The organism is Massilia sp. BKSP1R2A-1 (assembly GCF_050586525.1).
GTDB lineage: Bacteria > Pseudomonadota > Gammaproteobacteria > Burkholderiales > Burkholderiaceae_D > Telluria.
Genome location: NZ_JBOBRE010000011.1, coordinates 55,286 through 110,765 on the forward strand (window position 1 = coordinate 55,286; position 55,480 = coordinate 110,765).

Annotated in this window: 54 protein-coding genes and 1 tRNA gene (2 of these 55 cut by a window edge); 18 read left to right on the plus strand and 37 right to left on the minus strand. The window is 65.6% G+C overall.

Features of this window, described 5'->3' with window-relative positions; genetic code table 11:
* From aspS to ubiE, 8 genes are all read right to left on the minus strand, one after another.
* Positions 1–532: the beginning of an aspartate--tRNA ligase gene (gene aspS, locus ACQ7JA_RS17145; protein ID WP_430899897.1), read on the minus strand. 1,262 nt of this gene lie to the left of the window's left edge; only the first 532 of its 1,794 coding nucleotides appear in the window; its start codon is at positions 530–532; the stop codon falls past the left edge of the window.
* A gap of 68 nt (positions 533–600) precedes the next feature.
* A complete protein-coding gene (locus tag ACQ7JA_RS17150; RefSeq protein WP_430899899.1) occupies positions 601–1,188 on the minus strand; it encodes a DUF502 domain-containing protein in 588 nt (195 codons plus the stop codon).
* 59 nt (positions 1,189–1,247) lie between these two features.
* Entirely contained in the window at positions 1,248–1,565 is a 318-nt protein-coding gene (locus tag ACQ7JA_RS17155; protein WP_430899901.1) for an FmdB family zinc ribbon protein, read from the minus strand.
* 376 nt (positions 1,566–1,941) lie between these two features.
* A complete protein-coding gene (locus ACQ7JA_RS17160; protein ID WP_430899903.1) occupies positions 1,942–2,568 on the minus strand; it encodes a methyltransferase in 627 nt (208 codons plus the stop codon).
* Positions 2,561–4,147: a ubiquinone biosynthesis regulatory protein kinase UbiB gene (ubiB, locus tag ACQ7JA_RS17165; protein ID WP_430899905.1), complete on the minus strand. Its 1,587-nt coding sequence runs from the start codon at positions 4,145–4,147 to the stop codon at positions 2,561–2,563. The genes ACQ7JA_RS17160 and ubiB overlap by 8 nt, the downstream gene beginning before the upstream one ends.
* Complete coding sequence (locus tag ACQ7JA_RS17170) at positions 4,147–4,785, minus strand: ubiquinone biosynthesis accessory factor UbiJ (RefSeq protein ID WP_430899907.1); 639 nt, start codon at positions 4,783–4,785, stop codon at positions 4,147–4,149. The genes ubiB and ACQ7JA_RS17170 overlap by 1 nt, the downstream gene beginning before the upstream one ends.
* Positions 4,786–4,905: 120 nt before the next feature.
* Positions 4,906–5,877 (minus strand): Tim44 domain-containing protein, encoded by a 972-nt coding sequence (locus ACQ7JA_RS17175; RefSeq protein ID WP_430899909.1) that lies wholly within the window; start codon positions 5,875–5,877, stop codon positions 4,906–4,908.
* Between the two features lie 18 nt (positions 5,878–5,895).
* Positions 5,896–6,630: a bifunctional demethylmenaquinone methyltransferase/2-methoxy-6-polyprenyl-1,4-benzoquinol methylase UbiE gene (gene ubiE / locus ACQ7JA_RS17180; RefSeq protein ID WP_430899911.1), complete on the minus strand. Its 735-nt coding sequence runs from the start codon at positions 6,628–6,630 to the stop codon at positions 5,896–5,898.
* A 434-nt stretch (positions 6,631–7,064) separates the two neighbouring features.
* Here ubiE and ACQ7JA_RS17185 point away from each other — a divergent pair, with 434 nt between their 5' ends.
* From ACQ7JA_RS17185 to ACQ7JA_RS17215, 7 genes are all read left to right on the plus strand, one after another.
* Entirely contained in the window at positions 7,065–8,402 is a 1,338-nt protein-coding gene (locus ACQ7JA_RS17185; RefSeq protein WP_430899913.1) for a sigma 54-interacting transcriptional regulator, read from the plus strand.
* 368 nt (positions 8,403–8,770) lie between these two features.
* Complete coding sequence (locus ACQ7JA_RS17190; protein ID WP_430899915.1) at positions 8,771–11,092, plus strand: hypothetical protein; 2,322 nt, start codon at positions 8,771–8,773, stop codon at positions 11,090–11,092.
* A gap of 64 nt (positions 11,093–11,156) precedes the next feature.
* On the plus strand, positions 11,157–11,543 hold the full coding sequence (locus tag ACQ7JA_RS17195) for a hypothetical protein (protein ID WP_430899917.1): 387 nt from the start codon (positions 11,157–11,159) through the stop codon (positions 11,541–11,543).
* Positions 11,544–11,548: 5 nt separating this feature from the next.
* The gene (locus tag ACQ7JA_RS17200) at positions 11,549–12,229 is read left to right on the plus strand and encodes a C39 family peptidase (RefSeq protein WP_430899919.1); all 681 of its coding nucleotides are present in this window, start codon (positions 11,549–11,551) and stop codon (positions 12,227–12,229) included.
* Positions 12,230–12,240: 11 nt separating this feature from the next.
* A complete protein-coding gene (locus ACQ7JA_RS17205) occupies positions 12,241–12,744 on the plus strand; it encodes a hypothetical protein (protein ID WP_430899921.1) in 504 nt (167 codons plus the stop codon).
* A gap of 36 nt (positions 12,745–12,780) precedes the next feature.
* The gene (locus ACQ7JA_RS17210) at positions 12,781–14,286 is read left to right on the plus strand and encodes a hypothetical protein (RefSeq protein ID WP_430899923.1); all 1,506 of its coding nucleotides are present in this window, start codon (positions 12,781–12,783) and stop codon (positions 14,284–14,286) included.
* A gap of 203 nt (positions 14,287–14,489) precedes the next feature.
* The gene (locus tag ACQ7JA_RS17215) at positions 14,490–14,699 is read left to right on the plus strand and encodes a cold-shock protein (protein WP_430899925.1); all 210 of its coding nucleotides are present in this window, start codon (positions 14,490–14,492) and stop codon (positions 14,697–14,699) included.
* Positions 14,700–15,067: 368 nt separating this feature from the next.
* On the opposite strand, the gene ACQ7JA_RS17220 is transcribed toward ACQ7JA_RS17215, so the two are convergent.
* Positions 15,068–15,694 carry a LysE family translocator gene (locus ACQ7JA_RS17220; RefSeq protein ID WP_430899927.1) on the minus strand — a complete coding sequence of 209 codons (627 nt, stop codon included), beginning with the start codon at positions 15,692–15,694 and terminating at the stop codon, positions 15,068–15,070.
* 92 nt (positions 15,695–15,786) lie between these two features.
* Here ACQ7JA_RS17220 and ACQ7JA_RS17225 point away from each other — a divergent pair, with 92 nt between their 5' ends.
* Positions 15,787–16,728 (plus strand): helix-turn-helix transcriptional regulator, encoded by a 942-nt coding sequence (locus tag ACQ7JA_RS17225; RefSeq protein WP_430899929.1) that lies wholly within the window; start codon positions 15,787–15,789, stop codon positions 16,726–16,728.
* On the opposite strand, the gene ACQ7JA_RS17230 is transcribed toward ACQ7JA_RS17225, so the two are convergent.
* The 5 genes from ACQ7JA_RS17230 to ACQ7JA_RS17250 form a co-directional block, all read right to left on the minus strand.
* On the minus strand, positions 16,661–17,929 hold the full coding sequence (locus ACQ7JA_RS17230; RefSeq protein ID WP_430899931.1) for an RNA polymerase sigma factor: 1,269 nt from the start codon (positions 17,927–17,929) through the stop codon (positions 16,661–16,663). The genes ACQ7JA_RS17225 and ACQ7JA_RS17230 overlap by 68 nt on opposite strands.
* Before the next feature lie 5 nt (positions 17,930–17,934).
* A complete protein-coding gene (locus tag ACQ7JA_RS17235) occupies positions 17,935–18,285 on the minus strand; it encodes a YciI family protein (RefSeq protein ID WP_430899933.1) in 351 nt (116 codons plus the stop codon).
* A 98-nt stretch (positions 18,286–18,383) separates the two neighbouring features.
* Complete coding sequence (locus tag ACQ7JA_RS17240; protein WP_430899935.1) at positions 18,384–18,800, minus strand: gamma-butyrobetaine hydroxylase-like domain-containing protein; 417 nt, start codon at positions 18,798–18,800, stop codon at positions 18,384–18,386.
* Between the two features lie 11 nt (positions 18,801–18,811).
* On the minus strand, positions 18,812–19,249 hold the full coding sequence (locus ACQ7JA_RS17245) for an HIT family protein (RefSeq protein ID WP_430899937.1): 438 nt from the start codon (positions 19,247–19,249) through the stop codon (positions 18,812–18,814).
* Positions 19,246–23,253 (minus strand): DUF3683 domain-containing protein, encoded by a 4,008-nt coding sequence (locus ACQ7JA_RS17250; protein WP_430899939.1) that lies wholly within the window; start codon positions 23,251–23,253, stop codon positions 19,246–19,248. The genes ACQ7JA_RS17245 and ACQ7JA_RS17250 overlap by 4 nt, the downstream gene beginning before the upstream one ends.
* Before the next feature lie 276 nt (positions 23,254–23,529).
* Here ACQ7JA_RS17250 and ACQ7JA_RS17255 point away from each other — a divergent pair, with 276 nt between their 5' ends.
* Complete coding sequence (locus ACQ7JA_RS17255; RefSeq protein WP_430899941.1) at positions 23,530–24,072, plus strand: DinB family protein; 543 nt, start codon at positions 23,530–23,532, stop codon at positions 24,070–24,072.
* Here ACQ7JA_RS17255 and ACQ7JA_RS17260 read toward each other — a convergent pair.
* The 3 genes from ACQ7JA_RS17260 to ACQ7JA_RS17270 all read right to left on the minus strand — a co-directional run bounded on the left by ACQ7JA_RS17260 (position 24,029) and on the right by ACQ7JA_RS17270 (position 26,083).
* Positions 24,029–24,364 (minus strand): hypothetical protein, encoded by a 336-nt coding sequence (locus ACQ7JA_RS17260; RefSeq protein WP_430899943.1) that lies wholly within the window; start codon positions 24,362–24,364, stop codon positions 24,029–24,031. The genes ACQ7JA_RS17255 and ACQ7JA_RS17260 overlap by 44 nt on opposite strands.
* A 581-nt stretch (positions 24,365–24,945) precedes the next feature.
* On the minus strand, positions 24,946–25,548 hold the full coding sequence (locus tag ACQ7JA_RS17265) for a transglutaminase-like domain-containing protein (RefSeq protein WP_430899945.1): 603 nt from the start codon (positions 25,546–25,548) through the stop codon (positions 24,946–24,948).
* Between the two features lie 31 nt (positions 25,549–25,579).
* Positions 25,580–26,083 carry a YqaA family protein gene (locus tag ACQ7JA_RS17270; protein ID WP_258830201.1) on the minus strand — a complete coding sequence of 168 codons (504 nt, stop codon included), beginning with the start codon at positions 26,081–26,083 and terminating at the stop codon, positions 25,580–25,582.
* A gap of 201 nt (positions 26,084–26,284) precedes the next feature.
* Here ACQ7JA_RS17270 and ilvA point away from each other — a divergent pair, with 201 nt between their 5' ends.
* From ilvA to rapZ, 5 genes are all read left to right on the plus strand, one after another.
* Positions 26,285–27,823: a threonine ammonia-lyase, biosynthetic gene (ilvA, locus tag ACQ7JA_RS17275; protein WP_430899947.1), complete on the plus strand. Its 1,539-nt coding sequence runs from the start codon at positions 26,285–26,287 to the stop codon at positions 27,821–27,823.
* Between the two features lie 175 nt (positions 27,824–27,998).
* The gene (queF, locus tag ACQ7JA_RS17280; RefSeq protein ID WP_430899949.1) at positions 27,999–28,832 is read left to right on the plus strand and encodes an NADPH-dependent 7-cyano-7-deazaguanine reductase QueF; all 834 of its coding nucleotides are present in this window, start codon (positions 27,999–28,001) and stop codon (positions 28,830–28,832) included.
* Positions 28,833–29,169: 337 nt separating this feature from the next.
* A complete protein-coding gene (locus ACQ7JA_RS17285; RefSeq protein ID WP_258830198.1) occupies positions 29,170–29,652 on the plus strand; it encodes a PTS sugar transporter subunit IIA in 483 nt (160 codons plus the stop codon).
* Between the two features lie 52 nt (positions 29,653–29,704).
* The gene (hprK, locus tag ACQ7JA_RS17290; protein ID WP_258830225.1) at positions 29,705–30,640 is read left to right on the plus strand and encodes an HPr(Ser) kinase/phosphatase; all 936 of its coding nucleotides are present in this window, start codon (positions 29,705–29,707) and stop codon (positions 30,638–30,640) included.
* A gap of 25 nt (positions 30,641–30,665) precedes the next feature.
* A complete protein-coding gene (gene rapZ / locus ACQ7JA_RS17295) occupies positions 30,666–31,544 on the plus strand; it encodes an RNase adapter RapZ (RefSeq protein ID WP_430899952.1) in 879 nt (292 codons plus the stop codon).
* A 108-nt stretch (positions 31,545–31,652) separates the two neighbouring features.
* Here the strand turns inward: rapZ and ACQ7JA_RS17300 are convergent, their stop codons facing one another.
* The 8 genes from ACQ7JA_RS17300 to ACQ7JA_RS17335 form a co-directional block, all read right to left on the minus strand.
* Positions 31,653–32,735 (minus strand): enoyl-CoA hydratase/isomerase family protein, encoded by a 1,083-nt coding sequence (locus tag ACQ7JA_RS17300; protein ID WP_430899954.1) that lies wholly within the window; start codon positions 32,733–32,735, stop codon positions 31,653–31,655.
* A 129-nt stretch (positions 32,736–32,864) separates the two neighbouring features.
* Positions 32,865–33,221 carry a ribosome hibernation-promoting factor, HPF/YfiA family gene (hpf, locus tag ACQ7JA_RS17305; RefSeq protein ID WP_430899956.1) on the minus strand — a complete coding sequence of 119 codons (357 nt, stop codon included), beginning with the start codon at positions 33,219–33,221 and terminating at the stop codon, positions 32,865–32,867.
* A gap of 57 nt (positions 33,222–33,278) precedes the next feature.
* Positions 33,279–34,751, minus strand: a complete 1,473-nt coding sequence (locus tag ACQ7JA_RS17310) for an RNA polymerase factor sigma-54 (protein ID WP_430899958.1) — start codon at positions 34,749–34,751, stop codon at positions 33,279–33,281.
* Positions 34,751–35,527: an LPS export ABC transporter ATP-binding protein gene (lptB, locus tag ACQ7JA_RS17315; protein WP_430899960.1), complete on the minus strand. Its 777-nt coding sequence runs from the start codon at positions 35,525–35,527 to the stop codon at positions 34,751–34,753. Before lptB ends, ACQ7JA_RS17310 begins: the two co-directional genes overlap by 1 nt.
* On the minus strand, positions 35,524–36,078 hold the full coding sequence (gene lptA, locus ACQ7JA_RS17320; protein WP_430899962.1) for a lipopolysaccharide transport periplasmic protein LptA: 555 nt from the start codon (positions 36,076–36,078) through the stop codon (positions 35,524–35,526). Before lptA ends, lptB begins: the two co-directional genes overlap by 4 nt.
* A 42-nt stretch (positions 36,079–36,120) precedes the next feature.
* Complete coding sequence (lptC, locus tag ACQ7JA_RS17325) at positions 36,121–36,726, minus strand: LPS export ABC transporter periplasmic protein LptC (RefSeq protein ID WP_430899964.1); 606 nt, start codon at positions 36,724–36,726, stop codon at positions 36,121–36,123.
* Between the two features lie 16 nt (positions 36,727–36,742).
* On the minus strand, positions 36,743–37,273 hold the full coding sequence (locus tag ACQ7JA_RS17330; protein ID WP_430899966.1) for a KdsC family phosphatase: 531 nt from the start codon (positions 37,271–37,273) through the stop codon (positions 36,743–36,745).
* Positions 37,273–38,295 carry a KpsF/GutQ family sugar-phosphate isomerase gene (locus ACQ7JA_RS17335; RefSeq protein WP_430899968.1) on the minus strand — a complete coding sequence of 341 codons (1,023 nt, stop codon included), beginning with the start codon at positions 38,293–38,295 and terminating at the stop codon, positions 37,273–37,275. The genes ACQ7JA_RS17330 and ACQ7JA_RS17335 overlap by 1 nt, the downstream gene beginning before the upstream one ends.
* 79 nt (positions 38,296–38,374) lie before the next feature.
* On the opposite strand from ACQ7JA_RS17335, the gene ACQ7JA_RS17340 reads away from it, so the two are divergent.
* Positions 38,375–40,354 carry a cation:proton antiporter gene (locus ACQ7JA_RS17340; RefSeq protein ID WP_430899970.1) on the plus strand — a complete coding sequence of 660 codons (1,980 nt, stop codon included), beginning with the start codon at positions 38,375–38,377 and terminating at the stop codon, positions 40,352–40,354.
* A 127-nt stretch (positions 40,355–40,481) separates the two neighbouring features.
* Here the strand turns inward: ACQ7JA_RS17340 and ACQ7JA_RS17345 are convergent, their stop codons facing one another.
* From ACQ7JA_RS17345 to ychF, 4 genes are all read right to left on the minus strand, one after another.
* Entirely contained in the window at positions 40,482–41,600 is a 1,119-nt protein-coding gene (locus ACQ7JA_RS17345) for a DUF484 family protein (RefSeq protein WP_430899972.1), read from the minus strand.
* Positions 41,601–41,732: 132 nt separating this feature from the next.
* Positions 41,733–42,578, minus strand: a complete 846-nt coding sequence (locus tag ACQ7JA_RS17350) for an MOSC domain-containing protein (protein ID WP_430899974.1) — start codon at positions 42,576–42,578, stop codon at positions 41,733–41,735.
* A gap of 55 nt (positions 42,579–42,633) precedes the next feature.
* Complete coding sequence (gene bla / locus ACQ7JA_RS17355) at positions 42,634–43,536, minus strand: subclass B3 metallo-beta-lactamase (protein WP_430899976.1); 903 nt, start codon at positions 43,534–43,536, stop codon at positions 42,634–42,636.
* Between the two features lie 156 nt (positions 43,537–43,692).
* Entirely contained in the window at positions 43,693–44,784 is a 1,092-nt protein-coding gene (ychF, locus tag ACQ7JA_RS17360; RefSeq protein ID WP_430899978.1) for a redox-regulated ATPase YchF, read from the minus strand.
* 237 nt (positions 44,785–45,021) lie between these two features.
* Here ychF and ACQ7JA_RS17365 point away from each other — a divergent pair, with 237 nt between their 5' ends.
* Both ACQ7JA_RS17365 and ACQ7JA_RS17370 read left to right on the plus strand, forming a co-directional pair.
* Positions 45,022–45,615: a YdcF family protein gene (locus ACQ7JA_RS17365; protein WP_430899980.1), complete on the plus strand. Its 594-nt coding sequence runs from the start codon at positions 45,022–45,024 to the stop codon at positions 45,613–45,615.
* Entirely contained in the window at positions 45,615–46,295 is a 681-nt protein-coding gene (locus tag ACQ7JA_RS17370) for a transglycosylase domain-containing protein (RefSeq protein ID WP_430899982.1), read from the plus strand. The genes ACQ7JA_RS17365 and ACQ7JA_RS17370 overlap by 1 nt, the downstream gene beginning before the upstream one ends.
* A 176-nt stretch (positions 46,296–46,471) precedes the next feature.
* Here ACQ7JA_RS17370 and ACQ7JA_RS17375 read toward each other — a convergent pair whose 3' ends face one another.
* A complete protein-coding gene (locus tag ACQ7JA_RS17375; protein ID WP_430899984.1) occupies positions 46,472–47,566 on the minus strand; it encodes a patatin-like phospholipase family protein in 1,095 nt (364 codons plus the stop codon).
* Between the two features lie 97 nt (positions 47,567–47,663).
* Between ACQ7JA_RS17375 and ACQ7JA_RS17380 the strand changes: the two genes are divergently transcribed.
* Complete coding sequence (locus ACQ7JA_RS17380; protein WP_430899985.1) at positions 47,664–49,511, plus strand: DUF3857 domain-containing transglutaminase family protein; 1,848 nt, start codon at positions 47,664–47,666, stop codon at positions 49,509–49,511.
* 30 nt (positions 49,512–49,541) lie between these two features.
* Here the strand turns inward: ACQ7JA_RS17380 and pth are convergent, their stop codons facing one another.
* The 7 genes from pth to ACQ7JA_RS17415 form a co-directional block, all read right to left on the minus strand.
* Positions 49,542–50,126 carry an aminoacyl-tRNA hydrolase gene (gene pth, locus ACQ7JA_RS17385; RefSeq protein ID WP_430899987.1) on the minus strand — a complete coding sequence of 195 codons (585 nt, stop codon included), beginning with the start codon at positions 50,124–50,126 and terminating at the stop codon, positions 49,542–49,544.
* 325 nt (positions 50,127–50,451) lie between these two features.
* Entirely contained in the window at positions 50,452–51,039 is a 588-nt protein-coding gene (locus ACQ7JA_RS17390; protein WP_430899989.1) for a 50S ribosomal protein L25/general stress protein Ctc, read from the minus strand.
* 237 nt (positions 51,040–51,276) lie between these two features.
* Positions 51,277–52,227: a ribose-phosphate pyrophosphokinase gene (locus ACQ7JA_RS17395; RefSeq protein WP_258830178.1), complete on the minus strand. Its 951-nt coding sequence runs from the start codon at positions 52,225–52,227 to the stop codon at positions 51,277–51,279.
* A 144-nt stretch (positions 52,228–52,371) separates the two neighbouring features.
* Positions 52,372–52,448: transfer RNA gene (locus tag ACQ7JA_RS17400), tRNA-Gln, on the minus strand.
* A 67-nt stretch (positions 52,449–52,515) separates the two neighbouring features.
* Positions 52,516–53,415 (minus strand): 4-(cytidine 5'-diphospho)-2-C-methyl-D-erythritol kinase, encoded by a 900-nt coding sequence (gene ispE, locus ACQ7JA_RS17405; RefSeq protein ID WP_430899991.1) that lies wholly within the window; start codon positions 53,413–53,415, stop codon positions 52,516–52,518.
* 12 nt (positions 53,416–53,427) lie between these two features.
* Complete coding sequence (locus tag ACQ7JA_RS17410) at positions 53,428–54,018, minus strand: outer membrane lipoprotein LolB (protein WP_430899993.1); 591 nt, start codon at positions 54,016–54,018, stop codon at positions 53,428–53,430.
* An 83-nt stretch (positions 54,019–54,101) separates the two neighbouring features.
* Positions 54,102–55,480 carry the 3' portion of a tetratricopeptide repeat protein gene (locus ACQ7JA_RS17415; RefSeq protein WP_430899995.1) on the minus strand. The gene runs 448 nt beyond the window's last position, so the window shows 1,379 of its 1,827 coding nt (coding positions 449–1,827); the start codon falls outside the window, past its right edge; it ends in the stop codon at positions 54,102–54,104.

A 55,480-nucleotide genomic window follows, 5' to 3' on the forward strand; every position in this document is an offset into this window, starting at 1 on the left:
GGTAGTCGCGTGCGCCTTCCGGGGTCGACTTGGTCAGCATCGGGGTCTCGATGTCGATGAAGCCCAGGTTGTCGAGGTACTTGCGCACTTCCATCGACACCTTGTAGCGCAGGCGCAGGTTGTGCTGCATCTGGTTGCGGCGCAGGTCGAGCACGCGGTGGGTCAGGCGGGTGGTTTCGGACAGGTTGTCGTCGTCCAGCTGGAACGGGACCGGCACCGATGCGTTCAGCACTTCGAGCTGGGTGGTGTTGATCTCGATCTTGCCCGACTTCAGGTTGGCGTTGGCGGTGCCTTCCAGGCGGTTCACGACGGTGCCGGTGATGCGCAGGCAGTACTCGTTGCGCACGTGCTCGGCGGCCTTGAACACCTCGGCGTTGTCCGGGTGGCAGACCACCTGCACCAGGCCTTCGCGGTCGCGCAGGTCGATGAAGATCACGCCGCCGTGGTCGCGGCGACGGTGCACCCAGCCGCACAGGCTGACGGTTTGGCCCAGCAGTTCCTCGGTGACGAGGCCGCAGTAGTGAGTACGCATGGAGGACATAGTTTTCGTTCCAGGTTGGTTGGTTCGTTCAGGCCCGGGGGCCAAATATTGTGCTTATTTTATTCGGGAGCGACGACGCCCATCGAAACGATGTGCTTGAGCGCCGCGTCGACCGACATGTTCAGTTCCACGACCTTGCTGCGTTCCATCATCAGGAAGAAGCCCGAGGTCGGGTTCGGGGTGGTCGGCACGTAGACGCTCACGTAGTCGCCCACCAGGTGGTTCTTGACGTCCCCGCCCGGAACGCCGGTCAGGAATGCGATGGTATAGGAATCCGCGTGCGGATACGGGATCAGGACAGGCGTGCGGAAGGCGTTGCCCGAGGACGAGAACAGCGTGTCCGACACCTGCTTGACGCTGCCGTAGAGCGAGCTGACGACCGGAATGCGCTTCATGACGCGGTCGCCCAGGCGCACGACCCAGCCGCCGATCAGGTTGTTGGTCAGCAGGCCGGTCAGGAACACGATGGCGATCGTCAGGACCGCGCCGAAGCCGGGGACGTCCATGCCGAACAGCGAACGCGGCTGCCAGGCTTCCGGTACGAACAGCAGCGACTGGTCGAGCGTGGTGATGATCAGGCTCAGCACCCAGGCGGTGATCGCCAGGGGCACCAGCACCAGCAGGCCGGTCAGGAAATATTTGCGCATCGCGTTCTCTTGTTCTTGTTCAGGGCTGCGGCTTCATCAGCCGCAGCGGGTCATGCTTCTTACGTACTGCTCTTGTCGCCGCCGGTCGCTGCCGGCGCAGGGGCCGGGGTGCTGGCCGTGCTGCCGGCGTCGCTCGAGGCTGCCGGCGCCGCGGCGCCGTTGCTGGCGGCGCTCGTGCCGGTGGCCGGCGGCGTGCCGCCACGGAAATCCGTCACGTACCAGCCGGTGCCCTTGAGCTGGAAGCCCGCGGCAGTCACTTGCTTTTTGAAGGCTTCCTTGCCGCAGGAGGGGCAGGCCGTCAGGACCGGATCGGAAATTTTTTGCAGTACATCTTTGGTAAAACCGCATTCATCGCAGCGGTAAGCGTAAATCGGCATCTGATACTCCGCAAAAATCTTCAAAACCCTGAATTATAAAGCTTTTGCATGCACCCTTGCCTGTTTTGCCCGCAGCAGGCCCGGGGAGACGTCCAGGGAATAGGGCAAAGGTGTTGTTTTTAATCATCGACAAGGCGTGTTTCGTTTGCGCAAGCACAGCCCCGGGTGATTAAATAGCATCTTTCCTCCGAACATGATGGCAGTAGAGAAAGCTCTGCTGCTCAAGGTTAAGAAGAAACAGAAGATTTTGCGCGGCGTATGCCGCCGCTGGTCCGTAGAAGAAAACTGCTTTTCCCGAGCCCGCCTTGTGCGGGCTTTTTCTTTTAGCGGTGCGGGGGCTCGTAGGGTGTTCGGCTTCGCCGAACGCGCGTTCAACTCACGGACGCGCTGTGGCGACGCATGCGTCAGCTGAACGCTGCCAAACGAGCCAACGCTCCTTGCCCGCAAAGATGGGAATCGAATCCGCGACCGCCTCGTCCTCGACGCAATCGAAGTACGGCGCCATCAGGGCGTCCAGCTCGGCGCGTTCGATACCGAACGGCGGTCCCTTCACGGTCCGGTCGAAATAGAAGAACCCCGCCACGCGCCCGCCCTGCCCCAGCAACTCCGCCCAGCGCGCCACGACCCGCGGACGCATGGCGGGCGGCAAGGCGCACAGGAAAGCGCACTCATAGATGAGTTCCACAGGGTGCGCCGGTTCCCAGGCAAAGAAATCCGCCTCGACGACGCGCTCGCCCCACTGCCCTGCCAGCTTTCTCCCCCGCGCCACCGCCTCGGGCGCGAAATCGATCGCCGTTGCATCCCAGCCGGCCTCGCACAGGTAGACCAGCTCGTAGGCGCTGCCGCAGCCGGGAATCAGCGTGACGAAAGAGCGCGCCTGGCGTCCCACGAAATCCCGCAGCGCCGATGGCACCCCGCCCCTGTCCCACGGCGTGAACGACCGGGCGAAACGCTCGTTCCAGAACGCCGGGTCGAGCGGATCGCGGCTGGCGAAGTCAGCCAACGTAGAAATACCAGCCCACCACGGCCATGCCCAGCGCGCCGGTGGTCAGGCCGAGGAAGGTCATCAGGCCCAGCAGGCGGTTGGTGCGGCGCTGCTCCATCAGCACCATGGTCAGCAGCTCGGCCTGGGCCAGCGGCTGGCCGTTGTGGGTGGCGACGCCGGAATGCGCATGGCGTTCGAGGGTCTGGTGCAGCAGGCGCGGCAATTGCGGGAAGATGTGGGCGTAGCGCGGCGCTTCCGCGCGCAGGCGCTCGACCATGCCGCGCCAGCCGACCTGCTCGCCCATCCAGCGCTCCAGATAGGGCTTGGCGGTCTTCCACAGGTCGAGGTCGGGATCGAGCTGGCGGCCCAGGCCTTCGATATTGAGCAGGGTCTTTTGCAGCAGCACCAGCTGCGGCTGGACCTCGACATTGAAGCGGCGCGAGGTCTGGAACAGGCGTAACAGAATCTGGCCGAAGGAAATGTCTTTCAGCGGACGGTCGAAGATCGGCTCGCAGCAGGCGCGCACCGCGGATTCGAGTTCGTCGACGCGGGTATCGCGCGGCGCCCAGCCCGATTCGATGTGGGCTTCGGCCACGCGCTTGTAGTCGCGGCGGAAGAAGGCCAGGAAGTTCTGCGACAGGTAATCCTTGTCGAAGTCGTTGAGGGTGCCGACGATGCCGAAGTCGAGCGCGATGTAGCGGCCGAAGGTTTCCTTCTCCACCGAGACCAGGATGTTCCCCGGGTGCATATCGGCGTGAAAGAAGCCGTCGCGGAAGACCTGCGTGAAGAAGATCTCCACGCCATCGCTCGACAGCTTTTTCAGGTCGACGCCCTCGGCCGCCAGGCGGTCGATCTGCGAGACCGGAATGCCGCGCATGCGCTCCATCACGATCACGCTGCTGGAGCAATAGTCCCAGTACATCTCCGGCACCATCAGCAGGGTCGAATCCGCGAAGTTGCGGCGCAGCTGGCTGGCGTTGGCCGCCTCGCGCATCAGGTCGAGCTCGTCGTGCAGGTATTTGTCGAACTCGGCAACCACTTCGCGCGGCTTCAGGCGCCGGCTCTCGGCCCAGACCTTTTCGATCAGGGCGGCCGCCAGGTCCATCAGGGCCAGGTCTTCGTCGATGGTTTTCTTCATGCCCGGACGCAGCACCTTGACGGCGACTTCCTTGCCGTCCTTCAGGGTCGCGAAGTGCACCTGGGCGATCGAGGCCGAGGCCACCGGCACCCGCTCGAAGCTGGCGAACAATTGGTCGGGGTGGGCGCCGAGGGCCTCGGTGATCTGGGCAATCGCGAGATCCGAATCGAAAGGCGGCACGCGGTCCTGCAGCAGGGACAGCTCGTCGGCGATATCGGGCGGCATCAGGTCGCGCCGGGTCGACAGCACCTGGCCGAACTTGATGAAGATCGGGCCCAGTTCTTCCAGGGCCTGGCGCAGGCGGATCGCGCGCGGCGAGGTGATGCGGCGCCAGAAGAACACGGTGTTCATGAAGCGCGCGGTGCGCGGGGCATGCAGGCTGGTAACGGCGATTTCGTCGAGGCCGTACTTGGTCGCGACAGTCAGGATCTTCAGCAGGCGCAGGAATTTCAGGATCATCAGTTATCCGGGGTCAGGATCACGGTGGTGGCAGCGGCGCTCTGCGCGAGGCGCTGCTCCAGCTTGGCGATGCGCTTGGACGCGCGTTCGACGTCGTCGCGCAGGCGCACCACGTCGGCGGCGAGGCCTTGTACTTGCGCCGGGCGCACCAGCACCGGCTGTTCCTCGAGCAGGAACTCGGCGACATTCTCGGCCAGGCGGCGCCCGCCGCTCACCACCCCGCTTCCCAAGGCGCGGCCGCCTTCGGCGATACGGCGCGCGCCGAGCGGGCCGACCACGCGCTCCAGGTCGTGCTCCGCATCCCAGCGCAAGTCCTTCGACAGGGTCGAGATGGCGTTGGCGAACTCGGCGTCGCCTTCGATTTTTACGTAGGAAAAGGCGCGGTCGCGGTTGGCGGCGATCAGCGGCAGGTCCGTCAGCTTCATGCGGATGGTCACGTTGGCCGGGCCTTCGCCACTGCCGCTTTCCACCATGCCATCGCTTGCCACGCGCAGGCGCAGCTGCAGGTGACCGGTGTCGATACAGGCTTCCTTGCCGGCATGGCGCTTCAGGGCGTCGCGCGCCCAGGCTTCCTGGGCCAGCAAGTGGTTGATGGTGGCAACGGCGGGCGCGGCCAATAGGGCCTTACTTGGGAACATAAATCGCACGTAAGTGAAAGAAAAAAAAACCGCCCGGTGGTGAGTCGGGCGGTTCGATCTTACCAGTTTGCCGGGCACAAGCCCGGCAGCACGGGACATTATCAGAAAATAATGTCTGGATCAGTTGAGTTGCTGAATCCCGGCCAGGACCCAGCCGCTCTGTCCCGACAATGGCTTGGACATGTTCCAGACCTCGACGAAAGGCTCGGCCGGCGCGTTCGGGGCGTTGCGGATCATGCCGTTGAACTGCACGCTGGCCAGGTAGTCGGTGGCGGTGGTCTCGATGCCCAGCAGCTGGCCGTCGATGCTCACCACGTCGGTGAAGTCGACGGCGCCGCCGCGTTCCTGGATCTGCATCTTGAGCTCGGCGAAGACTTCCGGCGAGGTGAACTCGCGCAGGTCGTTGGTGTCGCCACGGTCCCAGGCCGCCTGCATGCGGATGAAGGAGGCTTTCGCGTGGCGCAGGAAGGCTTCCTGGTCGAAGTCGCCCGGCACGCCCCACTGGTTGTGAACCGGCGCGCTACCCGGCTTGCCCAGCGAGACGCCGCCTTGCGCACCCTGGAAGGCTGCCGGCTGGCGCAGGCCGGAACCGATCTCCGGCGTCGGGACGCCGCTGGCGGAAGCGCCCGCCGGCACCGGGTTGGCGTAGTTGTTGCCGAAGGCCGGGTTGGCCGGCGTGTCCTTGCGGCGGAACATGCGCACCACGAAGAGCACGGCCAGCACCAGCAGGCCGATCATCAGGATGGCCGAGATCGCGCTTGCCAGCGCGCCGCCGATGCCGAAGTGCGAGAGCAGCGCGCCCAGGCCGAGGCCCAGCAGGGCGCCGCCCAGGATGCCCTTCCACATGCCGGAGCGCTGGGTGGTGCGCGCGGCCGCGGCGGCGCCTGCCGCACCGGCCGCCGGCACCGCCGCCGGGGCGGGTGCGCGCTGCTGGAAACCAGGTTGCGGCGCCGGCGCCGGGGCCGGCATCTGGCGCACGGCCTGCGACTGGCGGCCGATCGAGCGCTTGCCGCCCATCGGCTTTGCCGTCGCTTCCGCGATCATCGATACGGCGGTGACCGCCAGTACCAGGGTTGCCACGAGTTTTTTCATCACACTTCCTCTTGCCAATTACATCTTGATGCCGGTGTGCAGGGCCGCCACGCCGCCCGTCAGGTTGTAGTACTGGACCCGCTCCAGCCCGACGTCGAGCATCATGTTCTTCAGGGTTTCCTGGTCCGGGTGCATGCGGATCGACTCGGCCAGGTAGCGGTAGCTTTCCGCATCGCCCGCGATCTTCTGTCCCAGCCACGGCAGCACCGAGAACGAGTACAGGTCGTAGGGCTTCTGCAGCGGCGCGATCACCTTCGAGAATTCCAGCACCAGCAGCTTGCCGCCGGGTTTGAGCACGCGGCGCATTTCCGCCAGCGCCTGGTCCTTGTGCGTCATGTTGCGCAGGCCGAAGGCCACGCTGACCCGGTCGAAATAATTGTCCGGGAAAGGCAGCTTCTCGGCGTCGCACAGCATAGTTGGGGTCACGAGGCCCTTGTTCAAGAGTCTATCCCTGCCCACGCGCAGCATCGATTCGTTGATGTCGGTGAGCCAGACCTCGCCGGTGCGGCCCGCCTGCTTCGCGAAGGCCTTGGCCAGGTCGCCGGTGCCGCCGGCGATGTCGAGCACCTTGAAGCCGGGGCGCACGCCGGCCTGGGCGATGGTGAACATCTTCCAGGCGCGGTGCAGGCCGGCCGACATCAGGTCGTTCATGACGTCGTACTTGGAGGCGACCGAGTGGAAGACCTTGGCGACTTCCTGGACCTTCTGGTCCTCGGCGACGGTCTTGTAGCCGAAGTGGGTGGTGTTGGTCATATCTGCGAGCGGTTGAGGGTTGTCGCATTATACAAGGCCGCCGCCGGCTGACCCGTCCAGCCCCGCGCGCCGGTAGCCGGCGCGGCGCGACGACAAGTTGCACGACGCATGATGAAAGAATTGATGGCCCCCCCCTCCCCTCATGCGCCTCCGCTCCTGCCAAACGCTTGCCGGCCAGCGCCGTGGGCGGCGCGCGGGACCGACTCGACAATATCATGCGCTAAGGCATTGATTCCCGTGGGAATTTTATCGGTGCAGATTACCAACTCAACAATTCCTGTGCGCCTAAAACCTCTGGTTTCTGTTTAAATAATGCCTAATCGTTGTCGGACAAATCCGGCAACCTCTACCGGGGGTTTGCCTGACCTTCTGCCCGGCATTCCGGCCGACAGCGCCGTCCTGCATTACCGTAATAACGAAGAAAAACGAGGTTAATGGTGTCGGTCAAGCGACTGTTATGCATTACGAATGAAGGGAGCGCAGGGGTCCGCGCGGCCTGCGGGGAGCTGCGCGGCTGGGACGTCTGCACGGTCGACAGCATTCAGGCCGCCCGCAAGGTGCTCGCGCAGCAGCACTATCCGGTCGGGCTGCTGCTCGACGGCGACGGCAGCCTCGAGCACGACGACACCGAACGCTTCCTGCAGCAACATCACCACATCCGCTGGATCGGCGTGTTCAATTCCGACTTGCTGCACCGGCCCCAGCTGCGCCAGGCGATCGCCACCCACCTGTTCGACTTCCATACCCGTCCCGTGGACACGGTGCGCCTGCACCACTCGCTCGGCCACGCCCACGGCATGGCGATGCTGGCCAAGTCCACGCCGCCGCACAAGCGCCTGGACAGCGCACGCCGCATCGACGGCCAGTCGGCGGCGATCCGGCGCCTGCGCGCCCACATCGACAAGATCGCCGCGGTCGACGCGCCGGTGCTGATCGCGGGCGAAAGCGGCAGCGGCAAGGAACTGGCGGCGCAGGAAATCCATGCGCAATCGCCGCGCGCCAGCGGCCCCTTCATCGCAATCAATTGTGCAGCCATCCCGCCGGGCCTGATCCACTCCGAGCTGTTCGGCTACGAGCGCGGCGCCTTCACCGGCGCGGCCAAGGACAAACCGGGCCTGATCGAAGCGGCCTCGGGCGGCAGCATCTTCCTGGACGAGATCGGCGACCTGCCGCTCGACCTGCAGGCCAGCCTGCTGCGCTTCCTGCAGGAACGCACCATCTACCGGGTCGGCGGCACCCGCACCCTGCCGGTCGATGCGCGCGTGATCGCCGCCACCCACGTCGACCTGCCCAAGGCGGTGGCCGAGGGACGCTTCCGCGAAGACCTGTACTACCGCCTCAGCGTGTTTCCGATCCGCGTGCCGCCGCTGCGCGAGCGCAAGGACGACCTGCCGATGCTCACCGAGATTATTTTCAATAAATACGCGGACGAAAAAAGCCCGCAGGTAAAAGGCGTGAGCAAGCAGGCCCTGCGTGCGATGGCCCAGCACGACTGGCCGGGCAATATCCGCGAACTGATCAATCGCATGCGGCGCGCCATGGTGCTGGCGGAGAACCGCCTGATCATGCCGGAAGACCTGGAACTGGCGCCGCAGGACGACGCCATCATCCTGCGCGACGGGCTCGACAACTCGCGCGGAAGCGCCGAACGCACCGCCATCTGGAACAGCCTGGCCCGCTGCGGCAACAACATCAGCCAGGCCGCGCGCGACCTCGGTGTCTCGCGCATGACGCTGTATCGCCTCATGGCCAAGCACTCGATCGCCCCCTGATCGGCGCGCAGGCCTCTCCCGGCGCGCCCTGCGCCCCGCCTTGTTTTTCCTTCCCAGATTCCTACGTTATCACAGCAATTTTCCGGGCCGTGGCGTCACGCCACGCCCTTCGCTGCGTTACAGCTTGATACAGTCTGGTGACAATCACGTTACAACTGTCACAAGGTTGAGACACTTTTTTCTCGAGTTATTGAACTGCCTCATCAAGTTAGTCCTACAAACTTTCTTTCCGTAAAAACACTCAATTTAATCAAAGACTTGCGCGCAAAACCGAAGCTGGCACGCTAAGTGCTTATAGGGAGATGGACCGGTTGTCATTTAGACACCGGGCATATCAACTTATTGAGTGACATATAGGGGAGTAACAGATGAAGCGCACTATCCTGGCGATCGCGATCGCATCGGCATTCGGTCTGGCCCACGCACAAGACGGCAACACCACCGTCGACCGCGTCCGTGGCGACAACACCCAAACCACGAGCATCGACCGTTCGAACAACAGCACCAACACCACGGACAACACCAACAACAGCCAGCGCACGAACACGACCACGACTACCACGACGAACACCGATAACAGCGATCGTTCGGACAACAGCCAGCGCACCGACACCACGACCAACACCGATAACAGCCAGCGCACCACCACGAACACCACCACCAACAACACCGACGCGTCGGACAACAGCGACCGTTCGGACAACAGCACCACCAGCACCAACAACTCGCGCGACAACTCGGGCCAGAACCGCAGCTCGGGCAACTCGGCCGCTTCGGCTGCCGCGTCGGCCGCCGCCAACAACGGCGGCGATGCGACCTCGAACATGTCGAACTCGTTCAACACCTCGAGCGCGAATGCGACCAGCAACCTGACCGGCACCGTGACCGGCAACAACATCAACAACATCGGCAACGTCGCCGCCAACAGCGGCAACGCCAACGGCGCACGCGGCAACGGCGCAGCCGGCGGCGCGGCCAACGGCGGTGACGCCAGCGGCTCGAACGGCGCGGCCGGCGGTTCGGCTTCGGGCGCCAGCGGCGCGGCCGGCGGCGCAGGCGCGTCGGGCATGAGCGGCGCAGCCTCGAGCGGCGCAGCCTCGGTCGGCAACGCAGCCGGCGGCGCAGGCGGCGCAGGCGGCAACACCGGCAATGCCGACACCGGCAACGGCGGCGCGGGCGCAGCCGGCGGCGCAGGCGGTGCGGGCGCGGCAGGCGGCATGGGCGGCAACGGCGCCGCGGGCGGCGCAGGCGGCATGGGTGCGGGCGGTAACGCCGGCGGCGCTGGCGCGGCCGGCGGCATGGGCGGCGCTGGCGGTTCCTCCGCCGCTACCGGCGGCATGGGCGGCGCCTCGGGCGCCACCGGCGGCGAAGCCGGCGGCTCGAGCGCAACCGGCGGCGCAGGCGGCGCGGGCGCCGCAGGCGGCGGCGCAACCGGCGGCCTGGGTGGCGCAGCCACCGGCGGCATGGGCGGCAGCACCGGCGCGCAAGACGGCGGCAACGGCGGCAGCGCCGGCTCGACCACCTCGGGCGCCGGCGGCATGGGCGGCGGCTCGGGCGCCACCGGCGGCGCGGGCGCTGCCGGCGGCATGGGCGGCGCAGGCGGCGCGGCAGGCGCAACCGGCGCGGCCACCGGTTCGACCGCATCGTCGAGCGACACCGCCAGCGGCGGCATGGCCTCGAACGGCGACAACACCACCACCTCGGGCGCCGGCGGCATGCCGGGCAGCTCGGAAGCCGGCGGTGCAGGCGGCGCCAGCGGCGCGGCGGGCAGCACCAGCGGCGCGGTCTCGGCCGGTTCGGGCAGCACCGGCGGTTCGGCCAACACCGGCGGTGACGCCATGTCCGGCGCCGGCGGCACCGGCGGCGCAGGCGCTGCGGGTGGCGCAGGCGGCTCGGGCGCTGAAGGTTCGGCAACCGGCGGCGCCGGCGCAGCAGGCGGCGCGGCCACCGGCGGCATGGGCGGCGCAGGCGCGGGCCTGAGCGGCACTGGCGGCGCAGGCGCCTCGGGCACCGGCGGCGCAGGCGCCTCGGGCACCGGCGGCGAAGGCGGCATGGGCGGCGCAGGCGCGGCAGGTTCGGCCACCGGAGGTACCGGCGGCGCAGGCACCTCGAACGGCGGCGCAGGCGCTTCGGGCACCTCGACCGCTGGCGCGGGCGCGGCAGGCGGTGAAGGCGGCATGGGCGGTGCAGGCGGCTCGGGCGGCGACGGCGGCATGGGCGCAGCCGGCGGCGCAGGCGCGGCAGGCGGCGAAGGCGGCGCGGGCGCGGCAGGCGGCACCGGCGGCAACGGCGCGGCAAGCGGCTCTTCGTCGAACACCAGCGGCTCGGGCGCAGCAGGTGGCGCCGCCACCAACGGCGATTCGGCCAGCGGTTCGGGCACCTCGGGCGCGGCCACCGGCGGTAACGGCGGCGCAGGCGGCCAGGGCGGCACCTCGACCGGCGGCGCAGGCGGCATGGGCGGCTCCAACACCGGCGGCGACGCCACCGGCGGCAACGGCGGCATGGGCACCGGCGGCAACGGCGGCACCCAGAACGTGACCACCGGCGCCTTCGACATGTCGAACGCCATGTCCAACGTCGCCTCGGGCGCAGCCGGCATCTCGGTGATCAGCCAGAACAACGGCTTCTCCTCGCTGATCCAGCAAAGCGTCAACGTTCAGTCGAACATGAACGTGGGCAGCGGCCAGTAATCCAGGCCCGGAACCGCGGCGCGTCCTTGGGCGCGCTGCGGTTTTCTCAACCAGGGGAGATCACATGAAACCTGTGTACCGAATCATGCTGGCGGCGCTGGTCGCGCTCCCGTTCGGGGCCCAGGCCGCCGAACCGGAGAAGCTGCCGGTCCGAATCAGCTTCCTGTCCGAGGTGAACGTGGCCCCGGCGGCGCGCGGCGTCGCCAGCAGCTGGGAAGCGAGCGACAGCGCGCGTCTCGAGCGCACTACCGGCAAGGACGACACCATGCACGCGGAGTCGGTCCTCGGCGGCACCGTCGGCAACAACACGGCGGTCAACACGGTGAGCGGCAACAACGTCATCGACAGCGGCTCCTTCGCGAACTCGCAGGGCCTGCCGGTGGTGATCCAGAACAGCGGTTCGAACGTGCTGATCCAGAGCGCCACGACCATCAACCTGCGTCTGCAATAGGCCTCATGAACAAGACCTTCGCCATTGGCACTGTCCTGTGCGGCGTGTTGCTGGCGCCCCGGTGCCCGGCCTCGACAATCGATTTCGCGGTCGGGCAGCGGGCCAACGTGCCGGTCACCAGCCTCAAGGAAATCAAGTTTCGCAGCACCACCCGCCAGCAGTTCGACTTCAGCTGCGGCTCGGCCGCCGTCGCAACCCTGCTGACCTACCATTTCAACACCCCGGTGACGGAAAAGGCGGTCTTCGACCAGATGTACGCCAACGGCGACAAGGCCAAGATCCACAAGCAGGGCTTTTCCATGCTGGACATGAAAAACTTCCTGGCTTCGAAGGGCTTCATCGGCGACGGCTTCCAGCAGCCGCTCGACAAGCTGCTCGAAGCGAAACTCCCGGCCATCGTCCTGATCACCGATCGCGGCTACAACCACTTCGTCGTCATCAAGGGCGCCGAGGACGGCCGCATCCTGCTCGGCGACCCGTCCGCCGGCACCCGCTCGGTCACACGCGAGCGCTTCATGGAGCTGTGGACCAACCGGCTCCTGTTCGTCATCTACAAATATCCCGGCCAGGTTGCCTTCAACGTTCCCGAGCAATGGCGCGCCGCACCGCGCGCACCGCTGGGCAACGGCATCAACCTGGAACAGTACAGCCAGAGCCTGCCGAAATTCGGCCCTGGCGACTTTTGAAAGGATTTACCATGCAATGGCTCACACACGCATGCCGGGCCTTGCTGGCCACACTGCTCGCCGGGGCCTGCGGCGCCTCGCTTGCCGCCGACGGCCCCGAGGGCTGGACGGCGGTCGACGCCGACACCCTCGACGGCGCGCGCGGCGGCTTCGAGACGCCGGGCGGCCTCAATCTCTCGCTGGGGATCGAGCGGGTCGTTTCGATCAATGGCGAAGTCATGTCGCGCACCAATGTCGCGATTTCCGACCTGGGCACCGTCTCGGCCGACCAGCTGGCCCAGGCCCGCGATGCCTTGGGCAGCGCCCGCCTGATCCAGATCGGCAACGGCAATATGGTCGCCCCCGACCTGGGCCTGGCCAATGGCGCCACCTTGGTCCAGAACACCCTGAACGACCAGACCATCCAGACCTACACCACGATCACCTCGACCGTGAACAGCATGGCCCTGATCAAGGACCTGAATTTTCACTCGACGATACGCGACGCAATCGTGCGCTCGGCAGGAAACCTGTAGTATTGCAATATTATTAATTTGCCGACGGAGAGACGGATGTATATCCCCCTTGCGCGCATCAAGGCCGCCGGACTGGCGGCCATGTTGATGGCGCCGGTCGCCCATGCGCAGCAGACCCCTGGCACAGAGCAGGACCGCAGCCAGGAACTGGCCACCCTGAAAGCCGAACTGGCCGCCCAGCGCGAGCTGGTCGACCGCTTGATGCGCGAACTGCAGGCGCAGCGCGCCAAGATCGAACGCATCGAAGAACGCCGCGACGACGCGACGCCGGCGCTGGCCGATGCGATCGTCCTGCCGCCGCGCATCGAAGACCGCCTGCTGGACGAGCAGCGCGGCACGGGCGGGCAGAACGGCGGTGCGCCCAACAACGGCGCGCAGAACAACGGCCAACAGAACAATCAGCAGAACAAGGCGCAGGCCAACAAGGTGGCGCAGAACCAGCAGCAGCAAAACCAGCAGCGGCCGCCGACCAATCCGCCCCCATCGACCCCGGCCCCGGTGGGCGGCCAGGCCCCGGCCCAGCCGGCGGCGCGTAACCAGTCCCCCGCCCAGAACACCGCGAGCCGCAACCCGAACGACCAGCGCCCGCCGGAAGTGGCGCCGCTGTTCGAGGCGCCCGGCGTGCTGACCCCGCGCGGCAAGTACATCCTCGAGCCGGCGCTGCAGTTCGGCTACTCCTCGAGCAACCGCGTGGCCCTGGTCGGCTATACCGTGATCCCGGCGCTGCTGATCGGCCTGGTGGACGTGCGCGAGGTGAAACGCAACACCTTCACCGGTTCGCTCACCGGCCGTACCGGCCTGAGCAACCGGATGGAGGTCGAGCTCAAGGTGCCGTATGTGTACCGTTCGGACGCCACCGTCAGCCGCGAGATCTTCACCGGCACCGCCGCCGAGCGCGTCTTCAGCACCAGCGGCAAGGACCTGGGCGACGTCGAGATCGCCACCCGCTACCAGCTCAACAACGGCGGCGCGGACAAACCCTATTACATCGGCGGCCTGCGCTACAAGTCGACCACCGGCAAGGACCCCTTCGAGGTCGTGACCGACTGCCAGACCCGCTGCATCGGCGAAAACGTCACCGGCACCGGCCTGCCGCTGTCGCTGCCGACCGGCTCGGGCTTCCACTCGCTGCAGGGCAGCCTGACCTGGCTCTTCCCCTCGGACCCGGCGGTCTTCTTCGGCAACATCAGCTACCTGCACAACTTCAAGCGCAGCAACGTCACCCGCCTGGTGCGCGACGGCGTGCGCGAGCCGCTGGGCGAGCTGGAACCGGGCGCCATCATCGGCTTCAACTTCGGCATGGGCCTGGCCCTGAACGAGAAGGCGTCGCTGAGCCTGGGCTACGACCACAGCACGGTGGGCCGCATGAAGCAGAACGGCCGCACGGTGCCAGGCTCGGTGCGCACCCAGCTGGGCACCCTGCTGCTGGGCTATTCCTACCGCCTGAGCGAGAAGCGTTCGCTGAGCGTGGCGGTGGGCGCCGGCGTGACCCGCGACACCCCGGACGTCTCGCTGACGGTGCGCATGCCCTTCAGTTTCTGATCGATTGCAGGATGCTCCTGCCCACCTTTGGAGACGGGCGGTGTGGGTAAAAGTTGACGGTGCGCACGATTGAAAAATTCTTGTCACCGTTTTAAAAAATTGTCTCTATAATCACTTTTGCAATGTTAAGCGCACCATCGGTCCTGAACCCCTGGGTACGCGAACAGGGCGATAACACAGATAAACTTAATGAGGGAATTACCATGGCGACTGGCACTGTAAAATGGTTCAACGATGCTAAAGGTTTCGGCTTCATCACCCCGGACGGCGGTGGCGAAGACGTCTTTGCGCACTTCTCGGCTATCAATGCGAACGGTTTCAAGTCGTTGGCGGAAAACCAGCGCGTGAGCTTCGACATCACCGCCGGCCCGAAGGGCAAGCAGGCATCGAACATCCAGGCGCAAGCACAGTAAGCACGCCGCCCCTTCGAGGGCAGGTCGATCAGGGCACGTCCAAGGACGTGCCCTTGTCTTTTCCGGCCGCACTTCCCCCTTTAATTGGGGTTAATTGGGGTCAGAGTCAAATTGTTTGCCAATTGATCCTGCGATCTGCCGCGTGAGCATCAAAAACTACTCCTCCGCCATTGCCACAAGACTCTTAGCGAATAATTTGACTCTGACCCCAATTAGGTTTGCCGCGCTTGCCGCCCACCCAAATGAGGGTCAGAGTCGAATTGTTGGGTACGATCTTCAACTCAATTGGCCGCTATGAAGATCAATTGGGCGACGTCCGTTGACGGCAGAATGTTGGTGAATAATTTAACTCTGACCCTCATTGTTGGTCAGGTCCAGCCTTGCAGCACGGTGAGTAGGGAGGCACCGACCAGGACGGCGCCTACCGCGCGTGCCGCCGCCAGTCCGGCGCGCGGGTTCCCGCCCAGCCAGCGCTGGGCTCGCAGCGCGCCCGCCGCCACCGTGCCGTAGACCATCGCCTGCGTCAGCGCCGTGATCAGGCCGAGCAGCGCGGCCTGGGTCCACAAATGGCCGCGTTCCGGATGCAGAAATTGCGGGAAGATCGCCAGCATGAAGACATAGGCTTTCGGATTGAGCAGGCAGGTGAGCATCCCCTGCAGGAAGACCGGGCCGCCCCGTCCCGCACGCGCTTGCGGCAGCGCCACGCCTTCGCGCGAGCGCAGCAGGTTCCAGCCGATCCAGGCGATGTAGACGGCGCCGGCCAGCAGCACGGCGTTGAACAGGGGTGGCCACACTGCCAGGATGGCGGCCACGCCCAGTACGCCCATCAGGACGTGGGCCACGCCGCCCAGCATGATGCCGCCGACCGCCGCCATTCCCGCGCCATTCCCGCCGCGCAGCGAGCTGGCCAGCACGAAGGCCATGTCGAGGCCGGGCAGCGCGATCACGCCGAAGACGACCACGAAGAACAGCCCCAGTTGTGCGAAGTCCGCCATTGTTTTTCTCCTTTTCGATAACACTGCGGATGACAAAACAGCACGATAAGGGCGAATCAGGACATAATCGGTCCTGATTTTCTGGAGCTCGAATGAAACCGACGACCCGCGTGCTGGCGGTGCTGGAACTGCTGCAGGCCCATGGCCAGGTCAGCGGCGCCGAGATCGCGGCGCGCCTTGAGGTGGACGTGCGCACCGTCCGGCGCTACATTGCCATGCTCGAAGAGATGGGCATCCCCGTGACGGCCGAACGCGGGCGCGCCGGCGGTTACGCGCTGGTGGCCGGGTTCAAGCTGCCGCCGATGATGTTCAGCGAGGAGGAGGCCCTGGCCCTGTCCGTCGGCCTGCTGGGCGCGCGCAGCCTGGGGCTGGAGCGCGCCGCGCCGGCCATTGCCGGCGTCCAGGCGAAACTGGAACGCACCATGCCCGCCCTGCTGCGCGAGCGCGTGCGCGCGGTGGCCGAAACCGTCCAACTGGATGTGCGGCGCGCGGCCACCGGCGCCGGCAGCGCCGCGCTGGGCATCCTGTCGGTGGCGGCGCGGGGTCAGGAGCGGGTTCACCTCAACTACGTCGATGCGGCAGGCAGCACGACCCGGCGCGACATCGATCCCTACGGCCTGGCCTACCACGGCGGCTGCTGGTATGTGGTCGCACACTGCCACCTGCGCGCCGACCTGCGCTCCTTCCGGCTCGACCGCATCGATGCGCTCACGCCCCTCGGCCGGCGCTTCGAGCGGCCGCGCGGTTTCGATGCGCTGGCTTACCTGGTGCGCTCGGTGGCCACGCTGCCGCGCGCGGTCGCGATCGAGGTGCTGCTCAAGACGACCCTGGCAACCGCGCAGGCGCAGTTCTTCGACACCATCGGCGTGTTCGAACAGGTGGAGGATGGGGTGGTGATGCACAACCAGTCCGACGATATCGACTGGTTCGCACGCCAGTTGGCCGCCCTGCCCTTCGGCTTCGAGATCAGGAAGCCGGGCGCATTGCGCGATGCGGTGCGGGCGTGTGCACACAATCTCCTTGCGCAGCTCTAGCGCGGGCCAGCAGCCAGGCGCGTTCGACCTCATTCCCGGCCAGGCCGGCGGCGTGGACGTAAGCAGCACTGGCCGCATGCATGTCGCCCAGGCGAAGGTGGAACGCGGCGCGCGCGGCATGCAGGTAATGCGAGCCTTCCATGTCGTCCAAGTGTTCCAGCGCGCGCAGTCCTTCCTTCGGGCCACTGGCCATCCCGTGGGCGACCGCGGCGTTCATGCGCACCACCGGCGTGGGAAGGTGGCGCAGCAGGGCGCCGTAGAGGGCCGCGATCTGCGCCCAGTCAGTAACTACAGCGCGTGCCGCCTTGCTGTGCAGGGCCGCGATGGCGGCCTGGATCTGGTAGGGCCCGGAACGGCGCAGCGCCAGCGCTTCGTCGAGGATGGCCAGGCCTTCGCGGATCGCATCGCGGTCCCACAAGGAGCGATCCTGCTGTTCCAGCGTCAGCAGCTCGCCCACGTTTGAAACGCGCGCCGCACTGCGCGCATGGGTAAGCAGCATCAGGGCCAGCAGGCCCCGCACTTCGGCGTCGGCCGGCATCAGCTCGCGCATCAGGCGTCCCAGGCGGATCGCCTCCTTGCACAGGTCCAGCCGCACCAGCCGCGCGCCCTCGGTCGCCGCATAGCCTTCGTTGAAGACCAGGTAGATCACCTGCAGCACGATGGCCATCCGCCCGGGCAGCTCGCTTTCAACGGGAATCACGAAGGGGATGCGGGCTTCTGCGATCTTGCGCTTGGCGCGCACCAGGCGCTGGGCGGTCGTGGCCTCGCTCTCGCAGAAGGCGCGGGCGATCTCGCGCGTGGACAGGCCGCACAGGGTGCGCAGGGCCAGTGCGCTCTGCGCGCGCGGATGCAGGGCCGGATGGCAGCACACGAAGATCAGGCGCAGCCGGTCGTCGTCCAGCTGTCCCTCGTCTTGCTCCTGCGGCGGCTCGGCCTCGAGACGGGCGAGCACCGCGCCCGAATCGTCCAGGGTGCGCGCCGCGCGGCGCAGGATGTCCAGGCCGCGGTTGCGCGCCACCGTCGTCAGCCAGCCCGCCGGATTGTCCGGCAAGCCGTCGCGGGGCCAGCGTTCGAGCGCCCGGGCGTAGGCGTCCTGCAGCAGGTCCTCGGCAAGGCCGATGTCGCCGAAGCGGCGGATCAGCCCTGCCAGCACCTTGCCGCCCTCGCGCCGGCAGACTTCGCCGATGACGCGCGCTTCCACGGGCTTCAGCCGTTATGGACGAGTGGCCGCAGTTCGATCGATCCCTGCGCGGCCGAGGGGCAGCGGGCCGCCCACTTGATGGCCTCATCGAGATTGTCGCATTCGATCAGCATGTAGCCCCCGAGCTGCTCCTTGGTCTCGGCAAACGGCCCGTCGCTGCAGACCACCTTGCCGCCGCGCAGCCGCACCGTGGTGGCAGCGTGGACAGGGGCCAGCTCGGAGCCGCCGCGCAGGACGCCGGCCGCCTCCATCTCCTGCGCATAACGGCCATACTCGGCCATCAGGGCGGCCAGGCCGGCCTCCGGCATGTCGCTGTACAGCTGCTCGTCGGCGTAGATCAGGGTCATGTATTCCATGCTCGTTCTCCCAAAAGGTCACCCGGACGTCCGGGCGCTGGCATGACGAATGACATTGCCGCATATCGACAGAAATGTCGACGGGGGAGAACAAAATGTTAGTGCTTGTGCCCGCAGCCGCCATGGACCGGCGCGCCCGGCAGCCCGGTACCCGGTTCGCGGCCGCTATCGCCTGCGAAACCGGCCGCGTGCAGGCGGTCGAGGTACTGCTGCCACAGCGAGCCCTGCTCGCTGCCCAGCTTGTGCAGGTAGTCCCAGGTGAAGATGCCGCTCGCGTGGCCATCGTCGAACAGGGGCTTGATCGCGTAGTTCCCGACCGGCTCCACGCCCGTGATGCCGACTTCTCGCTTGCCGACCTGCAGCACTTCCTGGCCGGGTCCATGGCCCTTCACTTCGGCAGAGGGCGAGTACACGCGCATCAGCTCGAAGGGAATCGAAAAGCTGCTGCCGTCGTCGAAGGCGATTTCCAGCACGCGGGATTTCTGGCGGACGGCGATGTCGGTTGGGTTGGGCATGGATGCTCCTCTTATTGGTTGAAACGCTTGGCGATGGCTTCTTGCAGCGCCGGCAGCAGCGCACGGCGCTCGGCCAGCGTGGCTGCGTCAGTCTGGCGCGCGGCCTGGGCCCACACCGGCGCCGGGAAATGCGCATCGTCCGCATAGCGCGGAATCACGTGCCAGTGCAGGTGCGGCACCACGTTGCCGAGGCTGGCCACATTGACCTTCAGCGGACGCATGACGTCGCGCACCGCCAACTCGACCTGGTAGACGGCCTCGTTGATCAGCAGGCGGTCTTCACGCGACAGGTCGCTCATCTCGCGCACGTGGTCGCGGAGAATCACGCGGCAGAAGCCCGGATAGGCCGCATCGTCCACGAGGATGACCGAGAATTTATCCCCCTGCCAGGCGACCGGCACGCTCAGTTCGCACAGCTCGCAGCCGGGCTGCCTCAAAGGCGCCGTCATACCAGCACCCTTTCGATGCCGCCGTTGTTGGCGCGCGCGACGTAGTCCGGCAACCAGTTCTCGCCCAGCAGGTGGCGCGCCATCTCGACCACGATGTAGTCGGCGGTGGTGCCGGAGTCATGGTTGTAGCGCGACAGGCCCTGCAGGCAGGACGGGCAGCTGGTCAGGATCTTGACCTCGCCCTTGAAGCCGTCCTCGCGCAGCTTGTCGGCGCCCTTCTCCATCTCGCCCTGCTTGCGCGAGCGGACCTGGGTCGCGATGTCCGGGCGGCTCACGGCGAAGGTGCCGGATTCGCCGCAGCAGCGGTCGTTCTTCTCGATCTTCACGTTGTCCACGGTGGAGACCAGCGCGTTCACGGTCTTGATCGAATCCTGCAGCTTCATCGGGGTGTGGCAAGGGTCGTGGTACATGTAGCGGGTGCCGGTGACGCCTTCCAGCTTGACGCCCTTCTCCATCAGGTATTCGTGGATGTCGATGAGGCGGCAGCCCGGGAAGATCTTGTCGAACTCGTAGTTCGCCAGCGAGTCGTAGCAGGTGCCGCACGACACCACGACCGTCTTGATGTCGAGGTAGTTCAGCGTGTTGGCCATGCGGTGGAACAGCACGCGGTTGTCCGTCACCATCTTGTCGGCCTTGTCGTACTGGCCGGCGCCGCGCTGGGGATAGCCGCAGCACAGGTAGCCCGGCGGCAGCACGGTCTGCACGCCCACTTCCCACAGCATCGCCTGGGTCGCCAGGCCCACCTGCGAGAACAGGCGCTCCGAACCGCAGCCCGGGAAGTAGAACACGGCCTCGGTGTCGGCATTGGTCGCCTTCGGATTGCGGATGATCGGGATGACCTTGTCGTCCTCGATGTCGAGCAGGGCGCGCGCCGTCTTCTTCGGCAGGTTGCCAGGCATCTTCTTGTTGATGAAGTGGATCACCTGCTCGCGCACGGGCGCCTTGCCGGTGGTCGGAGGCGGGGCTTCGACCTGCGGCTTGGCCAGGCCGCGCAGCATCTGGTTGCCCAGGCGCTGGGCTTTGTAACCCCAGTCGACCATCACCTTGCGGGTGGCGTTGATGGTGGTCGGGTCGGTCGCGTTCAGGAAGAACATGGCCGCGCGGTTGGCCGGCTTGAAGCTGCGCTTGTCCATCTTGCGCAGCAGGTTACGCATATTCATCGAGACATCGCCGAAGTCGATGTTGACCGGGCACGGCGTCACGCACTTGTGGCACACGGTGCAGTGGTCGGAGACGTCCTCGAACTCTTCCCAGTGCCGGATCGAGACGCCGCGGCGGGTCTGCTCCTCATACAGGAAGGCTTCGATCAGGGCCGAGGTCGAGAGAATCTTGTCGCGTGGGGAGTACAGCAGGTTCGACTGCGGCACGTGGGTGGTGCAGACCGGCTTGCACTTCCCGCAGCGCAGGCAGTCCTTGATGCTGTTGGCGATCTCGCCGATGTCGCTCTGCTGCATGATGAGCGATTCGTGGCCCATCAGGCCGAAGGACGGCGTGTAGGCGTTGCGCAGGTCGGCCGACACGGCCGTCGTGTTGAGCAGCTTGCCCTTGTTGAAGCGGCCTTCCGGGTCGACGCGGTTTTTATACTCGCGGAATTCGCGGATCTCTTCGTCCGTCAGGAATTCCAGCTTGGTGATGCCGATGCCGTGTTCGCCCGAGATCACGCCGTCCAGGCTTCTGGCCAGCTTCATGATGCGCTCGACGGCCTTGTGGGCGTCCTGCAGCATCGCGTAGTCGTCCGAGTTCACCGGCAGGTTGGTGTGCACGTTGCCGTCGCCTGCGTGCATGTGCAGGGCGACGAAAACGCGCGAACGCAGCACGCGCTTGTGGATCGCCGTGCACTCGTCGAGGATGCATTTATAGGCGGCGCCGTTGAAGATCTGGCGCAGCGGGGCGCGCAGCTCCTGCTTCCAGGAGGCGCGGATGGTGTGGTCCTGCACCACGTCGAACAGCAGCGCATCCGGCTGCGTACCGATGCGTCCGTCGAGCGTCTGGGACAGTCCGTCCAGGCCCAGCTCATCGAGCTTGCTGCGCACGTCGCGCAGCGGTGCGTCCAGGTTGGCCAGGATGAAGCTCCAGCGCGCCTGCACCAGCTCCACCAGCGCCACCGCCTGTTGCGGACGGTCGCCCAGGATCTCGGCGCGGTCGACGGTGTCGCCGGTGGCGTCGTCGCTCTTCTCGATCGGCAGGTGCTCGTTCGACAGGTACTCGTGCAGGGCTTCGGCCAGCTGCAGCTTGTTCTTGATCGACAGCTCGACGTTGATGCGCTCGATGCCGTCGGTGTACTCACCCATGCGGTTCAGGGGAATCACCACGTCTTCATTGATCTTGAAGGCGTTGGTGTGGCGCGCGATCGCCGCGGTGCGGGCGCGATCCAGCCAGAATTTCTTGCGTGCCTCAGCGCTGACGGCGACAAAGCCTTCGCCCACGCGGGTGTTCGCCAGGCGCACCACTTCCGAGGCCGCGATCGCCACCGCGTTCTCGTCGTCGCCGACGATGTCGCCGAACAGCGCCATCTTGGGCAGCACGCCGCGCTTGGACTTCGTCGCGTAGCCGACCGCGCGCAGGTAGCGCTCGTCCAGGTGTTCCAGGCCCGCCAGGCGCAGGGTCGCGAAGGCCGGATCGCCGTTCTTCGGCAGGCTGTCGAGGTAGTCCTTGATCTCGACGATCGACGGGATCGCATCGCGCGCCTGGCCGAAGAATTCCAGCGCCACGGTGCGGGTGAACTTCGGCATCTTGTGCAGGATCCAGCGCGCCGACGTGATCAGACCGTCGGTGCCTTCCTTCTGGATCCCCGGCAGGCCGGCCAGGAATTTGTCGGTGACGTCCTTGCCCAGGCCTTCCTTGCGGAAGCGCCGGCCTTCGATGGCCAGCGTCTCGGTGCGGAAGGGCTCGGCCCTGGCCGCCCCGCGCAGGGTCGGATGCGTCCATTCCAGCTTGAAGGTGGCGACCGGCGCGTCGTGGATCTTGGACAGGTTGTGGTCCATGCGCGTGACTTCCAGCCAGTCGCCGTTCGGGTCGACCATGCGCCAGGACGCCAGGTTGTCGAGCGCCGTGCCCCACAGGACGGCCTTCTTGCCGCCCGCGTTCATGGCGATGTTCCCGCCGATGCAGGAAGCGTGCGCCGAGGTCGGATCGACCGCGAACACGAAGCCGGCTTTCTCGGCCGCCTGCGAGACGCGCTGGGTGACCACGCCGGCATAGGTGTGGATGGTCGCGTACTCGCGGTCCACGCCGGGCAGGCGTTGCAGCTCGACCTCGCCGATGCCGATCAGTTTTTCGGTGTTGATCACGGCCGACATCGGCGTGAGCGGAATCGCGCCGCCCGTGTAGCCGGTACCGCCGCCGCGCGGGATGATGGTCAGGCCCAGTTCGATGCAGCCCTTCACCAGGCCGGCCATCTCTTCTTCGCTGTCGGGCAGCAGGACCAGGAAGGGGTATTCGACGCGCCAGTCGGTGGCATCGGTCACGTGCGAGACGCGGTGCATGCCGTCGAAGCGGATGTTGCGCTTGTCGGTATAGGCGCCGAGCACCTGCTTCGCGCGCTTGCGCAGGTCGTAGGTTTCGCGGAACTCGCGCGCGAAATCGTCGACCGCCTTGCGCGCCGCCCCCAAGAGCTGCTCGACGGCGGCGCTGCGCGCGCTTGCCGCCTGCGGGTCGCCTTCTTCCGCGTCCACGGTGGTGCGGCGCTTGTCGACTTCGCCCAGGCGGTGATGCAGAGCGTCGATCAGCTTCTGGCGGCGCTTCGGGTTATCCAGCAGGTCGTCCTGCAGGTAGGGATTGCGGCGCACCACCCAGATATCGCCCAGCACCTCGTACAGCATGCGCGCCGATCGGCCGGTCTGGCGGGCGCCGCGCAATTCGTCCAGCAGGCGCCACGAGGATTCGCCCAGCAGGCGGATCACGATTTCGCGGTCCGAGAAGGAGGTGTAGTTATAGGGGATCTCGCGCAGGCGTGCAGGAGCATTGTCGGCGAGCAGGGTATGGATGTGTGCGGGCGCGTTCATGGATGCAGGGCGTCGTTCAGACGTGTCCGAAGGAGGTTCATTCTAGCTTATTGCGCTGCACCACGCTGGGGAGGGGAAGGAATACTACAGAGGCCGGCACAAGAAAATTCCGAAACAGCCTCAGGAATGCAAATTTCGTTTGCACAAAGGGGCTATCATGCATCATTCGTTTGCACGCGTGGCGATAATGGCATATTGCATAAGGAAAGGTGATCTTTCGGCGGTTGTGCGCGATGCTCACGGTTGACGCCCATCTCGACAAGGAAAGGAATCCACGTGCCCAGCTGTGAAGACATCGCCCTGCTCGCGCAGTACAGCGAGACCATGAACCGCAAGATGTACGATGCGGCGGCCACGCTGTCGGCCGAGGAAGTAAGCGCAGACCGCGGCGCCTTCTTCGGCTCCCTGCTCGGTACCATGAACCACCTGCTGGCCGGCGATACGATCTGGCTGACGCGCTTCGCCCAGCATCCCTCCGCTTTCCGCGCCCTGGCGTCGTTGCGCGGAGCGCCGCTGCCCACCAGCCTGCGGCACTCCTTCGGCGACAGCCTGGCGGAGCTGCGCGTGCACCGCGAGCGCCTCGACGGTCTGATCGTCGCCTTTGCAAGCGAGCTGCGGCCGGCCGACCTGGACCAGACCTTCAGCTACCGGACCATGAGCGGCCAGGTCTTCCACAAGCATTTCGGCAGCGTGCTGCTGCACTTCTTCAACCACCAGACCCATCACCGCGGCCAGGCCAGCACCCTCCTGATGCAGGCGGGCGTGGACATCGGCGTCACCGACCTGCTGGTGTGGATTCCGGATTCGGCGCCTGCTTGAGCAGGCCGTCCAGCCTTGCGGTAGCAGCCGCATTCATCTGCACCGAGCGCAGGCAGTCGACGACTTCCGCGCGCACGGGCTCGCGGGTCGTCACGTTGCAGGTGTGCGCGAGCTCGACGAGGAAGTTGCGTTCGCTTGCCGGCATGGTCTCGATGTTCGGCCAGACGGCGCCGAGCTGGCTCATGGTCGATGCCGAATGCCGGCCAAGCATGAACTTGGCGCCGAGGACGCCGAAGACCGCGAGCAGGACGAGGGCGAGCAGGAGGGAGAGGATACTTGGTGGCTTGTTCATAGGCCCGCATGATACGCCACGCCGGCCTCAATCGCGCGCCGTACGCCACTCCTGCGGCTTGGCCGGTTCCTCGTGCGCGGGGCAGTTGGTCAGGCGGGTCCAGCCGTGCATCTGGATCATCTCGACATTGGTCGTGGGCGCGCTGGGTGATGCAGTACGTGCCCCGGCCCGTGATGACGCGCGTGCGGCGCGCACCGTCGCCGGTATTGTTCACCAGCTCCTCGACCTTGGGCGCCTCCCACACGCGGGGCCTGGCCATGGCATGAGCATGCTCCATGCCCTGCCGCAGCCGGATCTGCGGGCTATCGGGCGGCGCCACGATGAGCGGGCGGCTTTCCTTGCGCTGCGCCGCGCGTTTTCCACGATGGACTCGACGGCGGACGCCGGCGCTTCGGACGCCTGCGCGGCTTCCCTGGTCATGGGCGCCGGCGCCGTTTCAACGGCTGCCGGAGCGGATGGCGCCGGCCGTCCGCCCCGAGCTGTCGTGGCTGGAAGCTGCAAAAAGGCGTCGGGACGCGAAGTCAGGCTGGCCATGACGATGCAACATGGCCAAGCCTTCCACCCGCTTGTTGAGGTTTTCCTTAAGCCTCGCTATCCGGCAGCCCGGCCAGCACCTCTTCGAAGGAGGCGCTGCGCGTCAGGACCTCGACCACGACCGGCAGCGGCTCGACCCAGATGCCCGGCAGGTCGGCCTCGCCCGGATCGTCTCCCAGGCTGAAGGCCAGGGCTTCGCGCGGAGGATCGAATTGCGCATCCACGCCGGGCTTGTTGCCGCGCGGGTCGATCCGGTACCAGCCGATATCGTCCAGCCAGACCGCATTCAGCCCGTGCAGGCAATACGGAGCGCGCGGGTCGCCGGTCGCCAGGCGCTGGTAGCACAGGCCGGCCGGGATGCCGTTGGCGCGCAGCAGGGCCGCCAGCAGGTGGCTCTTGGCGTAGCAGAAGCCGACCCCGTTGCGCAGCACGCTCGAGGCGCTACAGGTGACGGGGCCGCGCCGCACGTCGGCGCTGTGCGCGATCTCGTCGCGCACGAACTCGAAGCAGGCCCGCGCGATGTCCTGCCGGCTGCCGCCGCGCGCCGCCAGCCGGTGTGCGGTGGCGCGCACCTCGGGGTAGCCGAAGTCGATGTGGCGGCTGGCGCCGAGGTAGTCCCGCGGGTCCGGGTGAAGTCCTGCATTGTCCATGCGCTGATTCTACATGCAGGCCAGGCGGGAATCAGCCGATGAGGCGCTCGAAGAAATCGCCGACCGTCTTCCAGAAGCCGTTCGGGATGTAGAGCAGCACCGCCGTCATCGTCACATAGCGCAGGAACTTCCCGATCGCCATGTACATCACACTGGGCCAGAACGGCAGGTGCAGCCAGCCGGCCAGGGTGCACAGGGGGTCGCCCACGCCCGGCACCCAGGACAGCAGCATGGTCTTGGCGCCGTATTTCTTGAGCCAGCCGAACCAGCGGCTCTGGCGCTCCTTGGCAAAGGCCACCTTGGCGCGGTAGCCGATGAAGTAGTCGACCGCGCCGCCCAGGGTGTTGCCCAGCGTGCCCACAAAAACGGCCGGCCAGAACATGGCCGGATTGGCCTTCACCACGGCGAACACCGCCGGCTCCGAGCCGAGCGGCAGCAGGGTGGCGGAGATGAAGCTGATGATGAAAATCGAGGTCAGCCCGATGCTCGGTGCGGCAAGGACGTCCAGCAACCAGGTGACGGCGGATTCGATCATTGAAGGGATGGGCTTGAGCGATTGCGATAATGGTCCATTATAATGAGGATCACTTTACGTAACGACACGATACGTTGGGCCTGCCATCCAGCCCGCCGCATCGCTACTTGAGCGCCCCGGCCACCCCCTGAGCGGAACAGTTTGCGTCGTCCGGACCCCGCCGGCCCACCCCCGCCGGCATTGCACACCCGATTGCCGACCATGACCACCGATTATCTCAAGAGAATCCTGACCGCCCGCGTCTACGACGTCGCCGAAGAAACCCCGCTCGACTACGCCCCGACGCTGTCGAACCGCCTGGGCAACCGCATCTACTTCAAGCGCGAAGACATGCAGAGCGTGTTCAGCTTCAAGCTGCGCGGCGCCTACAACAAGATGGCAAACCTCACGCCCGAAAGCCTGAAGCGCGGCGTGATCTGCGCCTCGGCCGGCAACCATGCGCAGGGCGTGGCCCTGTCGGCCGCACGCCTGGGCTGCCGCGCCCTGATCGTGATGCCGACCACCACGCCACAGGTGAAGATCGACGCCGTGAAGGCGCGCGGCGGCGCCAGCGTGGAAGTCGTCCTGCACGGCGACTCCTATACCGACGCCTACAACCACGCCCTGCTGCTGGAAAAGGAGCAGCGCCTGACTTTTGTCCACCCCTTCGACGATCCGGACGTGATCGCCGGCCAGGGCACCATCGGCATGGAGATCCTGCGCCAGCATTCCGGCCCGATCCACGCGATTTTCGTGGCCATCGGCGGCGGCGGCCTGGTGGCCGGCGTGGGCGCTTATGTCAAGGCGGTGCGCCCGGACATCAAGATCATCGGCGTGCAGACCCTGGATTCGGATGCGATGGCGAAAAGCCTGAAGGCCGGCGAGCGCGTCACGCTCACCGACGTCGGCCTGTTCTCGGACGGCACCGCGGTGCGCCTGGTGGGCGAAGAGACCTTCCGCGTGGCGAAGGAAGTAGTCGACGAGATCATCATCGTCGACACCGACGCCATCTGCGCCGCGATCCAGGACGTGTTCCAGGACACCCGCAGCATCCTCGAGCCGGCCGGCGCGCTGGCGGTGGCCGGCGCCAAGGCCTATGTCGAGCGCGCGCAGATGTCGCGCAATCCGGTCAAGAACGAGACCCTGGTGGCGGTTGCCTGCGGCGCCAACATGAACTTCGACCGGCTGCGCTTCGTCGCCGAACGCGCGGAGCTGGGCGAATCGCGCGAAGCGGTGTTCGCGGTGACGATCCCCGAGCAGCGCGGCAGCTTCCGGCGCTTCTGCGCCCTCGTCGGACCGCGCAACGTCACCGAGTTCAACTACCGCATCAGCGATTCGCGCGAGGCGCACATTTTTGTTGGCGTGCAGGTGGGCAGCCGCGGCGAGTCGGGCCTGCTGGCCCGCACCTTCGAGGAACACGATTTCCGCACCCTGGATCTCACCCACGACGAACTGGCCAAGCTCCACATCCGCCACCTGGTCGGCGGAAAAAGCGCGCTGGCCCAGGACGAATTGCTGTATCGTTTCGAGTTTCCCGAACGGCCGGGCGCGCTCATGCGCTTCCTCGACAGCATGGCGCCGAACTGGAACATCTCGTTGTTCCACTACCGGAACCAGGGCGGCGACGTGGGACGCATCCTCGTCGGGCTGCAGGTGCCGGCGGCGGAGATGGATGAGTTCAGGCAGTCGCTGGCGAAGCTGGGGTATCGGTATTGGGATGAGAGTGCCAATCCGGTGTACAAGCTGTTCCTGGGCGCATAGAAATCAGCCGATTGTTTCTGCGGCCTTTGCACGTCGCTCCGGGACTAGGCGTCCCCCTTGGCCGGAGCCCAATTCTCGTACCGCAGTGTTATCCCCACCAGCGGTACGCACCGTTTATTTGAACGCGCGGACGGCGAAGCCGTCCACCCTACGCCACAAGCGTCCTTTGTTTGCTATGAATACTCCTGATCAATCGCCACTCGGCAAAACCTCCGCCTACCAGAGCCAGTACGCCCCCGAGCTCCTGTTCCCGATTCCCCGCCTGCAAAAGCGCGAAGAGATCGGCCTGGGCGCGGGCGTCACCCTTCCCTTCTTCGGGGTCGACATCTGGAACGCCTACGAGCTGTCCTGGCTGAACATGCGCGGCAAGCCGCAGGTGGCGATCGCCACCATCACGGCGCCCGCCGATTCGCCGAACATCGTCGAATCGAAGTCCTTCAAGCTCTACCTGAATTCCTTCAACCAGACCAGGCTTGCCGGCACCGATGCCTTGGGCGAACTGCTGCGCCAGGACCTGTCCGCCGCCTTCGGCGCCCCGGTGCACGTGACGATCACGACGCCGGACGCCTTCGGCAGCCTGCAAATGGGCGAGCTCGACGGTACGCTGCTGGACCGCCTCGACGTCGAGATCGACCAGTACGTTCCTTCGCCCGAGCTCCTGAAGGCGAATACCGAAGAAGCCCCGGTCGAGGAAACCCTGGTCTCGCACCTGCTGAAGTCGAACTGCCTGGTCACCGGCCAGCCGGACTGGGGCACCGTGCAGATCCGCTACGTCGGCCCGCAGATCGACCAGGAAGGCCTGCTGAAATACCTGATCGGCTTCCGCGAGCACAACGAGTTCCACGAGCAATGCGTCGAGCGTATCTTCATGGACGTGCTGCGCCAGTGCAAACCGACCAAGCTGGCCGTCTACGCCCGCTATACCCGTCGCGGCGGCCTGGACATCAATCCCTGGCGCGCCAACTTCAGCACCGGCAAGCCGGGCAACCTGCGCACCGCGCGCCAGTAGTCGAACGCTGTGCGCTGTACTTTTTCAGCCACAGTTCGACACCGGCTGATTTAACTAAATGGCAAGTAAACGCGCTGCTCAAATTTGGGGCAAAATGCGTCTAAAAGTCGGCCCGGAGCGCTCGGCACGCCCGTTTGCGGACCTTTCTCCGTAATTTCGTATAGGAAATTGCGTATCGTGATGAAAGGGCTGTTGTATCAAAACCATACGGTTTCGCCGAGTTGCCCTCATCTGCTTTACTGTACACCCGTACAGATGCGAAATCGAATGCCGCGCCCTGGAAACAGGCCTATAATTCCGCCTCGCAAGCAGCTACCCTGTGCCACGCACACTAGTCATGACGAACCTTAGCAAAATCCTCTCACTCGAAAACGTGCAGCTGGACCTGGAAGTCTCCAGCAAGAAGCGCGCCTTCGAGCAGGCTGGTCTGATCTTCGAGAACAATTGCGGCATCGCTCGTTCGACCGTGTCGGACAATCTGTTCGCCCGCGAACGCCTCGGCTCCACCGGCCTGGGTCACGGCGTCGCCGTGCCGCACGGACGGATCAAGGGCTCGAAAAGCCTGAAGTCGCCGCTGGCCGCCTTCGTGCGCCTGCGCGAGCCGATTCCTTTCGAGTCGCCGGACGGCCAGCCGGTCAGCCTGCTGTTCTTCCTCCTGATCCCGGACCACGTCACCCAGCAGCACCTCGAGATCCTGTCGGAGATCGCCGAGCTGTTCTCGGACGAAGCGGTGCGCACGGCCCTGGCGACCGACCCGGACCCGAAATCCGTCTACGAGCGCATCATCAACTGGCAACCCAGCCTCCAGGCCTTGGGCTGAGCTATACTGAGCTGTCCTCACGGCAATCTGCCGAGCTCATATCACTATGCCCATGCTGCAAACCCCGCTGACGATCCAACGGCTGTACGACGACAACCGTGACAGCCTGCAACTCGGCTGGTTCGCGGGTTTCCCCGGCGGCGAACGCCAGATCGCGGGCGATGCCGCCTCGGCCGCCGACCAGGTCGGCCACCTGAACCTGATCCACCCGGGCCGCATCCAGGTCTTCGGGCACCAGGAACTGAATTACTACCACCGCCTGAAATCGAGCTCGCGTTCCCACGTGATCGGCGAGCTGGTCGGCGGCGGCCCGCCGGCGCTGATCATCGCCCAGGGCCTGGAAACCCCGCCCGACATCCTCGCCATTTGCGACGAGCAGAACATTCCCCTGTTCTCGACCCCGCTGCCGGCGGCGCAGGTGATCGACTTCCTGCGCGTGTATCTCTCCAAGAAGCTGGCGCAGCGCGTCATCATGCACGGCGTCTTCATGGACGTGCTGGGCGTGGGCGTGCTGATCACCGGCGACTCGGGCCTCGGTAAAAGCGAGCTGGGCCTGGAACTGATCTCGCGCTCGCACGGCCTGGTGGCCGACGACGCCGTCGAATTCTCGCGCATCGCCCCGAACATGATCGAGGGCCGTTGCCCGCCGCTGCTGCAGAACCTGCTGGAAGTGCGCGGCCTGGGCCTCCTGGACATCAAGGCGATTTTTGGCGAGACCGCGGTGCGCCGCAAGATGCGCCTCAAGCTGATCGTCCACCTGGTCAAGCGCGGCGCCCTCGACGAAGAGGTCGAACGCCTGCCCTTCCACTTCCCGACCGAGGACGTGCTGGGCCTGCCGATCCGCAAGGTTGTGATCCCCGTCGCGGCCGGCCGCAACATCGCGGTGCTGCTGGAAGCGGCCGTGCGCAACACCATCCTGCAGCTGCGCGGCATCGACACGCTGCAGGAATTCATGGAGCGGCAACGTCAAGCGATGAGCGGTGACTAACCCCCATTTGGGGTATCATCGCGCCATGCACATCGTCCTCATTACCGGCATTTCCGGCTCGGGCAAATCGGTTGCCCTCAACGTCCTGGAAGACGCAGGCTACTACTGCGTCGACAACCTCCCGCCGGCCCTGCTGCCGGCCCTGGTCTACGCGGTCAACGAAAAAGGCACCGACAAGATCGCCGTCGCGGTCGATGCGCGCAGCGCCGAATCGCTGGTGGAGCTGCCGGTCAGCGTGCGCCACCTGAAGGAAGAAGGCCACAACGTCAAGGTCATGTTCCTGACCTCGAGCACGCACTCGCTGGTGGCGCGCTTCTCGGAGACCCGCCGCAGCCACCCGCTGTCGCACGAGCTGCGCCCCGGCGAGAATCCCGCTTCACGCCGCACCCTGATCGAATGCATCGCCGAGGAACGCGAACGCCTGTCGGCGATCGAGAACCTGGGCCACGTGATCGACACCTCCGAACTCTCGGCCAACAAGCTGCGCGCCTGGATCAAGGAACTGGCCGACGTCGAGCACGCGCCGCTGACCCTGTTCTTCGAATCCTTCGCCTTCAAGGTGGGCGTGCCGCTGGATGCGGACTTCGTGTTCGACGTGCGCGCGATCCCGAACCCGTATTACGACCTGGCCCTGCGCCCGCTGACCGGCCGTGACCAGCCGGTGATCGACTTCCTCGACGCGCAGCCGAGCGCGGCGGACATGCTGGGGGATATCAAGGCGTTTGTCGCCAAGTGGCTGCCTTCGTTCAAGACGGACAACCGCAGCTATTTGACGGTGGCGGTGGGGTGTACGGGTGGGCAGCATCGGTCAGTGTACATGGCCGAGCGCTTGGGGGCTTACTTCAGTTCGACCGAACGGGTGATCGTGCGCCACCGCGAGCAGCCAAAGCACGCAGGCCATTGATCTGTAGGGTGGTCGGCTCTGCCGACCGCGCGTTCAACCAAGCCATGAATAGACGCGCCGCCTCAATTCAGCCATGAGTTGAACGCGCGGACGGCGAAGCCGTTCACCCTACAGATGGCGCAGCGGGTGAGCGTACTCAGGCCACACCGGCTCGAAGAAGCGCGCCACCATTTCCGGCGTTACCTCCTCCAGCGTCACCGGATTCCACTTCGGCTGATTGTCCTTGTCGATCACCAGCGCCCGCACGCCCTCCAGCACCTCGCCGTGCTCGAAATTGCGGCGCACCAGGTTACGCTCCATGCGCAGGCAGTCCGCCACATCGAGCGACGCACCACGCTGCAAGAGTTCGCGCGTCACGCACATCATCAGGGGCGAGCGCTGGCGCATCGCCTTCAGCGCCTTCTGCGCAAACGGATTCTCGTCGCGCGCCAGCGACGCCATGATGGCCGCCACCGAGGCCGCGCCGAAGTGCGCATCGATCACGCCGCGCTGCGCCTGCAGCTCGCTGGCGCCCGCCTGGGCCGCGAACTGCGCCGCATAGGTGCGGATCGCCTGCGGCAGCTGCGCCCCCGGCGTGGTCTCGATCAGCGCATTCAGCTCGCCCAGCTTCTCGCCAGGCACGAACACGTCGGCTAGTCCCACGTAGAGCGCATCGGCCGCGCCGATCGTCAACCCGGTCAGGCCCAGGTACTGCCCCAGCTGTCCCGGCGCATGCGAGAGGAAATGGCTGCCGCCCACGTCCGGGAACAGGCCGATGTTCACTTCCGGCATCGCCATCTTGGTGCGGTCGGTGACGATGCGCAGGCCGCAGCCTGGCCCGCCCTGGGCGATGCCCATGCCGCCGCCCATTACCACGCCGTCCATCACCGCGATATACGGTTTCGGATAGAAGTGGATCAGGTGATTGAGCGCGTATTCCTCGGTGAAGAAATCTTCCAGCAGCGCGCTGCCGCCCGTCGGCGCCACACGGCCGACGTCGTGGAAGAAGCGGATGTCGCCGCCTGCGCACAGGGCCTTCTCGCTGCTGCTGGTGATGACGACGGCGTCGATGCCGGCATCGGCCTGCCATTCCAGCAGGATCGCGGTGATGGCGCGCACCATGTCGAGCGACAGCGAGTTCAGGGCTTTCGGGCGGTCGAGCGTGATGACGCCGGTGCGGTTGGCGACGCGGGTCAGGACGTAATCGGTCATGGCAGCTTCTGTGGTCGAAAAATGATGCATTCTACCGAAGGCTGCCAGCAAATTCCTATCTTTACAATGCAAAAAGGGCGTCCCCTTAGACGCCCTTGCGGTGTTGCCGCGGAATGTGCGCGGCTGTGTTTACGCTGCTGCCGTGGTTTCGTCGATATCCGGCATGCGCTTGTGCGCGACGTGGTTATGGTCTTGCAGCATGGATTTGTGTTTTAAAACCTGCCTGTCCAGTCTGTCCATCAGCGTGTCGATCGCGGCGTACAGGTCTTGTGCGGCGCTGGCGACGTGGAGTTTCTTTCCCGATACCGATAAGTTGATTTCGGCTTTCTGCCTTTTTTCTTTTTCGGTGAGATTGTCGATCGCGAGGAACACGTGGGTATCGATCACGTGGTCGAAATGGCGGGTGATGCGCTCGAGCTTATTCTGAACGTATTCACGGATGGCGGGGGTGACTTCGAGATGGTGACCGCTGATTGTGAGGTTCATACACACTCCTTGGGAAGGTGCCCTGCCCGCGCCACAAGGTGAGTGTGGGCAGGTGCTTTACAGGGATTTGCGGAGGCTGACGGGCGGAATCTTGAGCGCTTCGCGGTACTTGGCGACCGTCCTGCGCGCAATGACCATACCTTGTTCCCCGAGCATCTCCGCGATCTTGCTGTCGGATAATGGGTTCCTAGGGTCTTCTGCTCCTGTCAATTGCGCGATGAGCGCGCGGATCGCCGTCGAGGAGGCTTCTCCCCCCGCTTCGGTGGCGACATGGCTTCCGAAGAAGTACTTCAGCTCAAACATGCCGTGCGGGGTCAGCATGTATTTCTGCGTGGTTACACGGGAGATTGTGCTCTCGTGTAGGCCTAGTGTATCAGCTATCTCACGCAAAACAAGAGGGCGCATGGCAACGGCGCCGTGACTGAAAAAGTTACGCTGGCGCTCCACAATTGCCTCGGCAACACGCAGGATCGTGTCGAAGCGCTGGCGCATATTCTTGATGAGCCACTTGGCTTCCTGCAACTGCGCGCCCATCTGGCTTTCGCTTTTTCCCTGCTTGAGCAGGTTGGCGTACAGGGAGTTCACGCGCAGCTTCGGCATCACGTCCGGGTTCAGCGAAACCGACCAGCCGTGCTTGGCGCGGCGGACGATCACGTCCGGCACCACGTAGTCCGACACGTTCGAGGCGAAGGCCGCGCCGGGATGCGGATTGCACTGGCGGACCACGGCCTGCACTTCGCGCAGGTCTTCGTCGTCGCAGTCGAGCGCCTTCTTCAGCTTGGTGTATTCGCGCTGGGCGAACCAGCTCAGGTAACCCTCGACGATTTTCAGGGCCAGGCGCCGCGTGACGAGCGGCACGCCCGGCATGCGGCGGATCTGGAGCGCCAGGCATTCGGCCGCGCTGCGCGCGCCCACGCCGACCGGGTCGAGGCTCTGGATCAGGGCCAGCGCGCAGCGCAGCTCGTCCATGTCGATCTCGAGTTCCTCGGGCAGGCGCGCGTGGATCTCGTCGAGCGGTTCTTCCAGGTAGCCGTTGTCGTCCAGGGCGTCGATCACCAGCTCGGCCAGGGCGCGGTCGCGCGCGCTGCAGCCGGTCAGGCGGATCTGCTCCGCCAGGTGTTCGCGCAGGGTGGTGCCGTCGGCTTCCAGTTGCGGGCGTCCGTCCTCGTCGTCGCCGCTGCGTGCGCCGCCGCCCTCGCCGCCCCAGTCGCTGTCGGCGTCGCCGCGCTCGCCCTGCTCGCCATCCTCATGTCCCTCGCCCTCGGCCTTGGCGCCGCCTTCTTCCTGGGCGGGCTGCGCGCTCGGCGCCTCGCCATTGGCAGGCGCCGTGTTGATGGCGCCGTCGGCCAGCAGGCGCACCGAGCGGTCGAGTGGATCGTCGAGACGCTCGAGCAGCGGATTGTCGTGCAGGATCTGCTCGATCTCCTGGTGCAGTTCGAGCGTGGACAGCTGCAGCAGGCGGATCGACTGCTGCAGCTGCGGCGTCAGCGCAAGGTGCTGCGAGGTGCGGAGCTGCAGGGACTGTTTCATTACATCCTGAAGTGTTCGCCGAGGTAGACGCGTCGCACGGATTCGTCGGCGATGATGTCGTCGGGACGGCCGGAAGCCAGCACGGCGCCCTGGTTGATGATGTAGGCGCGGTCGCAGATGCCGAGCGTCTCGCGCACGTTGTGGTCGGTGATCAGCACGCCGATGTTGCGCTCCTTCAGGAAGCGCACGATGCGCTGGATCTCGATCACCGCGATCGGGTCCACGCCCGCGAACGGTTCGTCGAGCAGCACGAAGCGCGGGTTGGTGGCCAGCGCGCGCGCGATCTCCACGCGGCGGCGCTCGCCGCCCGACAGCGACAGCGCCGGGTTCTCGCGCAGCTTTTCGATCTGCAGCTCGGCCAGCAGGGTGTCGAGGCGCTCGTTGATCTCGTTCTTGCCCAGGGCCTTGCCATTCTCGTCGCGCTGCAGTTCCAGCACGGCGCGGATGTTCTCTTCTACCGTGAGCTTCCGGAACACCGAGGCTTCCTGCGGCAGGTAGGACAGGCCCAGCACCGCGCGCCGGTGGATCGGCAGGCTCGTGATGTCGGTGCCGTTGATGTCGATCGAGCCGGCATCCGACGGCACCAGGCCGACGATCATGTAGAAGGACGTGGTCTTGCCGGCGCCGTTGGGGCCGAGCAGGCCGACCACCTCGCCGCAGTCGACCTGCAGCGAGACATCGCGCACCACCAGGCGCTTGCCGTAGCTCTTCTGCAGGCCCTTGACGACCAGGGTGCTGCAGCTGTCGCCGGCGGGTTTTTCCAGTACGGCGTTCATTGCTTGGCGCCCTCCGCCGGCGTCGTGCGGCGCGGCGCGATGATCAGGGTGCCGCGGCCGCCGCCGACCGTGCTCTTGCCGCTGGGGTCGTTGCGCACCTGGGCCACTTCACGGCGGTTGTCGTAGGAGATGAAGGGACCCTTGATCTCATTGGTCATGCGGCCGTTCTCCAGCTCGCGCACCTCGGCGGTGGTGAACAGCTTCACCAGCTCGGCGCGCTCGTCGTATTCGATGCGCTGGGCCTGGCCCTCGACCCACAGGTCGGGACCGCCGTCGCGCTTCTGGCGGAAGGTGGCGAGCTTGCCGTTGTTGGCGGTGAGCGTCACGCTCATATAGCCTTCCGGCGTTTCCTTCACCAGGGCGCGGTCCGACTTGAGCACCAGGGTGCCGCGGGTGAGCACGACGTTGCCGGTCAGGATGCGGGTCTGGGTGACTTCGTCGACGTCGAGCGTGTCGAAGTTGATCACGGCCTGCTTGAGCGAATCGGCGCGCTCCGCCGTGGCGGTGAGCGATGCCAGGGTGAGGAAAGTGGCAGCGAGTATTTTTTTCATGGTTTTGCTGGTCCTGTTGTAACGCGGCGCGGGCATTGAAAATCAGCGTTGCGCGCGCGGCGGATAGACGATCTGGCCGCGGCTGGCCAGGTGCAGCTTCTGGGTCGCGTTGTTCGCGACCATGCCGGTGCCGGTCACGGTGGCGGAGCCGAGCTGCATCTCGATCGGCTTGTCGGTCTTCATGATCTCTTCGTCGGGCAGCACCGTGAGCGCCTGGGTGCGCACGCGCAGCGCTTCGCTGGTCGGCGTGGCCGGACGCTGGATGTCGACGTTGCCGATCAGGTCGACGCGGTGTTCTTCATGGAAGATGCGGCCCTGCTTCGCCACCACCGTCATGCGCGGACGGCCCGGCGTCATGCCCTGCACCACCGGCGCATCGACCTCGGACACGTCGCCCAGCGGACGGTGCGTCAGGCGTTTGCCGGAAACGACATAGCTCGGCTTGCCGTCCTGCGTCATGCGCACGAAGGAGAAGTTCTCGACGATGTAGTCCGGCTCGCTGGACGGGCCGCCCAGGCGCGGGTCCTCGTCCTCGCCCTGCAAGACCTGCAGCAGCCAGAAGCTGCCGAAGGCGCAGAACACCCCGACCATCATGATGGTCAGGAGCTTCCAGCGGTGGGCGGTGCGTTTGTAGTTCGACGGAGCCATGCTCGTTCCTGGAAGGTCAGGCGAAGTACGGCGCCAGCGCCTGTTCGTAGTTGCCCTGGGCGCGCATGATCATGTCGCACACCTCGCGCACCGCCCCCTTGCCGCCCGCGTTGCGGGTGACGTAGTGGGCGCGGTACTGCACCTCGGGGTGGCCCGACGGCACGGTGATGGCGAAGCCCACGCGGGTGAACAGCGGCAGGTCGATCACGTCGTCGCCGATGTAGCCGCATTCCTCAGGCGTCACGCCTGTCGCTTGCAGCAGTTCGGCGAATCCGATGCGCTTGTCGTGGATGCCCTGGTAGACGTGCGAGATGCCGAGGTCGGCGGCGCGCTTGACCACGATCGGCGACTTGCGCGCGCTGATGATGGCGGTCTTGACGCCGGTCTTGTTCAGCAGCTGGATGCCGAGGCCGTCGAGCACGTTGAAGGTCTTGGTGACCTCGCCGTCCGGGCCATAGGTCAGGCTGCCGTCGGTGAGGATGCCGTCGACGTCGAAAATCATCACCTTCACGCGCGCGGCGCGCTGCATGTGTTCGAGCGGCGTCATCAGATCACCTTGGCGCGGGTCAGGTCGTGGATGTGCAGTGCGCCGACCAGGCGGTCATCGGCATCGACCACGAGCATCTGGTTGATGCGGAATTCTTCCATCACGGCGACGGCGTCGACCGCCAGCTGCTCCGGATGGACGCGGCGCGGGTTGGCGTGCATGACGTCGCGGATCAGGATGTTCGAGAAGTCGTGGTAGCGCTCGATCAGGCGGCGCAGGTCGCCGTCGGTGAACACGCCGATCGGACGGCGCTCGTCGTCGACGATGGCGGTCATGCCCATGCCCTTCTGGCTGACTTCCAGCAGCGCCTTGGCCAGCAGGGTGTCGGGGCCGACGGCGGGGATGGCGTCCCCGGTGCGCATCACGTCGCGCACGTGGGTCAGCAGGCGGCGGCCCAGCGCCCCGCCCGGGTGCGACAGGGCGAAGTCTTCCTCGCGAAAACCCCGCATGTCCAGCAGGGCCACGGCCAGGGCGTCGCCCATGGCGAGCGTCACGGTGGTGCTGGTGGTCGGGGCCAGGTTGAGCGGGCAGGCTTCCTTGTCCACCGCGATGTTCAGGTGGATTTCGGACAGCTTGGCCAGGCGCGAATGCGGCTTGCCGGTCATCGCGATCACGGGCGTGCCCATGCGCTTGATGGCCGGGAGGATCTCCAGCAGCTCGGACGATTCGCCCGAGTTCGAGATGGCGATGAAGACGTCCTTGGCGGTGACCATGCCGAGGTCGCCGTGCGCGGCTTCGCCCGGGTGTACGAACATGGCCGGGGTGCCGGTCGAGGCCAGCGTCGCGGCGATCTTGCGGCCGATGTGGCCGGATTTGCCCATGCCGGAGACGACTACGCGGCCCGTGCAGCCATACAGGAGGTCGACTGCGCGCACGAAATTGTCGTCGTCGCCGAGCCGTGCATGCAGCGCGCGGATCGCGTCCGCTTCGATGGCCAGGGTCTCGCGGCCCAGCTCGAGCACGCGCCGTGCCTGGCCCTCGTCAAAACTTTTCAGCATTATTTTTTCATGGGTTACACTCATGATGGCAGTATAGCCGAAACGCGTAAGCAAAAAACTTGCCAGTCGTAACAAACAACAACAACAACCAGTATTGGGGATAATGCATTCCGGACTTGAACTGACCCTGCTCCTGCTGGGCTGCGCCGTGCTCGGCGTGGTCGCCTTCCGGATGCTTCACCTGCCGCCGATGCTCGGCTACCTGGCCGTCGGCGTATTGATCGGCCCCCATGCGCTGGCGCTGGCCAACGACAGTCCCGCCACCCACGCGCTGGCCGAGTTCGGCGTCGTCTTCCTGATGTTTTCCATCGGGCTCGAATTCTCCCTGGCCCAGCTCAAATCGATGCGGCGCATCGTGTTCGGCCTCGGGCTCGCCCAGGTCGTATTGACGATCGTGGCGGCGATGGTGTTCGGGCTGTTCATTTCCTGGTGGGCGCCCGCGCTGCACGTGAGCTGGCAGGCGGCCTTCGCCCTGGGCGGGGCGCTGGCCATGTCCTCCACGGCCATCGTGGTCAAGATGCTGACCGAGCGGCTGGAACTCGAGAGCGAGCATGGCCGCCGCATCATCGGCATCCTGCTGTTCCAGGATCTGGCCGTGGTGCCGCTGCTGATCCTGATTCCCTCGCTGGCGCGGCCGGCCGAGGAACTGGTCGTCACGCTCGGCTGGGCGCTGGTGAAGGCGGCGTTTGTCCTGGCCCTGCTGCTGATCTTCGGGCAGAAGCTGATGCGCTTCTGGTTCACCGTCGTTGCCAAGCGCCGCTCGCAGGAGCTGTTCATGCTCAACCTGCTGCTCGTGACCCTGGGCCTGGCCTGGATCACCGAGCAGGCCGGCCTGTCGCTGGCCCTTGGCGCCTTTGTCGCCGGCATGCTGATCTCCGAGACCCAGTACAAGCACCAGGTGGAAGAAGACATCAAGCCCTTCCGCGACGTGCTGCTCGGGCTCTTCTTCATCACGGTCGGCATGCTGCTCAACCTGCAGCTGGTGCTGGAACAGTGGTGGGTGGTGCTGGCGCTGGTGATCTTCCCGGTGCTGCTGAAGTTCGCGATCATCGCCTTGCTCGCCAAGGCCTTCGGCTCGACGGACGGCGTGGCGATGCGCACGGGGCTCGCGCTGGCCCAGGCCGGCGAATTCGGCTTCGTGCTGCTGAACCTGGCCTCCGGCTCGAAGCTGATCGATCCCTTCCTGATCCAGCTCGTGCTGGCCTCGATGGTGCTGTCGATGCTGGTGGCGCCCTTCATGATCGCGAACATGGACAAGATCGTCATGAAGGTCGCGGCCAACGAGTGGATGATGCAGTCGCTGCAGCTGACCCAGCTCGCCAGCCGCACCATGAAGACCCAGAAGCACGTGATCATCGCGGGCTTCGGGCGCAGCGGCCAGAGCCTCGCCACTTTGCTGAGCGACGAAAAGCTGCCGTGGTATGCGCTCGACCTGGATCCGGAACGGGTGCAGGAAGCGCAGACGGCCGGCGCCAACGTGTCCTATGGCGACGCGGCCCGGCGCGAAAGCCTGATCGCGGCCGGCATCAACCGCGCCAGTGCGCTGGTGATCACCTTTGCCGATACGAGATTGGCGCTGAAGGTGCTGCACCTGGTGCACGAGCTGGCGCCCAACCTGGCCGTCATCGTGCGCAGCCATGACGACAGCGATCTCGATGTCCTGAAACAGGCGGGCGCCACCGAGGTGGTGCCGGAGGCGCTGGAGAGCAGCCTGATGCTGGCCTCCCACGCCCTGGTCACCATGGGCGTGCCGCTGCGGCGCGTGGTGCATCGGGTGCAGAGCGCGCGCGACGAGCGGTATGCCTCGCTGCGCGGCTACTTCCATGGCGCTGGGGATGTGTCGGACGACCTGGAGCACACCTATGTGCGGCTGCATTCGGTGACCCTGCGCGAGGGCGCGGCGGCGGTCGGCAAGCGGCTGGGGGAGCTGGGGCTGGAGGAAGTCGAGACCGAGGTGACGGCGGTGCGGAGGAATGGCAAGAGCCTGGAGGGGGATCCGGAGACGGTGCTCCTGGCGGGGGACGTGCTGGTCTTGCGAGGAGCCGGCGAGGCAGTCAGCCGCGCCGAGAGCCGGCTTGTGTAGGGTGGTCGGCTCTGCCGACCGCGCGTTCAACTACACGGCGATTTAACGCGCATCGGCCATACACACACTGTTTGAACGCGCGGTCGGCGAAGCCGACCACCCTACAAAACCGGAGCCGAATCGGCGTTTATGAAAGCGACACGACGCGGTTGCGCCCGGTGCTCTTGGCCCGATACAGCGCCGTATCCGCCTGCGCCACCAGATCCTGCGCCACACCCTCGATCGCATGATCGCGTTCGAAATCGTCCAGCGTCGCCACCCCGATCGACACCGTCACCGACACTGGCCCGCCATTGCCGACATCGACCGGCTGCGCCTCCACGCCGGCGCGGATCCGGTCCGCCACCGCGCTCGCGCTTTCCAGGTCCGCGTCGATCAGCAGCACCACGAATTCCTCGCCGCCGAAACGCGCCAGCGCATCCGAGATGCGCAGCTCGGCCTTGATGCGCTGGGCCACCTCGCGCAGCACCTCGTCGCCGGCCTGGTGGCCGACCGTGTCGTTGACCTGCTTGAAGTGGTCGATGTCGATGTACATGACCGAGATGCGGTAATCCTGGCGGCGCGCCCGTGCGATCTCTTCCACCAGGCGGCGGTCGATGTAGCGGCGGTTGTAGACGCCGGTGAGCGAATCGGTCAGGCCGATGAACTTCAGCATCTCGTTGCTGATCACGTTCTCGAGGCAGATCGCGATGATCGAGCCCATGTGCTCGATGAAGTCGGTGCCGAGGGCGGGCGTAAACCGGTTCGGGTCCGAGCTGCCCAGGTTCAGGCTGCCGATCAGGCGGGTATTGCGCAGCAGCGGCACCAGCGCCACGCTCTGCAGGCCCTCGGGCGGATGCGGGAACATCGCCTTGTGGCGCGACGGCGCATACGGCCCCAGCACCGGACGCGGGCGGCGGCCCTCGACGTGCGGGAAGCCGAGCTCGCTGGCATGCTCGCAGAAGCTCAGGTGGGGCAGCTCTTCATAGTCGACGCCCAGCTTGTGCATGACGGTGTAGATGTCCGCTTCCGGGTCGACCAGCGACAGGGTCACGATGTCGAGTTCGGAAATGACCGGCAGGGTCTGGAAAATCGTCGTCACCAGCTCCTGGAAGGTGCTCGCACCCACGATTTTCAGGTCGAATGCCTGGTGCCGGGTCATGATGGAATGGTTGCGTTCGGCCTGTTCGAGCAAGTACGCCATGCGGGAACGCAGGGTCTCGTTCTCCAACATCAGTTCTCGCGTTTGCGCGTCCGGCTCGTGCATTGAAAATTCCTTTCAGCAATAACCGTAACATTACGCCATCTTCCCGCCCTTGAAAACGAAAAACGCCCTCCGAGGGGCGATTTCGCGACACTGTGGCAGCCATGCGTCGCGCATGGCCTTGGCCACTCGTGGTTAAAAAGCCAAGGAAACTTCCAGATCCTGGCCAACGTGCAAGGTAGCGCCCTCGCCTTCGCTGACGATGGCGTTCATGCCCATGCAGACGGCGCCTTCCATGCGCGGGTTGGCGCGGTAGGTCTGGAGGATGTCGAGCGGGTCCGGTCCGGGAATGCCGGTGGCCTGGTCGATCGCGGGGATCGGGCAGCGCGCACAGGGCTTGACCGGGCGCAGCGCCAGGCCTTCGGCCGAGAACGATTCGATGTAGTCTTCCTCGAATGCTTCAAGACCGTCGACCACGAGGTTGGGGCGGAAGCGGTTCATCGGCAGCGGGTTGCGGCCGGCGATCTTCAGTTTCGCGTTCAGGTCGTCCAGCGAGGCCTGGCCGATCACCAGGATGGGGTAGCCGTCGGCGAAGCGGGTCTCGGCGGGGGCGCCGCCGGTCCACTTGGTGCTGGTGGGGCGGTGCACGTCCGGGCGGAAGCGCACCAGGCGGCAGGGGCCTTGAACTGCGTCGGAGAACCAGGCTGCGGCGGCGTCGCCGCAGTCGGCAGCAATCACGCTGTGGTCCCAGATCTGGACGGTCAAGTTGCTTGCTGCGGGGTCGTGCGCCAGCGGGAGGCGCAGCGGCGGCATGCCGGGGGCGGCCACCTCGATGGCGTCACCATCGATCCGCGACGTCACCAGCGCCATGCGCGGGTACTCGCGCTGGGTCAGGAACAGGCCTTCGCGGGTAACGAGCATCCACTCGCGGTCGTGCACGCCATTGGCCTGCAGACCGGAGATGCCGAACTGCGCCTCGGGCACGGAAATGCCGCCGCAGGACTTGATCGGGTAAATGACGAGTTCGGTAACGGTGGCCATGCTGTCGGGTCCGGAAGGCGAAGGCCGACAGTATGGCAGGGATTGCGGGGCTGCGTCAGCGCCCGGCTGCTTTCGCCTTCTCGTCGCGCTCGCGCTGCAGGCGCTCCTCGAACTTCTGCGCGGCGCCCGCGGCCAGCTTGCGGCAGCCTTCGGGGTCGATGAATGGGTTCGATTGGGCCGTCTTGGCGGCTGCCTTGCCGAAGGCATCGGTGGCCGAGGGATGGGCGGCGATCACGATGTCGCATTTCAGGGCGGCGACCTTGGCGATGCTGGCCTTGGCGCTGGCCGAACGGTCCGGGTAGCCGGGCCCCCCGGTATAGTAGAAGCCGTCGGTGGAGATCATGGTCAGGCTGTCGGCGTAGACCATGTTCAGGCATTTACCCCCTTCGCAGGATTGCCAGGTCCAGGTGATGCCGCCGGGCGTATGGCCGGGCGTCGTGTGGACGGTAAAGCGCAGCGGGCCGACGGACAGGGTTTCGCCGTCCTTTACTTCCTTCACCTGTGCCACCTTCGGGATGTAGGCGCGTTCCTTCGGGTCGTACTGCGGGTCGTCCGTCCCCGGCGTACCGTCGCGCAGCACCTGGGCGCCGTGGGCGGTGTGGACGACCGTGGCGCCACTCGCCTTCTGCAGGGCGGCGATGCCGCCCGCGTGGTCGAAGTGGGCGTGCGAATTCAGGATCAGTTTCACATCCTTCATCCTGAAGCCGAGCGCCTCGATGTTCTTCTGGATCAGGGGCGCCGACTGCGGCAGCGCGCCGTCGAGCAGGACGTGGCCCTGCGGGCTGGTGACCAGCACGGAGGATAGGCCCTCGGTGCCGACGTAATACGCGTTCCCGTAGATGTTGAAGGGCGCGACCGGTTTGTTCCATTCGGCGCAGGAACTGCAGTTGATCGCATCCTGGGCCAGCACATTGTTTGCCGCCAGCAGGAGGACGGCCGTGATCAGGATTTTTCTCATGATGTTCACTCGTCGGTTGTCAGGGAAAGACTTCAGCCGACGTAGTTGACCATGGCGGACGGGATCGTGAAACGCTTGTGGGATGAAGCGGCGTCAATATGGGACGAAATGGAAAGCCCCGCTCGATGGCGGGGCTTTCCTGGGAGTCCGAAACGATCAGACGTTGAACAGGAAGTTCAGCACATCGCCATCCTTGACGATGTACTCCTTGCCTTCCGCACGCATCTTGCCCGCCTCCTTGGCGCCCGCTTCACCCTTGTAGGCGATGTAGTCGTCGAAAGCAATGGTCTGCGCTCGGATGAAGCCGCGTTCGAAGTCGGTGTGGATCACGCCGGCCGCCTGCGGTGCGGTAGCGCCGACCTTCACGGTCCAGGCGCGCACTTCCTTCACGCCGGCGGTGAAGTAGGTCTGCAGGCCGAGCAGCGAGTAAGCGGCGCGGATCAAGCGGTCCAGGCCCGGCTCTTCCATGCCCATGTCGGCCAGGAAGTCTTTCTTGTCGGCGTCGTCCATCTCGGCGATTTCCGATTCGATCGCGGCACTGATTGCCACGATCGGCGCGTTCTGCTTCTTCGCGAATTCGGTCAGCTTGTCGAGCAGCGGGTTGTTGGTGAAGCCGGTATCGGACACGTTGGCCACGTACATCGCCGGCTTGGCCGTGATCAGGTGCAGTTCGCGGATCAGGGCCATCTCTTCGGCGTCCAGCCCCATCGTGCGGACCGGCTGGCCCTCGTTCAGGTGCGGCAGCATGCGCTCGCACATCGCCACCAGCTTGGCGGCATCCTTGTCGCCCGAACGCGCTTTCTTGTTCTCGCGGTGGATCGCCTTCTCGACGGCGCCCAGGTCGGCCAGCGCCAGCTCGGTCTGGATCACTTCGATGTCGTCGATCGGGCTGACCTTGCCGGAAACGTGCACGACGTTGTCGTCTTCGAAGCAGCGCACCACGTTGACGATGGCGTCGGTCTCGCGGATGTGGGACAGGAACTGGTTGCCCAGGCCCTCGCCTTTCGATGCGCCGGCCACCAGGCCCGCGATGTCGACGAACTCGACGATCGCAGGCACGATGCGCTCGGGCTTGACGATGTCAGCCAGTTGCTGCATGCGCGGATCGGGCACCTCGACGACGCCGACGTTCGGCTCGATGGTGCAGAACGGATAGTTCTCGGCCGGGATGCCGGCCTTGGTCAGGGCGTTGAACAGGGTGGACTTGCCGACGTTCGGCAAGCCGACGATGCCGCATTGGAGGCTCATGGGAACTCTTTCTCTCGTATAGATGCGGAGCGGAAGGAAGCCCGGCTCCAAAACCCCACATTGTAACCGCGGACGCCCCCGGCTGCCGAAAAAACCGGCGCAACACGGGCACGGCGTTGCAGTACGATCGTCAGGCTGGCCCAGTCCAGATGCCAGAATACTAAAGTGCAAGTATTCGTTACTTTCTCGCCGGCATTTATTGCTAAGATCGCCCATCCGCAGCTTTCTGTCCCAGCCATGCCCAACGACGCCTACCAGCACATCGGCGACTACATGATGCCCTCGTTCCCGCCGCAGCCGTCCGATCTCGGCTTCCTGTTCGGGACGCGCCACGGGGTGCCGGAATTCTGCGAGGCGGAGTACGCGCTGTGGCAGGAAGGCATGTTCCAGCGCCTGCTGGTCTCCGGTGGGAAGACGGGCGGCCACGCCCGGTCCGAGGCTGAACACATCGGCGAACGCTTGCTTGCGCTCGGCATGCCCGCATCCAGCCTGATCCTGGAAACCGCTGCGACCAATACCGGAGAAAACGTCCTCCTCGGCCGGGCCACGGTGGCCGAGCACATGGACGTGGAGTCGATCCGCAGCGTGCTCGTCATTGGCAAGGTCTGCTCGACGCGGCGCTACCTGATGACCTTGCAGCGCCACTGGCCCGGCCTGCGCATGTCGGTGTGTCCGGTCAATTACTTCGGCGTGCCAGTCGAGCGCTGGCACGAACATGACGAATTCCGCGCGAGGGTGCTGGGTGAGTTCGGCAAGATCCCGGGCTACCTTGATTGCGGTTTCCTGCACGAGATCGAAGGCTGCACGCCTTATCCGCAGGTGCGCCTGTGATGCGCTGGCGCAGGGTGCTCCTGCTGTTGACGATATTGATATTGGCCTACCTGGCCCTGGCCGGCGCCTGGGCCTGGACCGTGCTCGACGAGGCGCTCGCGACGAGGCCGGTCGCGGACACAGCTCCCCTATCCGCCCGGCAAACCGCCATCCTGCTGAGGGTGGAAGATCCGACCTTCTTCGAGCATGCGGGCCTGAGCATCGCGCCGGGCCAGGGGGTGGCTACGATCTCGTCGGCGCTGGCGCGCGATGTCTTCCTGGGTAGCGGCCGGCTCGATGGCATGAACGGCGCAGTTCAGCGTTTCTACCGGGGCGTGTTCAACTGCTGCAAGCGCATCGACCTGGGGCGCGACGTGATGACCCTGGTGCTGAATTCCCGAATGTCCAAGCGCGATCAGCTGACTCGCTACGTGGCGACCGTCTACATGGGAACGCACGAAGGACAGCAGGTGAACGGCCTTGCGCCAGCGGCCCGCAACTACCTCGGCAAGCCGCTCGAGGCGACGAACGAAGCGGAATTCGTGAAGCTGGTGGCGATGATCAAGGCGCCGAATCAGTATCACCCGGTGCGCGGTCCAGAAGCGCTGGCGCAGCGCGTGGCTCGTATCGAGGCCTTGCTGGCCGGGCGCTGCACACCGAGCGGATGGTTCGATACCGAGTTCAAAGATTGCGTACCGTGAACGGCCGGACCAGATCGTAATGACTTTGCGTTAAGACGTTGTAGGGTGGGCGGATCTCCGCCCACGCGTTCAACTCACGGGCGCACTGTGGCAACGCTCTCGTTAGTTGAACGCGTGGGCAAGGAACTTGCCCACCCTACGAAATCCCGGCAGCGCTTAACCTAAGGGCATTGAGGTCAGATCGGTTTAAGAAGCGACAGGTCCGGCTTGGCCACGAATTCCGCCAGCTCGTCGCGCAGGCGCTTCCCCTCCCCCATCGCGCGCTGCCAATTGCGGATGCGCTCGTCGTGGTCCAGTCCGTAGAAGGCAAAGTCTGCGCGGTCCGGCAGCTTCTTGCGCGGCAGGGTGCGCAGGAATTCCTCAGATGGCGCAACGATCAGCACATTGTCCAGCCATTCCCGATGCGCACGCGCCGCACGGCGCCACGGGAAGCCCTTGTCGAGCCAGCCCGGCACGATGTGCTGGGTGAAGTGCGGGTACAGCACCAGGTCGCTCTTCGATTCGCCCGCCGCGCGCGCGTAGGGCAAGGCCAGGTGGTAGTCGATGATGCCGCCGTCCCAGTAGCTGCCCGGCGGCAGGTCCGCAATGCCCGTCACCGGTTTCATGATCAAGGGCAGCGTCCCCGATGCCAGCAGGCTCGCCGCAAGATTCGTGTGCGTGAGCGAGGAAAAGTGGGTAGTAAAAGCGTCAAAGCGCTCGCGCAGCCAGGGCGCCTGCACGCGCGTGTCACCGATCACGACGCGCTCCATCAGGCGGCCGAGCCAGGTGCGCGAGCAGGCATTGTTCAGCGCCGCCGCAGCGAAGCCGCGCAATTCGGCGCGCGGATGCCCGGGTGCGGCGAGGCGCCCCTTGCCGCGCACCGCGAGCAGGTGCAGGCGGTGGTGCGGATGGCTGACGATGTCTTCTTCATGGCCGCGCACGAATTCACCGAGCAGGCCCTGCACCACCTTGTCGATGTCGTGCTGGGTCGGCTTCTTGCTGGCGTAGCGCTGGCCCGCGTACAGCTCGCCCAGGCGGGCGAAGGCCTTGACCGGATCGTTCTGGCAGGCGGCGGCCATGCGCCAGGCGCCGATCGAGGAACCGATGAGGACGCGCTCGCGCGGGCTTGACGGCAGCCACTCGCCAAACATCCATTGATCGAGCGCCTGGAAGATCAGCCCCTTGGGGCCGCCGGCAGCGGCCGGCACGATGGCGATGTCCTGGGCGCGCAAGCCCTGCGTGCGGATCTGGGCCAGGGCCAGCGGCCCGGCGTGGAAAGTGAGTGCCTTCATGGGCAAAATTATCGCAGGAAGAGCGCGCTTGCGCTGACTCAAGGGCGGCGCAAGGGTGCTGCGTAACATGGGTCGCTCGCCCAATGCGGAGTCGACCATGCCGTTCCGGTTTGCCCTTGTTTTACTTCTACTGTTTGCCTTCGGCCAGGCCGTGGCAAGCGACAGCGGCACCGATCGCTCGGTGGTGGTCGATCGCCACGTCCAGCACTTCACGGTCGACGCCGACGGCGCCTACCTGCTCGAGGTCGAGATGGTGAAGACGATCGCCAGCGCCACCGCCATCGAGCTGCAGGCCGAGCAGTTTATCGGCTTCAACGCCTCGCTCGATACGGTCAAATCCATCGAGGCCTGGACCACCAAGGCGGACGGCCGCTGCATCCCGGTCGGCCCCACCGGTATTCGCGAGCTGCAGGAAGCGGCATCCAGCGACGCCCCGATGTTCCAGGACACGCGCCTGAAAGCCGTCATCTTCCCCGATGTGGCGGTAGGCGACACCCTCACCCTGCGCTACACGGTGTGGCGCCACACGCCGCTCTTCCCCGGCCACTTCGAGGATTTCACCGTTGCCCGGCCCGTCCCCTACGGAGACTTCCGCCTCATCTACGACCTGCCGGCATCGATGCCCCTGCATGCGGACGCCGCCGGCTTCGCGCCCTTGAACCTCGACAGCCCGCCCGGCCGGCGCCGCTATGGCTGGCGTCACGCGGGCGGCGACGACGAACGCATCGAGCACGGTTCGGTGAGCTATCTCGACTACGGCAGGCGGCTGGCCGTCTCGACCTTTCCCGACTACGCCGCGTTCGCCCGTGCCTACCAGGAGCGCGCCGCGACGGCGGCCAGGCCGGATGCCGCACTCACCCGGCTGGCAAGCGACATCACCCGCGGCATCGATGACCCGCATGCGCGGGCGATCGCACTGTCGGACTGGGTCCGGCGCAATATCCGCTACGTCGCGGTCTACCTCGGCCCAGGAGGCGTCGTGCCGCACGCTGCGTCATCCGTGCTGGCGAGCCGCTACGGCGACTGCAAGGACCATGCCGTGCTGCTGCAAGCCCTGCTGGCGGCAAGCGGCATCGACGCCGGGCCTGCGTTGATCAATGGTGACAATGCCTACCAGCTACCCGCGGTGCCGACCCTCGGCGTACTCAACCACGTCATCGTGTACGTGCCGGAGTTGCGGCTCTACCTCGATCCGACTGCCGGCGCTGTCGCCGGCGGCTTCCTGCCGCCAAGCCTGCTCGGCAAACCCGTGCTGCTCGCCGCAAGCGGCGAATTCGCCATGACGCCCGTCTTCCAGACTGCGCCCAGCCGCACCACGACGCGCTTCGATATCGCGCGCAACGGCAGCAGCCGCTTTCGCGTCGCGCGCACCAGCGGCGGCGCCAGCGCCGAACCCTATCGTGACGCCATCCGCGCCACGCCGCAGTCCGCGCGTGCGGGGCTGGTGCGGCGCATGCTCGCGGGGCTCGGGCAAACCGGCGACGGCCTGTTCGAAGCGGGCGACACCGAGGCAAAGGGCGGCGACTTCACGGTAACGTTCTCAGGCGCGAGCGACGGCTTCGTGCAGCTGCCGGGGCCGGTAGCCTTGGCGACGACCTACAATTTCTGGGGTGGATTGGGCGACGCCGTGTTCGAGCTCGGGCGCGAACCGGAGCGGCGCCAGGACTTCATCTGCCCTGCCATCGATGCCGAGGACGAGCTGCGCTACGCACTGCCGTCGCGCACCCGCGTGCTGGCGCTGCCGAAGCCGGTGCTCGTCGACGATGGAAGGTTTTACTACCGCGCGCAGTATGCGCGGCAAGGCGACGCGGTGGTGGTGAAGCGGCGCCTGCAGTTCAGGCACACGGCGGCCACCTGCACGCCGGAGGACTACCGCCAGATGCGGCCGGCATTGACGCGCATGATGCGCGACCTGCGCGGGCAGGTGGTGGTGCAGGCGCGCTAGCCTGCGACCAGCAAGGGGGTGGCGTGATGCTCAGGCCGTATGCAACTGCATCATCGCCACATCCATCTTGCCTTCGCACGCGAGCGGAATGATGCGCAGGGCCTTGTCGATCGATTCCTCGATCAGGGTCTGCTCTTCTCGGCGCGGGCGGTGCAGCACGAAATCGGCCACGGCCTGCTGCAGGTTGAGGCTGCGCGGGTGTCCGATACCCAGGCGAAGACGCCAGTATTCCTGGGTGCCGAGCGCCGAGGTAATGTCCTTCAGGCCGTTGTGCCCGCCCGAAGAGCCGCCCTTCTTCATCTTGGCGACGCCCGGCAGCATGTCGAGTTCGTCGTGCACGACCAGCACTTCGTCCGGGTTGATCTTGTAGAAGCGCGCCAGCGCGCCGACCGACTGGCCGGAGCGGTTCATATAGGTCAGCGGTTCCAGCAGCCAGACTTCGTTGCCCGCGATCCGGGTCTTCGCCACCATGGCATTGAAGCGCGACTCGCGCTGCAGGCGGCAGCCCGGCAGCGAGTTGGCCAGGTTGTCGACCAGCCAGAAGCCGGCGTTGTGGCGGGTTTGTTCGTATTCCGGACCCGGGTTGCCGAGGCCGACGATCAGACGGATGGACATGCGCTGTCTACTTTGATTCTGGGAAAAATAGGATTATCGCTGAAAACCATCATGGAATGATGTTCGTAGGGTGGGCGGCTCTACCACGGACGTTGGCAAACCGCGCCGTCGACGCCGCCCACGCGTTCAAATCACGTTAGTGCTGCCTGCACGGCTGTTCTTCCGCTGGTTGAACGCGTGGGCGGCGCACACGTAAAGGATGATCAACGTTATCAGGTGAAGCCGCCCACCCTACGAAAAACAAAAGACCAAACAAAAAACCCGCCGGGCTGGGCCACGGCGGGTTTCGTTTCCGGCCAGCCGCCGAAGCGGCTACAGGACGATATTACTCAGCAGCGGCTTCAGCCGATGCAACACCGCGCGGGATCGAGGTGGTGACCAGGGTCAGGTTCTGACCGTGGGTCAGCGCGGTGACGCCTTCCGGCAGGGTCAGGTCGTTCACGTGGATCGACTGGCCGGCTTCCAGCTTGCTCAGGTCGACTTCGATGAACTCCGGCAGTTTGCCCGGCAGGCAAGCGACTTCCAGTTCGTTGGCGACGTGCGAGATGACAGCGCTGCTCAGCTTGACGGCTGGCGAGATCTCGGCGTTGACGAAGTGCAGGGTGACCTTGGTGTGGATCGGCTTCGATGCGTCGACGCGCTGGAAGTCAGCGTGCAGGACCAGTTGCTTGTATGCGTGCATCTGGAAGTCGCGCAGCAGGACTTGCTGGGTCTTGCCGTCGATTTCGAGGTCCAGGACCGAACCGTGGAAAGCTTCTTTCTTGAGCGCGTGGTACAGGGCGTTGCCGTCCAGTGCGATCAGTTCCGGGGTAGCGGTGCCACCGTAGATGATGCCCGGGGTTTGGCCAGCCTTGCGCAGGCGGCGGCTCGCTCCGGTCCCCTGCTGAGTGCGGTTGAATGCGACTACTTTCATGTGAAACTCCAAAAATAAACGGGTCCGAATGCCGGCAAGATTGCCTGCCCGGTTACCCAGTGGTGATTGCCCCGCGACCAGGGCAATCGAGAACAAGCGCCAGACTGCGCGCTCAAGAATGCAAGAATCCTTGTGTTTGAATGCCTTGGGAGGTATTCAAAACGGCGAATCCAAGATGTTACAACGGCGCGCCGGCCATGTCAGCCAGGCGCGCCGTGAAAAACGGTGCAATGTTGCTTAATCGACGAACAGCGAGATGACCGAGTCGCCCTTGACGATACGCTTGAAGGTCTCGGCCAGCAGCGGTGCGCAGGTCAGCTGGCGGATCTTGGTGCAGGCGGCGCCGGCTTCGCTCAGCGGGATGGTGTCGGTGACGACCAGCTCGTCGAGCGGCGAATTCTGGATGCGGTCGATTGCCGGACCCGACAGGACCGGGTGCGTGCAGTAAGCGATGACTTTCTTGGCGCCGCGCTCTTTCAGCACTTCCGCTGCCTTGCACAGGGTGCCGGCGGTGTCGACCATGTCGTCCATGATCACGCAGTTGCGGCCTTCGACTTCACCGATGATGTTCATGACTTCCGACACGTTCGCCTTCGGGCGGCGCTTGTCGATGATCGCCAGGTCGCAGCCGAGGCGCTTGGCCAGCGCACGGGCGCGCACCACGCCGCCGACGTCCGGCGACACGACCAGCAGGTCGTCGTAGTTGCGCTTCTGCAGGTCGCCCAGCAGGATCGGCGATGCGTAGATATTGTCGACCGGGATGTCGAAGAAGCCCTGGATCTGGTCGGCGTGCAGGTCCATGATCAGGACGCGCTCGACGCCGGCTTCTTCCAGCATGTTGGCGACGACCTTGGCCGAGATCGCAACGCGCGCCGAGCGCGGACGGCGGTCCTGGCGGGCGTAGCCGAAGTAAGGGATGGCGGCGGTAATACGGCCTGCCGATGCGCGCTTGAGAGCGTCGACCATCAGCATGATTTCCATCAGGTTGTCATTGGTCGGTGCGCAGGTCGATTGCAGGACGAAGACGTCCTTGCCGCGCACGTTCTCGTTGATCTCGACCATGACTTCGCCGTCCGAGAATTTCGAAACGACTGCTTTGCCGAGTGGAATGCCGAGGTTCTTAGCGACCCCCTCTGCTAGTGCCGGATTGGCGTTGCCGGTAAAAACCATCAGGTTTTCGTAAGCCATGGAGGGAGTCCCAAGAAATGCGTTGTTGAATCTGGAAAAACAATCAGCCGGATGAACCGGCTGATTAGCTTATGGATGCAGGCCGAACGCTGCACCGCTGTTTTATCCCGCTGGAGGATTGCGCCTCGACAGCCGGGAAAACTTTGGCAGGGGAACAAGGATTCGAACCTTGGTATGCCGGAATCAAAATCCGGTGCCTTAACCAGCTTGGCGATTCCCCTACACGACTGAACTGCTTGCCGTTACATTCTACGTATTTTAACGTCTAACGTCGCGACAGGCAAAATTTTATTCCATAACTGCTTGATTTTGCAAGAGCGATTTCATCGGGTGGCTGCCAAGCGAATGCGCTTTCCATGCTTTCCACTTGTCCGGCACACGTGCCAGGACCAGGTCCGCATCGCGTTCGCTGGAGAAGGCGCAAAACACACATGCCCCCGAGCCAGTCATCCTGGCGTCGCCGTAACTGCTCAACCATTCAACCGCCTCTCTTACCGGCGGGAACAGGCGCTCAGCCACGTCCTGCAAATCATTTTTCCCGAAGCCAATCCGACTGCCTGATTCGGCGTAGCTGCTGGAAAAGTCCGCTATTATGACCGGCTCCGTATCCCTTGTCAAATCGGGCGCCGAAAAAATGGCTGGGGTTGGCACCGACACCCCTGGCTCCAGCACCACATACCAGCAATCCGGCCCACGCACAGCCTGAAGCGCTTCGCCAATCCCCTCCGCAAACGCGGTCTCGCCAAACAGGAAGAAGGGAATGTCGGCGCCCAGCGGCAGCCCGAGGTCCATCAACTCCTGCTGCGACAGCCCCGCCTGCCACAGGTGGTTGGCCGCCATCAGCGCGGTGGCCGCGTCCGAGGAACCTCCACCCAGCCCGCCGCCCATCGGCAGGATCTTCTCCACCCTCACCTCGATACCCGGCGGCAGGCAGCCATGGCGGCGCGCGTACTCGGCCTGCAGCAGGCGCAGCGCGCGCACGATCAGGTCCTGCTCTTCCGGCACACCGGGCACGTCGTTGGTGCGCACGATGCGCTCGTCATCGCGCAGGTCGAAATGCAGGGTATCGGCGCGGTCGACCAGCTGGAACACGCTTTGCAACAGGTGATAGCCGTCGGCGCGGCGGCCGGTCACGTGCAGGAAGAGGTTGAGCTTGGCCGGGGCCGGGCAATGGTGCAGCGAACGCATCTGTCTAAAACCTCAGGCCTGGTTGACGATGATGCGGATTTCCAGGTCCTGGATGTCTCCTGCCGCGGCGCGCTTCGCGTGGATCACGCGCGGCGCCGGCTGGGCCGCGTTCGGGTTCTGCCATTCGACGAAGCGCAGGCGCCAGCCATCTTTCGTCACGACTTCGTTGCGCGCCGGCGAGGCGGCGAAGCGCTGGCCCTGCTCATCCACGGCATAACCCTGCAGCCAGTCGCGCAGCCCGGAGATCGGCAGCGGCCAACCCAGCGTGCGCTGGGTGAGCGTGTCGATGTCGGCCTCGGTGACCGGCGCGCGGCCGGCCTGGGTCAGCGTGGCCGATTGCGGCGTGACGGCGATGGTCGCGATCGTCTGTCCCAGCGGATTGGCCAGTTCGACGTCCACATTGCCGGGGCGCTGCGCCCAGTTGAAGCTGCCGGTCAGCGATTCGAGATTGCCGCTTTTTTGATAATTGACCGACAGGCGGCCGCTCAGGTCGATGGTGTCGCGGTAGGCGCCCACGGTGGCGGCATTGTTGCTGGTCGTGGTGGCGCAGCCGCCCAGGGCAAAGGCGAGTGCGAGGGCGGGCAGGATCAGGCGTCGGGTCATCGGCATCGGCTGGAATGAAGTTGGCGAATGCCGGCCGGTCCCTTCCGCGGGACCGCCCGGCTGGTTCAAAGACGTGGATTATTTCACAAGGTCTGGCGCAGGCGCGCCAGCGTGCTGCGCAGGGTATCGTTCTGCGGGTCCTTGGCGCTCGCCTCGCGCCACAGCTGCTGGGCGTCGGCCTGGCGGCCCTTCTGGAACAGCACCTCGCCCAGGTGCACGGCGATTTCCGGGTCACGACGCAGCGCATAGGCGCGGCGCAGGAATTTCTCGGCCTCGTCCAGGTTACCCAGGCGGTAGTGCACCCAGCCCATGCTGTCCATGATGAAGGGGTCGCCCGGCGCCATCTCGAGCGCCTTGGCAACCAGGGTCTGGGCTTCCTGCAGGCGCACATTGCGCTCGGCCAGCGAATAGCCCAGGGCGTTGTAGGCGTGGTGGTTGTCCGGCGCCAGCGCCATCACCTCGCGCAGCTGCTTTTCCATGACCTCGAAGCGGCCCTGCTTCTCGGCCAGCAGCGCGAAGTCGTAGAGCAAATCGGGATTCTTCGGGAAGCGTCTGGCGGCCGCTTCCATCAGGGTAAATGCCTCCGCCGTGCGGCCGGCATCGCGCAGCAGCTGCGATTCGGCCACGGCCACCTGGGCTTGCTGGGCCTCCTCGGATGGCTTCAGGCTGGCCAGCAGCTTGCGTCCGGCCGCCAGGTCGCCCTGCTTGGCCAGCAGCTGGGCGCGGCGCAGCTGGGCGCTGAAGAGCAGTGCGGGCTCGGTTCCGGGGGGCACCTTGTCCAGCCAGGCGGAGGCGCCGGCGTAGTCCTTGCGCTCCTCGGCCAGCTGGGCCAGGATCAGCAGGGCGCGGGTCGGATCGCGCTCGTCTTCCGGATTCCGCCCCAACACCTCGACGAAGCGGGTGAAATAGCCTTCGGCCGCCCCGGCATCGTTCATCTGGCTGGCCAGCACGCCAAGGGCGTACAGGTTGCCGGCATCGTCCGGACGCCCTGCCAGCAGCGCCTCGAACTGGGCGCGTGCCTGCGGATACTGCTTCTGGTTGACCAGCACGCGTGCATGGGCCGCACGCACCTCGCGTGCATCCGGGTGCTTCTTGAGGAAGGCTTCCAGCATCGCGCCGACCCTGGCTTCGTCTTCCATGGTCTGGGCCACCATCAGCACGGCGATCTCGGAATCGGGCTTGGCGCTGAGCGCAGCCTGCGCCTCGCGCTGGGCCGCCTCGCGCTCGCCCCGTCCCAGGGCGGCCTGGGCGCGCACGATGTGCGCTTCCAGGGTGCCGGCATAGGGCGCCACCACCCGCTCGAGCATCGCGGCGGCCGCTTCCTTGTCCTTGGCGCGGCCGAGGAGCTGCTGGATCTGGAACATCAGCAGTCCCCGGCGATCCGGGGAGACCTTTTGCAATCGCTCCACGAAAATCGGCTCGACCTCCGCGATATTCTCGGACGTGACCACCATGCCGACGA

Coding starts and splice junctions, on each gene's coding strand:
- ACQ7JA_RS17265 (WP_430899945.1), bottom strand. CDS start 25,548: ATGGACAATGCAGGACTTCACCCGGACCCGCGGGACTACCTCGGCGCC.
- ACQ7JA_RS17300 (WP_430899954.1), bottom strand. CDS start 32,735: ATGACCGATTACGTCCTGACCCGCGTCGCCAACCGCACCGGCGTCATC.
- ACQ7JA_RS17170 (WP_430899907.1), bottom strand. CDS start 4,785: ATGTTCCCAAGTAAGGCCCTATTGGCCGCGCCCGCCGTTGCCACCATC.
- ACQ7JA_RS17240 (WP_430899935.1), bottom strand. CDS start 18,800: ATGCCCAACCCAACCGACATCGCCGTCCGCCAGAAATCCCGCGTGCTG.
- ACQ7JA_RS17375 (WP_430899984.1), bottom strand. CDS start 47,566: ATGAAGGCACTCACTTTCCACGCCGGGCCGCTGGCCCTGGCCCAGATC.
- ychF (WP_430899978.1), bottom strand. CDS start 44,784: ATGAGCCTCCAATGCGGCATCGTCGGCTTGCCGAACGTCGGCAAGTCC.
- ACQ7JA_RS17210 (WP_430899923.1), top strand. CDS start 12,781: ATGTATATCCCCCTTGCGCGCATCAAGGCCGCCGGACTGGCGGCCATG.
- ACQ7JA_RS17370 (WP_430899982.1), top strand. CDS start 45,615: ATGCGCTGGCGCAGGGTGCTCCTGCTGTTGACGATATTGATATTGGCC.
- ACQ7JA_RS17250 (WP_430899939.1), bottom strand. CDS start 23,253: ATGAACGCGCCCGCACACATCCATACCCTGCTCGCCGACAATGCTCCT.
- ACQ7JA_RS17195 (WP_430899917.1), top strand. CDS start 11,157: ATGAAACCTGTGTACCGAATCATGCTGGCGGCGCTGGTCGCGCTCCCG.
- ACQ7JA_RS17410 (WP_430899993.1), bottom strand. CDS start 54,018: ATGACCCGACGCCTGATCCTGCCCGCCCTCGCACTCGCCTTTGCCCTG.
- ACQ7JA_RS17260 (WP_430899943.1), bottom strand. CDS start 24,364: ATGAACAAGCCACCAAGTATCCTCTCCCTCCTGCTCGCCCTCGTCCTG.
- lptC (WP_430899964.1), bottom strand. CDS start 36,726: ATGGCTCCGTCGAACTACAAACGCACCGCCCACCGCTGGAAGCTCCTG.
- ACQ7JA_RS17220 (WP_430899927.1), bottom strand. CDS start 15,694: ATGGCGGACTTCGCACAACTGGGGCTGTTCTTCGTGGTCGTCTTCGGC.
- ACQ7JA_RS17185 (WP_430899913.1), top strand. CDS start 7,065: ATGGTGTCGGTCAAGCGACTGTTATGCATTACGAATGAAGGGAGCGCA.
- ubiE (WP_430899911.1), bottom strand. CDS start 6,630: ATGACCAACACCACCCACTTCGGCTACAAGACCGTCGCCGAGGACCAG.
- ACQ7JA_RS17335 (WP_430899968.1), bottom strand. CDS start 38,295: ATGAGTGTAACCCATGAAAAAATAATGCTGAAAAGTTTTGACGAGGGC.
- ACQ7JA_RS17340 (WP_430899970.1), top strand. CDS start 38,375: ATGCATTCCGGACTTGAACTGACCCTGCTCCTGCTGGGCTGCGCCGTG.
- ACQ7JA_RS17330 (WP_430899966.1), bottom strand. CDS start 37,273: ATGACGCCGCTCGAACACATGCAGCGCGCCGCGCGCGTGAAGGTGATG.
- ACQ7JA_RS17175 (WP_430899909.1), bottom strand. CDS start 5,877: ATGAAAAAACTCGTGGCAACCCTGGTACTGGCGGTCACCGCCGTATCG.
- hprK (WP_258830225.1), top strand. CDS start 29,705: ATGCTGCAAACCCCGCTGACGATCCAACGGCTGTACGACGACAACCGT.
- ACQ7JA_RS17200 (WP_430899919.1), top strand. CDS start 11,549: ATGAACAAGACCTTCGCCATTGGCACTGTCCTGTGCGGCGTGTTGCTG.
- ACQ7JA_RS17245 (WP_430899937.1), bottom strand. CDS start 19,249: ATGACGGCGCCTTTGAGGCAGCCCGGCTGCGAGCTGTGCGAACTGAGC.
- ubiB (WP_430899905.1), bottom strand. CDS start 4,147: ATGATCCTGAAATTCCTGCGCCTGCTGAAGATCCTGACTGTCGCGACC.
- ACQ7JA_RS17150 (WP_430899899.1), bottom strand. CDS start 1,188: ATGCGCAAATATTTCCTGACCGGCCTGCTGGTGCTGGTGCCCCTGGCG.
- ACQ7JA_RS17350 (WP_430899974.1), bottom strand. CDS start 42,578: ATGGCCACCGTTACCGAACTCGTCATTTACCCGATCAAGTCCTGCGGC.
- ACQ7JA_RS17380 (WP_430899985.1), top strand. CDS start 47,664: ATGCCGTTCCGGTTTGCCCTTGTTTTACTTCTACTGTTTGCCTTCGGC.
- ACQ7JA_RS17390 (WP_430899989.1), bottom strand. CDS start 51,039: ATGAAAGTAGTCGCATTCAACCGCACTCAGCAGGGGACCGGAGCGAGC.
- ACQ7JA_RS17345 (WP_430899972.1), bottom strand. CDS start 41,600: ATGCACGAGCCGGACGCGCAAACGCGAGAACTGATGTTGGAGAACGAG.
- queF (WP_430899949.1), top strand. CDS start 27,999: ATGAATACTCCTGATCAATCGCCACTCGGCAAAACCTCCGCCTACCAG.
- lptB (WP_430899960.1), bottom strand. CDS start 35,527: ATGAACGCCGTACTGGAAAAACCCGCCGGCGACAGCTGCAGCACCCTG.
- pth (WP_430899987.1), bottom strand. CDS start 50,126: ATGTCCATCCGTCTGATCGTCGGCCTCGGCAACCCGGGTCCGGAATAC.
- ACQ7JA_RS17235 (WP_430899933.1), bottom strand. CDS start 18,285: ATGGAATACATGACCCTGATCTACGCCGACGAGCAGCTGTACAGCGAC.
- ACQ7JA_RS17365 (WP_430899980.1), top strand. CDS start 45,022: ATGCCCAACGACGCCTACCAGCACATCGGCGACTACATGATGCCCTCG.
- hpf (WP_430899956.1), bottom strand. CDS start 33,221: ATGAACCTCACAATCAGCGGTCACCATCTCGAAGTCACCCCCGCCATC.
- rapZ (WP_430899952.1), top strand. CDS start 30,666: ATGCACATCGTCCTCATTACCGGCATTTCCGGCTCGGGCAAATCGGTT.
- ispE (WP_430899991.1), bottom strand. CDS start 53,415: ATGCGTTCGCTGCACCATTGCCCGGCCCCGGCCAAGCTCAACCTCTTC.
- ACQ7JA_RS17270 (WP_258830201.1), bottom strand. CDS start 26,083: ATGATCGAATCCGCCGTCACCTGGTTGCTGGACGTCCTTGCCGCACCG.
- lptA (WP_430899962.1), bottom strand. CDS start 36,078: ATGAAAAAAATACTCGCTGCCACTTTCCTCACCCTGGCATCGCTCACC.
- ACQ7JA_RS17155 (WP_430899901.1), bottom strand. CDS start 1,565: ATGCCGATTTACGCTTACCGCTGCGATGAATGCGGTTTTACCAAAGAT.
- ACQ7JA_RS17225 (WP_430899929.1), top strand. CDS start 15,787: ATGAAACCGACGACCCGCGTGCTGGCGGTGCTGGAACTGCTGCAGGCC.
- ACQ7JA_RS17215 (WP_430899925.1), top strand. CDS start 14,490: ATGGCGACTGGCACTGTAAAATGGTTCAACGATGCTAAAGGTTTCGGC.
- ACQ7JA_RS17310 (WP_430899958.1), bottom strand. CDS start 34,751: ATGAAACAGTCCCTGCAGCTCCGCACCTCGCAGCACCTTGCGCTGACG.
- ACQ7JA_RS17205 (WP_430899921.1), top strand. CDS start 12,241: ATGCAATGGCTCACACACGCATGCCGGGCCTTGCTGGCCACACTGCTC.
- ACQ7JA_RS17395 (WP_258830178.1), bottom strand. CDS start 52,227: ATGGCTTACGAAAACCTGATGGTTTTTACCGGCAACGCCAATCCGGCA.
- bla (WP_430899976.1), bottom strand. CDS start 43,536: ATGAGAAAAATCCTGATCACGGCCGTCCTCCTGCTGGCGGCAAACAAT.
- ACQ7JA_RS17190 (WP_430899915.1), top strand. CDS start 8,771: ATGAAGCGCACTATCCTGGCGATCGCGATCGCATCGGCATTCGGTCTG.
- ilvA (WP_430899947.1), top strand. CDS start 26,285: ATGACCACCGATTATCTCAAGAGAATCCTGACCGCCCGCGTCTACGAC.
- ACQ7JA_RS17285 (WP_258830198.1), top strand. CDS start 29,170: ATGACGAACCTTAGCAAAATCCTCTCACTCGAAAACGTGCAGCTGGAC.